The organism is Yersinia fenwicki (assembly GCF_043099325.1).
Classification (GTDB): domain Bacteria; phylum Pseudomonadota; class Gammaproteobacteria; order Enterobacterales; family Enterobacteriaceae; genus Yersinia.
This window is the reverse complement of sequence record NZ_CP170755.1, coordinates 4,607,595-4,665,265: the sequence shown is the minus strand read 5'-3', so window position 1 is coordinate 4,665,265 and position 57,671 is coordinate 4,607,595. Positions and strand designations below refer to the sequence as shown.

Sequence of the window (57,671 nt, the reverse complement as noted above, 5' to 3'; positions counted from 1 at the left end):
TTAGTGCCTTCGGGAACTGTGAGACAGGTGCTGCATGGCTGTCGTCAGCTCGTGTTGTGAAATGTTGGGTTAAGTCCCGCAACGAGCGCAACCCTTATCCTTTGTTGCCAGCACGTTATGGTGGGAACTCAAAGGAGACTGCCGGTGATAAACCGGAGGAAGGTGGGGATGACGTCAAGTCATCATGGCCCTTACGAGTAGGGCTACACACGTGCTACAATGGCAGATACAAAGTGAAGCGAACTCGCGAGAGCAAGCGGACCACATAAAGTCTGTCGTAGTCCGGATTGGAGTCTGCAACTCGACTCCATGAAGTCGGAATCGCTAGTAATCGTAGATCAGAATGCTACGGTGAATACGTTCCCGGGCCTTGTACACACCGCCCGTCACACCATGGGAGTGGGTTGCAAAAGAAGTAGGTAGCTTAACCTTCGGGAGGGCGCTTACCACTTTGTGATTCATGACTGGGGTGAAGTCGTAACAAGGTAACCGTAGGGGAACCTGCGGTTGGATCACCTCCTTACCTAACGATACGCATTGCGTAGTGTCCACACAGATTGTCTGATGAATGTAAACGAGCAAGAGCACCTGTTGATGTTGTGAGTTTCGACTCATGCTGACGCGAAACGGTTAGATTTCGGTTTAATCGGAACTTCGTGTCCCCATCGTCTAGAGGCCTAGGACACTGCCCTTTCACGGCTGTAACAGGGGTTCGAATCCCCTTGGGGACGCCAATCCGATAATGTGTGAAAGACATTATCAACTGAATATCTTAAAGATGACTTTAACAAGTCGTGTTTAAGATATTGCTCTTTAACAATCTGGAACAAGCTGAAAATTGAAACAATACAGCTGAAACTTATCTCTCCGTAGAGGTACTGAGATAAGGATTAACCTGTATTAGAGTCTCTCAAATAATTACAACGCAAGTTGTCTGTAAAGACACCTTCGGGTTGTGAGGTTAAGCGACTAAGCGTACACGGTGGATGCCTAGGCAGTCAGAGGCGATGAAGGGCGTGCTAATCTGCGATAAGCGTCGGTAAGGTGATATGAACCGTTACAACCGACGATACCCGAATGGGGAAACCCAGTGCAATTCGTTGCACTATTGCATGGTGAATACATAGCCATGCAAGGCGAACCGGGGGAACTGAAACATCTAAGTACCCCGAGGAAAAGAAATCAACCGAGATTCCCCCAGTAGCGGCGAGCGAACGGGGAGGAGCCCAGAGTCTGAATCAGTTTGTGTGTTAGTGGAAGCGTCTGGAAAGTCGCAGGGTACAGGGTGATACTCCCGTACACAAAAACACACTTGCTGTGAACTCGATGAGTAGGGCGGGACACGTGACATCCTGTCTGAATATGGGGGGACCATCCTCCAAGGCTAAATACTCCTGACTGACCGATAGTGAACCAGTACCGTGAGGGAAAGGCGAAAAGAACCCCGGCGAGGGGAGTGAAATAGAACCTGAAACCGTGTACGTACAAGCAGTGGGAGCACCTTCGTGGTGTGACTGCGTACCTTTTGTATAATGGGTCAGCGACTTATATTTTGTAGCAAGGTTAACCGAATAGGGGAGCCGTAGGGAAACCGAGTCTTAACTGGGCGTCTAGTTGCAAGGTATAGACCCGAAACCCGGTGATCTAGCCATGGGCAGGTTGAAGGTTGGGTAACACTAACTGGAGGACCGAACCGACTAATGTTGAAAAATTAGCGGATGACTTGTGGCTGGGGGTGAAAGGCCAATCAAACCGGGAGATAGCTGGTTCTCCCCGAAAGCTATTTAGGTAGCGCCTCGTGAACTCATCTTCGGGGGTAGAGCACTGTTTCGGCTAGGGGGCCACCCCGGCTTACCAAACCGATGCAAACTCCGAATACCGAAGAATGTTATCACGGGAGACACACGGCGGGTGCTAACGTCCGTCGTGAAGAGGGAAACAACCCAGACCGCCAGCTAAGGTCCCAAAGTCATGGTTAAGTGGGAAACGATGTGGGAAGGCATAGACAGCCAGGATGTTGGCTTAGAAGCAGCCATCATTTAAAGAAAGCGTAATAGCTCACTGGTCGAGTCGGCCTGCGCGGAAGATGTAACGGGGCTAAACCATGCACCGAAGCTGCGGCAGCGACACTTAGGTGTTGTTGGGTAGGGGAGCGTTCTGTAAGCCGTTGAAGGTGATCTGTGAGGGTTGCTGGAGGTATCAGAAGTGCGAATGCTGACATAAGTAACGATAATGCGGGTGAAAAACCCGCACGCCGGAAGACCAAGGGTTCCTGTCCAACGTTAATCGGGGCAGGGTGAGTCGACCCCTAAGGCGAGGCTGAAAAGCGTAGTCGATGGGAAACAGGTTAATATTCCTGTACTTGGTGTTACTGCGAAGGGGGGACGGAGAAGGCTAGGCTAGCCGGGCGACGGTTGTCCCGGTTTAAGCATGTAGGCGGAGTGACTTGGTAAATCCGGTTACTTATCAACGCTGAGGTGTGATGACGAGCCACTACGGTGGTGAAGTAGTTGATGCCAAGCTTCCAGGAAAAGCCTCTAAGCATCAGGTAACATTAAATCGTACCCCAAACCGACACAGGTGGTCAGGTAGAGAATACTCAGGCGCTTGAGAGAACTCGGGTGAAGGAACTAGGCAAAATGGTGCCGTAACTTCGGGAGAAGGCACGCTGGCATTAGGTAAAGAGACTTGCTCTCGGCGCCGAAGCCAGTCGCAGATACCAGCTGGCTGCAACTGTTTAATAAAAACACAGCACTGTGCAAACACGAAAGTGGACGTATACGGTGTGACGCCTGCCCGGTGCTGGAAGGTTAATTGATGGGGTCAGCCGCAAGGCGAAGCTCTTGATCGAAGCCCCAGTAAACGGCGGCCGTAACTATAACGGTCCTAAGGTAGCGAAATTCCTTGTCGGGTAAGTTCCGACCTGCACGAATGGCGTAATGATGGCCAGGCTGTCTCCACCCGAGACTCAGTGAAATTGAACTCGCTGTGAAGATGCAGTGTACCCGCGGCAAGACGGAAAGACCCCGTGAACCTTTACTATAGCTTGACACTGAACATTGAGCCTTGATGTGTAGGATAGGTGGGAGGCAACGAAGTGTGGACGCCAGTCTGCATGGAGCCAACCTTGAAATACCACCCTTTAATGTTTGATGTTCTAACTCGGCCCCGTAATCCGGGGTGAGGACAGTGTCTGGTGGGTAGTTTGACTGGGGCGGTCTCCTCCCAAAGAGTAACGGAGGAGCACGAAGGTTAGCTAATCACGGTCGGACATCGTGAGGTTAGTGCAAAGGCATAAGCTAGCTTGACTGCGAGAGTGACGGCTCGAGCAGGTACGAAAGTAGGTCTTAGTGATCCGGTGGTTCTGAATGGAAGGGCCATCGCTCAACGGATAAAAGGTACTCCGGGGATAACAGGCTGATACCGCCCAAGAGTTCATATCGACGGCGGTGTTTGGCACCTCGATGTCGGCTCATCACATCCTGGGGCTGAAGTAGGTCCCAAGGGTATGGCTGTTCGCCATTTAAAGTGGTACGCGAGCTGGGTTTAGAACGTCGTGAGACAGTTCGGTCCCTATCTGCCGTGGGCGTTGGAAGATTGAGAGGGGCTGCTCCTAGTACGAGAGGACCGGAGTGGACGAATCACTGGTGTTCGGGTTGTCATGCCAATGGCATTGCCCGGTAGCTAAATTCGGAAGAGATAACCGCTGAAAGCATCTAAGCGGGAAACTTGCCTCGAGATGAGTCTTCCCTGGGGCTTTAAGCCCCCTGAAGGAACGTTAAAGACTATGACGTTGATAGGCTGGGTGTGTAAGTGCAGCGATGCATTGAGCTAACCAGTACTAATGATCCGTGAGGCTTAACCTTACAACACCGAAGGTGTTTTGGATTTGAGAGAGTGAGATTGATTTTCAGCGAAGTTCCGAGATTGGATTGGCTGGCTGTGCGGGAAACTGTGTAGCGGGTTAATTAAAACAGAATTTGCATGGCGGCCATAGCGCGGTGGGACCACCTGAACCCATGCCGAACTCAGAAGTGAAACGCCGTAGCGCCGATGGTAGTGTGGGGTCTCCCCATGCGAGAGTAGGACACTGCCAGGCATCAAATCAAGCCAAGACCCCATGCCAAAAGCGTGGGGTTTTTGCTATGTGTGAAATAAGAGTTTGGCGTGAATTTTTGTGCATGAAAAGCCAAATAAAAGAGAAGGCTACCCTGGCGGGTGGCCTTTTTTGTTTTATGGTTCTGATGGGTTTATTTGAAGCCAGCTACAAATGAAATCTGCAATTTGTTCAGGTTGATTAATATCTAATTGTTTCACAGTGATATCTATCAGTGCATCGCTTGCTAAAGCAATAACATATTTATCAATCAAATCTACGTAAGGTTTTCCTACCGCTTCTCTATAGAGGGCAATTTTATTGATTGGCTCATGTTTAAAACCTTCAACCAATATTAGATCGATAGTTGCAGCATCCAGCCTGCTGGCAAGATAGTGCAAATCTAATGGTTTTTGCTCAGGAGTTTCTGTCATTAACGCCCAACGGCAATCACTAGCAACCAGGGTCTGATATGCACCTGCCTTGCGCAACTCATAACTATCCTTACCTGGCGTATCAATTTCCATATTGTGATGTGTATGTTTGATCAGGCCAACCCGGATTTGTCGTTGTTGTAATAAAGGAATTAGGCTTTTGAGTAATGTTGTTTTTCCTGTACCACTGTATGCGGCAATACCTAACAGTGGTGGTGTTTTGCGGCTCATAATCCCCCTCTTTTACTCTGTTCCCATAAGTCACAGTCTGCGGGAGTATTTAGGTTGCTAAATTGATCTTTTTGCCCACGGAAAATTATAGGTTGAGCATTAATACTATCCATAAATATCATGAGCTTGCGATCACCTTTTGCCAAATACTCAGCCAGAAGTGGTTTCAGGCTAACATGCATTAGCGCTAATGTCGGGTGTGCTCGCTCGCCATCGTGAACATAAGCCGCCAATGCTTGCTGTTTTCCTTGCCAAAGTTGAGACGCTAAATTGCTTGGAAGCACTGGAACGTCGCAAGGGGCAAACAAAACCCATTCAGTAGCTGAATAGCTCAACCCTGCATGCATACCCGCCAATGGCCCGACAAAGCCTGTAATGATATCGCTAACGACGGGTACTCCACTAGCTTGATACAACTCTTGATTACGATTAGCATTAATAAGGAGATGGTTAACCTGAGGTTTTAATCTATCTATGATATATTGAAACAACGGTTTATCGTGAAGAACAGTAAGTCCTTTATCATTGCCTCCCATTCGAGAAGAACGACCTCCCGCAAGTATAACGCCTGTAATATTGGGCTGCATTTCTATCACTCCGTTGCATTCAACTGACAGACGAATTGTATCTTTAAATAGCAGGATTGGTCAGGATTTACTTTTATTGACAATAGGCTCTCTTTCCCTGTGTGAATATCCCTGCTACTTTGTCAGCATATTTTTAAATAGGATAAATTTGCTATGAAATGTCATCGCGTTAATGAACTGATTGAGCTTTTACATCCAGCCTGGCAGCAAGAACCTGATTTAAATCTGGTACAGTTTTTACAAAAGCTGTCAGACGAGGCTGGTTTTGAAGGTAAATTCTCAGATCTCACGGACGATATTCTTATTTATCATCTAAAAATGCGAGGTTCAGCATCAACTGAAGTGATTCCTGGTCTGAAAAAAGATTACGAAGAAGACTTTAAAACTGCCATATTGCGTGCCCGTGGCATTATTAAAGATTAGTCATACTCCTTGTCTGCGTAGATAGGGGCTTTGGTGATACTATTTCTTATTCTCAGCGAGCCGCTGTCACTTATATAGACTGAATGTTGTTATGAACAGCTCTGCTTTTAATTTTCAGACATTGTCTCCTGACCTGATTATGGATGCCCTCGAAAGTGTGGGGTTACGAGTAGATTCAGGGTTAACTGCGCTCAATAGTTACGAGAATCGCGTTTATCAGTTTATGGACGAAGATCGTAAGCGGTACGTGGTGAAGTTCTATCGTCCTGAGCGCTGGAGCAGCGAGCAAATCCGGGAGGAACATCAGTTCTCGCTTGATTTGGCAGAGTCTGAAATCCCAGTGATTGCCCCATTGCAGCTCGATGGGCATACCTTGCATACTCATGGTGGCTTTTTCTTTACTGTTTTTCCGAGCGTTGGTGGGCGTCAGTATGAAATTGATAACCTTGATCAATTAGAGTGGGTTGGGCGTTATCTAGGCCGAATTCACCAGGTGGGCAGTGACACTCTGTTTGTCGCTCGCTCAACGATAGGGATTGAGGAGTATCTGACAGAACCACGCCAATTGCTGGCCAGCAGTGAATTGGTGCCAGCAAAACAGCGGGATAAATTTCTGGCAACAACTGACCTGCTGATTAGTACCATTAAGCAGTATTGGCATACAGATTGGCAATCATTGCGGTTACATGGTGATTGCCATCCAGGCAATATTTTGTGGCGCGATGGGCCGATGTTTGTCGATTTGGATGATGCTCGAAATGGCCCGGCGGTTCAGGATCTTTGGATGTTGTTACACGGCGAGCGCCGTGAGCAACTTATCCAGTTAGATATCCTGTTAGAAGCTTATGGTGAGTTTGCTGATTTTGATCAGCGAGAACTTGCACTCATTGAACCGTTACGCGCGATGCGGATGGTTTATTACCTTGCATGGGTCGCCAGACGTTGGCAGGACCCGGCATTTCCTAAAAGTTTTCCGTGGATGGCAGAGTCTGATTTTTGGTTACAGCAGACTGCATCATTTACAGAACAGGTTAAGCTGTTGCAGGCACCCCCGTTGCAGCTGATGCCAATGTATTAAAGCTAAGATAATGGAGATTGTTATAGTATGAAAAATGTATGGTTAGCACTCGTTGGCATGGTGATGGCATTCAGTGCATCGGCTGCACAATTTACTGATGGTACCCAGTACCAGACGTTGAACAAACCGGTAACCGGTGAGCCTCAAGTTTTAGAGTTCTTCTCTTTCTATTGCCCACACTGCTACCAGTTTGAAGAGATTTATCATGTTCCTCAGGCGGTAAAGAAAGCACTGCCAGAAGGGACTAAAATGACCCGCTACCATGTTGAGTTCCTTGGCCCATTGGGCAAGCAACTAACACAAGCATGGGCTGTTGCTATGGCATTAGGTGTTGAAGAGAAAATCACTCCACTGATGTTTGAAGGTGTACAGAAAACGCAAACTGTACAAACCCCTGATGATATCCGTAACGTCTTTATCAAAGCGGGTGTGAGTGGTGAAGACTATGATGCAGCATTAAACAGTTTTGTCGTTAAATCTCTGGTTGTTCAGCAGCAAAAAGCAGCTGAAGACTTAGCACTACGTGGTGTACCAGCCATGTTTGTTAATGGCAAATATATGATTAAAAATGATGGCATGGATACCAGCTCAATGGATACCTATGTTAAACAGTATGCAGATGTCGTTAAGTTCCTGCTGACTCAGAAATAATAGTATAAAAAGAGGGGCTGGATTTTATTAGCCCCTCTTTCTGTTATCGAATATGCAGACATTTCAAATTTGTTTCTATCCCACTATAAAAACATCACTTTACCTAATGTGATAACCACTCGACCGAGTACCGAGCTTATTAATCTTAATGTTGCTTTTAATTGATTTATCTATTTCAGTGATAGGTTGTCGCCAATATTTAAGGTGAAAAAAGATAAAAATAAGTTTGCGAGAAGGAATAAAAAATCTGCACCAATAAATTTACGATAAGTAAAATTAACGGACCTTGTGATGGCAACTGAATAAGTAATATCCACAATTCAGATAACGAAATAATGACAATGGAATAATAAATAAATAACTATAACTATATGATTATTAAGATGTAAAATATTACCCTATAAAAAAAAAGCCAAAAGATATAATCTGCGCATGTTTTTACTCACAAAGTTATCCACAAGCTGGATCTTTAAGATCACAATGTAAAAATGCTCTCTTCCGCACAACAATTGACGCTAAAATTCGTCTCTTGCTGCTAGCTATGGCATTCTTAGCGTCAGACCTCGATGAATAAAGATGAAGAAACTCTATGGCCCAGATTGCAGAAAACCCATTAATCCTCGTAGACGGTTCCTCTTACCTCTATCGTGCTTACCATGCTTTTCCGCCGCTAACCAACAGCAAGGGTGAGCCAACGGGGGCGATGTATGGCGTGTTGAACATGTTGCGCAGTCTGCTGCTGCAATATCGACCAAGCCATGTCGCCGTAGTTTTTGATGCTAAAGGTAAAACATTTCGTGACGAGCTTTTCGCGGAATATAAGTCTCACCGCCCACCTATGCCCGATGATTTGCGGGCTCAAATTGAGCCGCTTCACCAAATGGTTAAGGCTATGGGGCTGCCTTTATTGGTTGTTTCCGGTGTTGAGGCTGACGATGTTATTGGTACTTTGGCACAAGAGGCTGAAAAAGCTGGTCATGCCGTATTAATTAGTACCGGTGATAAAGATATGGCGCAATTAGTTACGCCAAATATCACTCTTATCAATACAATGAATAACGCTATTTTAGGGCCACAGGAAGTGTGCGAAAAATATGGCGTTCCCCCTGAACTGATTATTGATTTTCTCGCTCTGATGGGTGACTCCTCCGATAATATTCCGGGAGTTCCGGGTGTTGGTGAGAAAACGGCACAGGCTTTATTGCAAGGTCTGGGGGGGCTGGACTCGCTATTTAGTCATTTGGATAAGATACCCACGCTGACATTCCGTGGTGCAAAAACGATGTCGGCCAAATTAGAGCAGAATAAAGATGTTGCCTATCTCTCTTATAAATTAGCCACGATCAAAACGGATGTTGAACTGGATATAACTTGTGATGAGTTGAACGTCTCAGCGCCGAATGATGAGCAGTTATATCAATTATTCAGTCGTTATGAGTTTAAGCGCTGGCTCGCAGATGTAGAGGCTGGCAAATGGCTGGATGGTAAAAAAGATAGGCCAACAGCGCAGGTAAGCAATAAAGCTTTTGCAGCACCAGAGTCTGCACCTGTGGCTGAAGTGACTGCCGTGCTCTCACAAGAAAATTATCAGACTATCTTGGATGAAAAATCTTTAAGCGACTGGATTGAGCGGCTTAAAAAGGCAGAGGTTTTTGCTTTTGATACTGAAACTGACGGCCTTGATACCCTCAGCAGTAATTTAATTGGCCTCTCATTTGCAGTGGCCCCGGGTGAAGCAGCTTACCTGCCATTAGCGCATGATTATTTGGATGCCCCTGTTCAGCTTGATAGGGATTGGGTTCTGGCCCAGCTTAAACCCTTGCTGGAAGATGATAAGGCACTGAAAGTTGGTCAGAATCTTAAGTTTGACCAAAGCATGCTGGCACGTTATGGCATTGATCTGCGTGGTATTGCTTTTGACACCATGCTGGAATCTTATGTTTTAGACAGTGTTGCCGGCAGACATGATATGGATAGCCTGGCTGAGCGCTATCTCAACCATAAGACCATTACTTTTGAAGAGATCGCCGGTAAAGGTAAAAACCAACTTACCTTCAACCAAATTGCGTTAGAGCAAGCTGGGCCTTATGCGGCAGAAGATGCAGACGTTACCCTACAGTTGCACTTGGTGTTGTGGCCGAAGTTACAGCAAAGTGAAGGACTCAAACGGGTATTCCAAGAAATTGAGATGCCGCTGCTGCCGATTTTATCCCGTATCGAGCGGACTGGCGTATTGATTGACCAGAATATATTGGCGGCGCATTCCAAAGAACTGACTATTCGTCTTGATGAGTTAGAAAAACAAGCGCACGAATTGGCTGAAGAGCCATTTAATCTCGCCTCGCCAAAGCAGTTACAGGTTATTTTGTATGAAAAACAAAAACTGCCGATCTTGAAGAAAACCCCTGGCGGCGCGGCTTCAACTAACGAAGAGGTACTGGCCGAGTTGGCGCTGGATTATCCTCTGCCGAAGGTTATTCTTGAGTATCGGGGCTTGGCGAAGCTGAAAAGTACCTATACCGATAAACTGCCGTTGATGATTAATCCGGTTTCCGGGCGAGTTCATACCTCTTATCATCAGGCTGTAACTGCGACCGGGCGTTTATCTTCCCGTGATCCTAACTTGCAAAATATTCCGGTGCGAAATGAAGAGGGGCGTCGTATACGTCAGGCCTTCATTGCGCCAGAAGGTTACCGCATCATGGCGGCTGACTACTCCCAGATTGAGCTGCGTATCATGGCTCATTTGTCGCAGGATAAAGGGTTATTGGCAGCATTTGCTGCTGGCAAGGATATCCACCGCGCGACTGCGGCTGAAGTCTTTGGTTTATCACTGGAAAAAGTCACAAACGAGCAGCGCCGCAGTGCTAAAGCTATTAACTTTGGTTTGATTTATGGCATGAGTGCATTTGGTTTGGCGCGGCAACTGAATATTCCTCGTGGGGAAGCTCAGCGCTATATGGATCTCTATTTTGAGCGCTATCCAGGTGTGTTGGAATATATGGAGCGCACCCGCAAACAAGCCGCCGAACAAGGTTATGTCACGACTCTGGATGGTCGTCGCCTCTATTTACCTGATATTCAATCACGTAATGCAACTCGTCGCAAAGCAGCTGAACGTGAGGCTATCAATGCGCCGATGCAAGGGACCGCAGCTGATATTATTAAGCGTGCGATGATTGCAGTGGATACCTGGTTACAGCAAGAACCAGAGCCTTTGGTGCGGGTCATCATGCAAGTACACGATGAATTAGTCTTTGAAGTGCATGAGAGTGTAGTGGAAAGCGCCGAACACAAAATTCGCGAACTGATGGAACAAAGCATGCAGCTAGCCGTGCCATTAAAAGTTGATGTCGGTGTCGGCTATAACTGGGATCAAGCTCATTAGTTGTATGGGTAAGTGGTGATAAATAAAGCATTTTATGTAACTAAGTTACATTTAGACGCGATAATGCGGGAATGATGTGCGCTGAATCGTGACAATTCGTGTAACTATACAACAAAAAATTCTTTTGCCCTGCGAAAAAATGATGTAGAGTTACAGACGTAGGGTACAGAGGTAAGATGTTCTATCTTTCAGACCTTTTACTTCACGTAATCGGATTTGGCTGTATATTAGCCGCCCCAGTCATTTATTGACTGGGGCGTTTTTTATTGGGTCTTTGTTAGAAAATAGGCCAGAAAATGGGCGAAATATTGACTGATAGAAGGCATCGTGAGGGGATTTATCACAAAAACTGGTGTAAAGGTTCTAGTGCCGGGCGATATGACAGTCATTCCTGAAATAACAGCCCTTGCGGGCTGCAAATGGCAACGGATTATTCGCCTTCTTCGTCGTCATACTCGTCGATCATGACTTCCGGCGGAATTTCGCTGAACCAGGTATCCAGCTTTTCACGCAATTTATCGACACCAATCTTTTTCAATGATGAGAAAGCTTCAACCTGAATATCACCCATAAATGGAATGATAGCTTCCCGCACCATGTTCAGTTGGGCTTTGCGAGCGCCAGATGCCAGCTTATCTGCTTTGGTTAGCAGCAGCATAACCGGGGTACCAACGGCGACTGCCCAGGTAATCATTTGCTGGTCCAAATCTTTCAGCGGATGACGAATATCCATCAACACAACCAACCCTTTCAGGCAGTTACGTTTCTGTAAATACTCTCCTAATGCGCGTTGCCACTTGAGCTTCATCTCTTCCGGGACTTCGGCATAGCCATAGCCAGGTAAGTCGACCAGACGCACACCCTCAACCACCTCAAATAAGTTAATCAGCTGAGTACGGCCCGGTGTTTTACTCGTTCTGGCCAGGCTTTTCTGACCCGTTAATGTATTGAGAGCACTCGATTTACCTGCATTTGAGCGGCCAGCAAATGCCACTTCAATACCTTCATCGCGTGGCAGATGACGAATATCCGGAGCACTGATGACGAAGTGAGTCATGTGATAGTTAAAATTTCTGATAGTCAAAATTTGTCGTCTCCGTGAGAGATAGCTTACATGCAGCGATTATAACTGCATCGGGCCGAAAAAAGGGGGTTTATCTTTTGTCCTCTTTCTACCTGAAGTTGTAGAGGGTTCGCGGCGTACTCTCTGTCTGTTTTTTTTCGTGAAATTGCAATTTTTGTGAGTTGGCGGTCATTGTTGGAAAAACTAATCGCTTATCATTGAATGATTGTTAAGAAAAACTTTATAAAACTTCGACTACGCTGATCCGCGGTTAATTTGTTTTTATGATTATTTTTTCAATAAAAACAAATGACTATTTTTTGTAAGTCATGGTTTTAACAGTGCGGGATGTACTGGCAAGGAGCATAATCACTTAGGAAGAGTGGTATATGCTTAAGGAATGTAATGGATATACTGTGAGCCAGGGATGATACAGGGAGCTTATATAAAAGGATGTTTATGGACACAGGCCGGAGTGCTGGGTGAGTCGCCTTCAGGGTTGGGGGGATGGTAAGGATAGCGAATTGCAGTAGGGAGAAACCGGGAAGTTATATCAGTGTAGGGAATGCACGGTAAGGATATCCTTCCGCAGAAGGTGCGAAAAAAGGCGACAGGTTAATCTGCCGCCTTTTTTCTTTCTCTTCTTTCTGCTAGATTCCGGCCCAATCCTATACTCAATAAATTTCAAGATGCAGGAACGCGTCAAGTAAGAGCATCTGCAACTTGGAAGATGACGGGTATATACTCAATCCGATCCCATACTCATTAAGAGCACAGGTTATGAAGCAACCAAATAAAGCACCACGCGCTGACCGTGCGGCCCCGAAAGGCACCGCAACGCCAAAGCGTCATAAAAAAACCCGTGTAGAGCTTGATATTGAAGCCCGCGAGCGCAAACGTCAGAAGAGACACAGTGGCAATCGCTCAGGGGCGAGAACCAATGTTGAGGGTAGCAATAAAACGGGGTCAACTCAGGCTCAAGAGAAAGATCCGCGTATTGGCAGCAAAGTGCCTGTACCTCTGGTGGTCGAGAGCAAGGCAAAAACGAAGCCAACCACTAAGCCAGTGGCCAAAGTTGAAGCTAAGCCACGCCTGACGCCGGAAGAAGAGCTAACCAAGCTGGAAAACGATGAGCGTCTGGATGCATTGCTGGACAGACTCGATAACGACGAAGTATTGAGCAAAGAAGACCAGGCTTATGTTGATCTGACGTTAGACCGTATCGATGCCCTGATGGAGCAATTAGGCATTGAACTGGGTGACGACGAAGATGACGAAGAGCGCGAAGAAAAGCCGGAAGATATCTTAAAATTACTGAAGAGTGGTAATCCAAAAGATACATTTTAACGCATGAAGTGGGTGATCCCGATAATAGCCCTACTACTTACATGTTATCTATTGTGGTTATTGGGTAAACTATGGCGGCTGTCGCAACGAAGAAAGCAGTTGCGCAGCGCTTCTGTGGCTAGACAACGAAAAGATCTGCCCCCTAACCGGCCCGGTAAGCGAAAATATCGGAAGGAATGAACATGTCTGAAAACGCTATAGTTTGGGATCTGTCCCTGATTCAAAAATATAATTATTCAGGGCCGCGCTATACCTCTTACCCCACAGCCCTTGAGTTTAATGAAGAGTACAATGAATCTGCTTTTCAGCAAGCAGTGAAACGTTATCCACAGCGGCCTTTATCGCTGTATGTGCATATTCCGTTTTGCCATAAACTTTGCTACTTCTGTGGTTGTAATAAGCTGGTGACACGCCAACAGCATAAAGCTGATGAATATCTGGCGGTTTTGGAAAAAGAGATCCGCCAGCGGGCTGCGTTATTTGCCGGTCGCCAGGTCAGCCAGATGCATTGGGGCGGCGGCACGCCAACTTATCTAAATAAAACACAAATTACTCATTTGATGAATCTGTTGCGTGAAAACTTTGATTTTCTACCCGGCGCAGAGCAGTCAATTGAAGTTGATCCGCGTGAAATTGAGCTGGATGTGCTCGATCATCTGCGTGCTGAAGGGTTTAATCGCCTGAGCATGGGGGTGCAGGATTTCAATAAAGAGGTTCAACGGCTGGTTAACCGTGAGCAAGATGAAGATTTTATCTTTGCACTGATTGCCCGCGCTAAGGCGCTGGGATTTAACTCAACCAATATTGATTTGATTTATGGTTTGCCAAAACAGACGCCAGAAAGTTTTGCTTTTACCCTAGAGCGGGTAGCAGAACTTAACCCAGATCGCTTGAGTGTATTCAATTACGCCCATTTGCCGAGCCTGTTTGCCGCACAGCGTAAAATTAAAGATGCCGACTTGCCAAGTGCCGAGCAGCGGCTGGATATTTTGCAACATACCATCAGCTTCTTAACGGAATCTGGTTATCAGTTCATTGGTATGGATCACTTTGCCCGACCAGACGATGAGCTAGCGATTGCCCAGCGTGAAGGTAAATTACACCGTAATTTCCAGGGCTATACCACCCAAGGTGAGAGCGATTTACTTGGTTTGGGGGTTTCTGCCATCAGCATGTTAGGTGACAGTTACGCGCAAAATGAAAAAGATTTGAAGACTTACTATGCCGTTGTCGAACAGCGTGGCAATGCCTTATGGCGTGGCCTGACCATGACTGAAGATGATTGTTTACGTCGTGACGTGATTAAGACACTGATTTGTAATTTCCAAATCAGCTATCAGCCGATTGAACAGCATTATGGTATTTGTTTCGCTGATTATTTTGCTGAAGATTTTGAGTTGCTCGCCCCCTTTGAACAAGATGGGCTGGTGGAGCGAGATGATAAAAGTATTCGTGTAACACCGCGTGGGCGTTTACTCATTCGTAATATTTGTATGTGTTTCGATATTTATTTACGCAAACAGGCACGTCGGCAACAGTTTTCCCGAGTGATCTGATAAAGAGGTTGCTGGCAAACCTCTTTTGTTGCATTGAGACTAGCGGGTCGACTGCACCGATGGGCGCTCCGGTCGCTTACGCGACTATGGCCCATTCGGCACATTTCCCCGCTTATCAACTTTGTTAGCGGTCTCTTTCAAACAAAATTTATTCCATTCCCAATTCTTTCAACTTACGGGTTAATGTATTTCGGCCCCAGCCTAACAGGCGCGCCGCTTCCTGTTTATGTCCTTGGGTGTGACGTAATGCGGTGGTTAACAGCGTGCGCTCCATTTCTGGTTGCGCTTCTGACAGTAAGTCCTGATGACCAGACCGTAATGCCCGATCTGCCCATTGCGCCAGTAATGTCGACCAATTATCCGGCATCCGTTGGCCGGAAGCATCTGGTGTGCTGGTTTCAAACAGTTCAGAAGGTAAGTCCTGAACCAGCACTTCTTGCCCAGCAGCCATCACGGTCAACCAACGGCAGGTATTCTCCAGTTGGCGTACGTTTCCTGGCCAAGGCAGACGAGTTAGTGCAACTTCTGTTTCAGGATGCAGGTTTTTGGCTTCGACACCCAACTCTTTCGCGGCTACTTGTAAGAAGTAGCGCGCCAGGCGAGGAATATCTTCACGGCGCTCACGCAGTGGTGGTAAATGCACTCGAATGACATTCAGACGATGGAATAAGTCTTCACGAAATTTCCCTTCCTGAACCCTTAGCTCCAGATTCTGATGGGTGGCAGCAATGATGCGCACATCCACTTTGACCGGCGCATAACCGCCGACCCGATAGAACTGGCCGTCTGCCAATACGCGCAATAGGCGGGTTTGCACATCCAGCGGCATATCACCAATTTCATCTAAAAACAGAGTGCCACCATCGGCTTGTTCAAAGCGGCCTTGGCGTACCTGATTAGCACCGGTAAATGCGCCTTTTTCATGGCCAAACAGTTCAGACTCAATTAAATCTTTTGGAATCGCAGCCATATTCAATGCGATGAAAGGGGCTTTGGCTCGAGGGCTATGGCGATGCAGTGCATGGGCCACTAACTCTTTACCCGTACCTGATTCGCCGTTAATCAGTACGCTAATAGAAGAACGCGACAAACGGCCAATGATGCGAAAAACATCCTGCATCGCAGGTGCTTCGCCGATGATATCCGCTGTTGGGCCACTGGCAGGTTGGGTGCGGGCGGGTTGTTGTTGCTCTTGATAATGGCTGATAGCCCGCTCAACCAGCGCGACCGCTTCATCAATATCAAAAGGTTTGGGCAGATAATCAAATGCCCCTTGTTGGTAGGCGCTAACTGCTGCGTCTAAATCAGAATGTGCTGTCATTATGATGACCGGAAGCATCGGATGGCGCTGCTTAATTTGTTTTAGCAGGGCTAATCCATCCATACCGGGCATACGAATATCGGATAACAACACATCCGGGGTTTGCGTGGCAAGAGCATCCAATACCTGATTTCCGGTATCGAAAGTTGCGCAGTTTAGGCCCGCTCCAGTCAGTGCGCGTTCAAGCACCCAGCGGATGGAGCTATCGTCATCGACGATCCAGACTATCCCTCGTTGCATAGAAACCTCACTGGCGAATAGGCAGGTAAACCGAGAATTCGGTATGTCCCGGCCAACTGTTAAATTCAATTTTACCCGAGTGCTGATCAATAAGACTGCGGGCAATCGACAAGCCAAGGCCAGTCCCTCCCTCACGGCCACTGACCATCGGATAGAACACGGTATCTTGTAATTGCGTGGGTACGCCCGGCCCATCATCTTCAATATCAATTCGCGCGGCCAAGCGGTAGCGCACGCCATGCAGTGTTATCTGAAATGCGGTGCGGGTACGAAGTGTTATCGTGCCGCCAGCTTCACCTAAAGCTTGTAATGCATTGCGGGTGATATTGAGCAGCACTTGTTCAATTTGGTCGGGGTCATGCGCCAGCTCAGGCAAGCTGGGGTCATAGTCGCGGATTAACGTTACGTTATCCGGTTTTTCCAGTGAGACAAGTTGGCAAACCCGTTCAGCAACCTGATGGATGCTTTGTGTTACATGTTGACCAGGCCGCTGTGGGCCTAATAAGCGGTCAACCAAATTACGTAAGCGGTCGGCTTGTTCAATGATGACTTTGGTATATTCCAGCAATGCCGGATCGGGCAGTGCTTTTGACAATAATTGTGCTGCACCCCGTAAGCCACCCAAAGGGTTCTTAATTTCATGAGCCAACCCACGCACCAAATCTCGTGCGGCGATTTGTTGTGCATGCTGTAGTTGTTCTTGGCTTAGCCGACGCTGGTTATCCATCGGTGCCATTTCCAGCAATATGAAACCTTCCGCCAATGATTGTGCAGTGAGCGATAAAATATGTGCCCGGCCATCAACGACCAGTGTGACTTCGTTATCGGTAAAACTTTGTCCAGACGCCAGGCTTTCTCTCATCAGCGCCATATTCAGAGAAAAATAGCCTAATAATTCGGGGAGCGGTGTACCAAAAAGTTTACGAGAGCTTTGCGCCAGAAGTTGCTGGGCCGCGGGATTGGCATAATGAATAGCCAGAGAATCATCTAATAGCAGAATGCTATTAATGAGAGAATTGAGGATCTGCCCAGCATCGGGCAGCGTGCCTGTTGCCATTACGCAGACTCCTGCACATTTTTGGTGCATTAATCCTAGCGGTTCAGCCGCAACTGAGCCAGAGGAATGATGACGAAAACGAAAAGTGGAGAAAAAAGCCCATCCTAAGATGGGCCAAAAGTTTCCACGGCAACAACCCTTCATCTTTCAAGTTGTAGGGTTGTTGGCTGCTCTCACTCACCCGAATCACCTACTGGTGTAAGCTCATCGGGATTATCTCGCTTGCCGCCGTCCTACACCTTGAAATCTATTGGGTAAACTAAAACTTAAACGCTGTAGTACAGTTCGAACTCAACTGGGTGCGGAGTCATACGAACGCGGTCCATCTCTTCTTTACGCAGTTCGATGTAAGCATCGATAGCGTCGTCAGTGAACACGCCACCACGGGTCAGGAACTCGCGGTCTTCGTTCAGTGCAGCCATTGCTTCGTCCAGTGAACCTGCAACTTTTGGAATTTCAGCCTCTTCTTCCGGTGGCAAGTCATACAGGTTTTTGTCCATCGCATCACCAGGGTGAATCTTATTGATGATGCCATCAAGGCCAGCCATCAGTAGAGCTGCGAAGCACAGGTATGGGTTAGCTGCTGGATCCGGGAAGCGCGCTTCAATACGACGTGCTTTCGGGCTGGCAACTACAGGGATACGAATAGAAGCTGAGCGGTTACGGGCAGAATATGCCAACATTACCGGTGCTTCGTAGCCTGGGACCAAACGCTTGTAGGAGTTAGTTGTTGGGTTAGCCAAGGCGTTAATGGCTTTTGCGTGCTTGATGATACCGCCGATATAGAACAGCGCCATTTCAGACAGGCCAGCGTATTTGTCACCGGCGAACAAGTTAGTACCGTTCTTGGACAAAGACATATGGCAGTGCATACCTGAACCGTTATCACCGAACATAGGTTTTGGCATGAAAGTCGCCGTTTTACCGAATGCGTGGGCCACGTTGTGCACCACATATTTGTAAATCTGAATTTCGTCAGCTTTTTTGGTCATGGTATTGAAGCGAGTTGCTACTTCGTTCTGACCCGCGGTTGCAACTTCATGGTGGTGCGCTTCAACCACCAGGCCCATTTCTTCCATGGTCAGACACATGGTAGAACGCAGGTCTTGTGAAGAATCGACTGGAGGAACTGGGAAGTAACCCCCTTTGACGGCTGGACGATGGCCTTTATTGCCGCCTTCGTATTTGGTGCTGGAGTTCCATGCGCCCTCGATATCATCGATAGCGACGTGGGAACCACGGATGGAGCTACCAAAACGAACGTCGTCGAACAGGAAGAATTCTGGCTCTGGCCCAAACAATACGGTATCCGCGATGCCAGAAGATTTTAGGAATTCTTCTGCGCGTTTGGAGATAGAACGCGGATCGCGGTCATAACCTTGCAGGGTGCCTGGCTCAAGGATGTCACAACGGATAATCAGTGTGGAGTCTTCGAAGAACGGGTCCATAACAGCGGTGCTGGCGTCTGGCATCAGTACCATGTCGGATTCGTTAATGCCTTTCCAGCCACCAATCGAGGAGCCATCAAACATTTTGCCTTCTTCGAAGAAGTCAGCGTTGACCTGATGAGCTGGAATAGTGATGTGCTGTTCTTTCCCTTTAGTATCGGTGAAGCGCAAATCAACAAATTTCACTTCGTGCTCATTCAGCATCGTCAAAACATGTTCAGCGGACATACTTATATCTCCTGGATTTGTCATAGTCGTCGTCGTGGAACGATTACCGTGTTATCCCCTTCGAACTTGAAGTTGCAGAGGTGTTGGCTGCACTCACTCACCCAAATAACTTACGAGAGTAAGCTCATCGGGGTTCATTCTCTTGCCGCCTACCTGCAACACCAATTTCTTTGGGTATATGATGTTCAGTCATTCATGCTAAAATACATTGCGAAATCTATGCCAACTTTCCAAACCCCCCGTTTATGCCATATCATAGGGGTCTGCTGATATTCAGTATGCACCAGGATAGTTATATTGCACTATTTTGGTGCTTCATTTGTGCTGTTGGGCACTGTATTGGTGCAATAAGAGGCTGGAAGGCTATTTTTGCACCGTGAAAGGGATCACAAACATACCGCCGTTAGGTTGTTTATAAGAGAATTTTGTGATCTTGTTTAGTCCCTCGCCTAATACGTGTACAATAGCGCGCTATTTCTAAATGCCTGAGGCAAAAAAGCTGTGATCGAGAATCTGCGTAACATCGCCATTATTGCGCACGTTGACCATGGGAAAACTACCCTGGTTGATAAGTTGCTACAACAATCTGGTACGTTCGGTGAACGTGCTGAAGCAACTGAACGTGTAATGGACTCCAACGATTTGGAGAAAGAGCGTGGGATAACCATCCTCGCAAAAAATACTGCCATTAAGTGGAAAGACTACCGCATCAACATCGTGGATACCCCAGGACACGCCGATTTCGGTGGTGAAGTTGAGCGTGTAATGTCTATGGTTGACTCTGTGCTGTTGGTTGTCGACGCAATGGATGGCCCGATGCCGCAGACCCGTTTCGTGACCAAAAAAGCTTTCGCTAACGGTCTGAAACCCATCGTGGTAATCAATAAAGTTGACCGTCCGGGCGCACGTCCTGACTGGGTTGTGGATCAGGTGTTCGACCTGTTTGTTAACCTGGACGCAACTGATGAACAACTGGACTTCCCTATCATTTATGCATCTGCATTGATGGGTATTGCTGGCGAAGACCACAATGATATGGCGGAAGACATGACCCCGCTGTATCAAGCCATCGTTGACCATGTGTCTCCGCCACAAGTTGAGGCTGAAGCACCGTTCCAGATGCAGATCTCTCAGCTGGATTACAACAACTATGTTGGTGTTATCGGCATTGGTCGTATCAAACGCGGTAAAGTTAAGCCAAACCAGCAAGTCACTATCATTGATAGCGAAGGCAAAACTCGTAACGCCAAAGTTGGTAAAGTTCTGACTCATATGGGTCTGGAGCGTATTGAAGCTACCGAGGCTGAAGCTGGCGATATCATTGCCATCACCGGTCTGGGCGAGTTGAACATCTCTGATACCATTTGCGATGTTAATGCTGTTGAAGCTTTGCCAGCACTGTCAGTTGATGAGCCAACCGTAAGCATGTATTTCTGCGTTAACACCTCTCCGTTCTGTGGTAAAGAAGGCAAGTATGTGACTTCACGTCAGATTCTTGACCGCCTGAACAAAGAGTTGATTCATAACGTGGCGCTGCGTGTTGAAGAAACCGAAGATGCTGATGCATTCCGCGTATCTGGCCGTGGCGAACTGCACTTGTCGGTTCTGATCGAAAACATGCGTCGTGAAGGTTTCGAGCTGGCGGTTTCCCGTCCTAAAGTTATTGTCCGTGAAATTGATGGCCGCAAACAAGAGCCGTTTGAAAACGTGACCTTGGACATCGAAGAGCAGCACCAGGGTTCAGTCATGCAAGCCATGGGTGAGCGTAAAGCTGACCTGAAAAACATGGATCCGGACGGTAAAGGTCGTGTGCGTCTCGACTACTTGATCCCTGCACGTGGTCTGATCGGTTTCCGTACTGAGTTCATGACCATGACTTCTGGTACAGGCCTGCTGTACTCCACATTCAGTCACTATGATGATGTGCGTCCAGGCGATATCGGCCAACGCCAAAACGGTGTACTGATCTCTAACGGTCAGGGCAAAGCGGTTGCGTTTGCATTGTTCAAACTGCAAGACCGCGGCAAGCTGTTTATCGGTCATGGTACAGAAGTGTATGAAGGCCAAATCATCGGTATTCACTCACGTTCTAATGACCTGACTGTAAACTGCCTGACCGGTAAGCAACTGACCAACATGCGTGCATCGGGTACTGACGAAGCAACCACTCTGGTTCCTTTCCTGAAGAAAACTCTGGAACAGGCTCTGGAATTCATCGATGACGATGAATTGGTTGAAGTGACCCCGCTATCTATCCGTATCCGTAAGCGTCACCTGACGGAAAACGATCGTAAGCGTGCAGGTCGTGGTCCTAAAGAAGATTAATTCTTCTTAGTTCTACTGATACTTAGGGCGCGAAAAGCGCCCTGAGTTCTCATCTTTCAAGCCGCAGATGTGTTGGCTGCTTTCGTTCACCCGAATCACTTACTCGAGTAAGCTCAGCGGGTCTCTCTCTTTTGCCGCCTTCCTGCAACTTGAAATCTGTTTGTTATAATTACCTCCGGTAAAAATATTATTTTTCCTGACCGACCCCTCCTTTTTCTCCCTCACTCTGTTCAGTTTTCTTTTTTCCCGTTACAGTAAAACTCACCATCTAATTGGGAGAGCGCCATGCTGTATATCTTTGATCTAGGGAATGTGATTGTTGATATCGACTTCAAACGCGTATTGGGTGTCTGGAGTAAATTAAGCAGTGTTCCGTTGGCTACATTGAGTGAGCGATTTACGATGGGAGAGGTCTTCCAGCAGCATGAGCGCGGTGAAATCAGCGACGAGGATTTTGCCCGTCAGCTGAGTGACGAAATGGGACTATCGTTGAGTTTCGAACAGTTTGCCGAAGGTTGGCAGGCGGTATTTGTGGCTCTACGCCCTGAAGTCATCGCGATCATGCAAAAGTTGCGGGCCGAAGGGCACCGAGTAGTGGTGCTATCTAATACTAACCGCCTACATTGCAATTATTGGCCACAGCATTATCCCGAAGTTGCTGCTGCAGCAGATCATATGTATCTGTCGCAAGATTTGGGAATGCGCAAACCCGAAGCCAGAATCTATCAACATGTATTGAGTGCAGAAAACATTCCGGCAGAACAAGCTGTGTTCTTTGATGATGTTGAGGCGAATATTGTTGCTGCCAGAATCGAGGGCATTACTGGTATCCACGTTACCGACCGAAAGGTTATTCCAGCTTATTTTTCCTGATAAGTTCTTACTCCAGGCGTTAATGGGTTAGCCTTAAACATCACGCTAGCCCATAACCGAGCCTAAACACCGGTATTGACTGAGAGATAAACATGGCGAGTTTTCTGCGTTTTCGCTTATCTGCATCTTTAAAACCCTACATTACGTTCGGGCGAATGCTTTACACCCGAATAGATAAAGACGGTTTAACCATGCTGGCTGGGCATCTGGCGTATGTGTCATTACTTTCTCTCGTGCCATTGGTGACGGTTATTTTTGCTCTATTTGCAGCTTTTCCGATGTTTGCTGATATCAGTATAAAATTGAAAGCCTTCATATTTGCCAATTTTATGCCAGCAACTGGCGATATTATCCAAAACTATCTTGAGCAATTTGTTGCCAACTCAAATCGTATGACCGTGGTAGGCACCTGCGGTTTGATTGTGACAGCGCTGTTGCTAATTTATTCCGTTGACAGTGTGCTCAACCTTATCTGGCGCAGTAAGGTTCACCGATCACTGGTATTTTCATTTGCCGTTTATTGGATGGTACTGACATTAGGGCCAATTCTTGTTGGGGCTAGTATGGTTATCAGTTCTTATCTGCTGTCATTGCAATGGCTGGCAAATGCCCGGGTAGACAATATGATCGATGAAGCACTGCGGCTATTTCCGTTGTTGATTTCTTGGGTTTCATTTTGGTTATTGTACAGTGTGGTGCCAACCGTCAGGGTGCCCGTACGAGATGCCGTTATCGGCGCGCTGGTTGCCGCATTATTTTTCGAGCTTGGTAAGAAAGGATTCACGATGTATATCACGCTGTTTCCGTCTTATCAGCTGATTTACGGAGTACTAGCCGTTATCCCCATTTTATTTCTTTGGGTTTATTGGAGTTGGTGCATTGTGTTGTTGGGAGCAGAGATTACGGTCACCTTGGGTGAGTATCGCATGCAACGCCATCAGGTCATTACAGAGATGAACTCGAGTCAAAGTCAGGAGATGTAAGGCATTATGATTGCGTTGATTCAACGGGCGCTTAGCGCCAATGTCGTAGTTGATGGGGTAGTGGTGGGCGAGATAGGGCCTGGGTTACTGATATTACTCGGTGTTGAGCAGCAGGATACCGAGCAGAAAGCACAGCGCTTATGTGAAAAGGTACTGGGTTACCGGATTTTTGGTGATGAGAACGACAAAATGAACCTGAATATCCAGCAAGCTGGGGGCAGTGTGCTGGTGGTTTCACAATTTACACTGGTTGCCGATACCCAAAAGGGCATGAGACCCAGTTTTTCTCGTGGAGCAGCTCCAGCCGAAGCTGACAGGCTTTATCAGTATTTTGTTGCCCAGTGTCGTGAGCATGGTGTAAAAACGGAAACGGGATTATTTGCAGCGGATATGAAAGTTAGCCTGGTAAACGACGGCCCAGTGACGTTCTGGTTACAAGTTTAGAGACAGGATTTCACCAAAGATTGAGGGTTATATACCCGTCATACTTCAAGTGCATCTGCGCTGGCTGCTCTCATACACCCCAGTCACATACTTGAGTTAGCTCATCAGGATTATGAGCCTTATCAGAGGGGCCAGCGTAGGCGCGGTTCAAAATGGTTTACAACCAATTTGTCACTCAATTGCTGCCTTCCCGCAACTAGAATTATTTTGGGTATAACACAGATCTTATTAATAATTTTAACGAGAGAATGCTCCTATGTATCACTTGCGTGTGCCCACAACAGAACAAGAACTTAAAGATTATTATCAATTTCGTTGGGAAATGTTACGCAAGCCGCTCCATCAACCGATAGGTTCTGAAAAAGATGCTTATGACGCAATGGCCCATCACCAAATGGTGGTGGATGAGCAGGGTAAACCTGTTGCTATTGGCCGCTTATATATCAATGCTGATAACGAGGCCGCGATTCGCTTTCTGGCGGTAGACCCATCAGTGAGATCAAAGGGGTTAGGGACGTTAGTTGCAATGACATTAGAGTCCGTTGCGCGTCAGGAAGGGGTAAAGCGGGTCGTGTGTAGCGCCCGTGAAGATGCGGTCGACTTCTTCGCCAAGTTAGGTTTCGTTAGCCAGGGCGAGATAACCGCCCCGCAAACCACACCTGTTCGTCATTTCTTAATGATTAAGCCGGTTGTGACTATGGATGATATTTTGCACCGCCCTGATTGGTGTGGCCAGTTGCAGCAAGCCTGGTACGACCATATTCCACTGAGCGAAAAAATGGGGGTGCGAATCAGTCAATATACTGGCCAGCGCTTTGTCACGACCATGCCGGAAGCCGGTAATCAGAATCCTCACCATACCTTATTTGCTGGTAGTCTTTTCTCATTGGCGACACTGACGGGCTGGGGCCTGATTTGGCTATTACTACGCGAACGCCATTTAGGAGGCACTATTATTCTTGCTGATGCCCATATTCGCTACAGTGCGCCTGTTACTGGGCGGCCAAGAGCAGTTGCAGAGTTAAGTTCGCTCAGTGGTGATTTGGATAGATTGGCCCGTGGCCGTCGTGCCAGAGTTCAACTGGATGTAAATTTATTCGGTAATGAAGAGGCCGGTGCTGTGTTTTCAGGAACCTATATGGTCCTACCCGTCGATGCAGAGAGTAGTGGGGTTAACTAATTTTTATTGTGCCCGTTCATGAATAACCAATGAGCGGGTAGTTTGGTGAGTCATATATTTCTTTCTTGAGTTAATATAAAGATGATGATACTTGTATTCTATCTTCTCTAAGATTTCAGGTTTATTTCTTAAATTCTTTCCAAATATATCCAGAAGTAAATAGAGTAAATAGAGTAAATAATACACTAGACTATATGCGGGAATAGTTATTTAATCATTCACCGCCAATGTTAACTTTAGAATGTTAACGAGTAATATATTATTCAATATTAACACATAGGTTTAAATTTTATATTATACAAATTGAATGATATTTGTAACCTTATAAATTAAGGAGAATCTAAATGAATAAAGATTGGCATAGACAAGAAATATTAGCTGCTATACGGAAAAGGAAAGGCTCACTTTCAGCATTATCAAGAGACAGTGGCCTATCTTCAGGGACACTGGCTAATGCCTTAACACGTCCATTGCTCAAGGGTGAAATGATTATCGCTGAAGCGATCGGGATTACACCACAAGAGATATGGCCAAGTAGATTTATCGATTATCGTGGATGTAGCATTATTAGACGAATAAGGAAGGTTTAAATAGGATATATAAACAGGAGGATATAATGGAAGCATCACTATTCAATTCACTTAAAATGCTAATAAGATTCTGGGAGTATAGCTCTGAGCCTTGGGGAGTAAAAGACAATCAATCAAGATATGTTTATGCAAATAATAGATTACATAGATTATTAGCTTTACCTGATAAATTTAGTATGGAAGGACGAACAGATGGTGAGCTTCCTACTCCTATAGCAGAGTTCGAACTTGAATTTCAGGAGCATGACTGTAAAGTTAAATTATTACAAGATCGTATAACCTCAGTTGAAATACATGCATGGGATGGGTGTGCCTACTTTCAGCCTTATTTTGTTGATAAGTATCCACTTATGGATGAACACGGGGTATCTCAAGGTGTCATTTGTCACGGTCGACCAGTAGAGGATATAATATTAACGCATCTTAATAAGATAAAAGTACCAACATCACTTATTTTTACCCCACCATCTGATTTGTTTTCAAAAAGGGAGTGGGAGACGTTATTTTATATTTTACATTCCTTATCAAGTATGGATATTGCGAAGAAACTCCATTTGTCCTCCAGAACAGTCGATAATATTACGCAGAAAATATATAAGAAGGCGGGTGTTTCTAGTAGGCAACAGATGGTGGATTATTGCTATGAAAAGAAAATCAATAATTACATCCCTCAGAGCTTCTTTGAATACTCAGGTTCATTTCCATTGATGTAAGGAAAATTAAAATTCAACAGGCGGATATCATGGATGAAACTCTAAAGAACCAACTGGAAATACTAATAAGGTTTTGGGAACGAAGTTCAGAACCTTGGGGAATAAGAGATAATCAATCAAGATTTATTTATTCAAATGCTCGACATCATAAATTATTGGGGTTATCAGAAAAATACAATTTGGAAGGGCGATTAGATAGCGAATTACCCTCACCAACAGCCGCGTTTCAAATGGAGTTTCAGGCTCATGACCGTAAGGTAGAGTTATCGCAAGAGCGGATAACTTCAGTTGAAATACATGAGTGGGATGGGCTTTCATATTTAAAGCCGAATTTCTGCGATAAATATCCGTTAATAGATGAAAGTGGGGTATCTCAGGGAATTATTTTCCATGTAAGACCGGTAGAGGATATCATTCTATCTCGCTTAACTAAAATAAAAGTACCTACTTCACTGATTTTTACCCCACCGTCAAAATTATTCACCAAAAGAGAGTGGGAAGTATTATTTTATATTTTACATTCATTTTCCAGCAAAAATATTGCGAAAAAACTGCGTTTATCAACCGGAACTGTCTGTAATATTATTCAAAATATCTACAGAAAAGCCGGCGTCTCCAGTAAGCGGCAGATAGTGGATTATTGCTATGATAATAAGATCAACAATTATGTCCCTCAAAGTTTCTTCGAATATTCTAAGTCTTTCCCCCTTATGTAGAAACCTCTTTACGCCGATTACGTTATATTTCATGTGATCGGCGGTTGATGTTCAGAGTCATTGCTCACAGAGCTTAGACACACTGTTTATGCTCGCTTACTGCCCTACTACGCCATGCACCTCGCCATATTGCACCGTCTGGTTAACTTGCTTCCCGTGGCTGTCAGTGGCTTGTATAGAGCCATTAATGGTGGGTTTCAATGGTTTATCTGCTGTCAGGTTACCTGATATCCGTAATTTCAGATTACCAAGCCCTTGTAACGGTAAGGCTGGCCAGCCCCAGTTTTGTAAGATATTAAGGTCTACAGATCGGCCAGTCAGCGCAAGGGATAATGCTCTGTCAGGTGTTTGATCAACAGTGGCGGTGGCTTCCAGTAACCCCTCTTTGGTAAACGCACTTAAATCACTAACCGTAATCTGCTGTTCATTAGCGCTCAGAGCTAATGACGGGCGACGGACATCATTTTTATTAAAAGTCGCATTCCCAGCATTTAGCATCAATGAGCCGGACCATACTCCCCATTGGTGATTTTTAGCCAGCAGCAGATTAGTCCCCGCAGCATCCAGCGACGTAATTTGGAACGGGAAGTCCGGGCTGATATCAATCAATAAGTTACGGTTAGCATTCAACTTACTGATATAGACCTCAGACAACCAATTTGGCAGCGTTTGCTGCCATTGCTGCTTCCAGTCAGTGGGAAGGGTATAAACCAGTGCCACCAGTGTCAGCTCATCGAGTTGTAGACGGTGGCTATCACGCAGCCAATTACCTTGAGTTCTTAACAATCCATCCTGCCAACGAGTGGAGAACTGATTGATTGCCACCCCAGCGGGTGACAATGTAAATGTCGCGATTGGATCAATCAGATGAATATTACCTTTAATAATGTCACCAGCATTAAGGGACAATTCACCTTCGTCACTTTTCCAGTCGCCTTGCTTAAACGTGATGTTTTTTAGTGTGAGATCTAAATCATTAAATGCCCAGCTTTTCCCTTCAACACGCGCATCAATTAAATCAAATCGTTTTAGCGTGATAGGAGGGAGCTGTAAGAATGTATTCCAGACATCTTCTAATGTCGCGGGAGTTTGTAGACGGATATTACTCAAGCGCAGGCGGTCGACCAGCCAACTTCCGTCAGCCGATTGACTGGCACTCCCAGTCAGTTCCCCTTGCGCAATATCAGCCCCAAAATTACTCAAAGTCAGGGCGTTTTTCTGTATTGAGCCTTGTAGATAAAGTTTTTCGGCTGTAATGCCATTAATCGTCAATGAGCCGGCACTAAACTGAAATTGAGCATTTTCGCCCAGACTATTGCCGGGCATTGGTTGCCAAGGGATCAATCCGCCATTGACTTGCTGGCCTGTTACTTTCCATTGACCTGCCTTATTTTGCGGTTCAATAGTAGTATTCAGCGCCATATTGGTCAGCCTCAAAGTATCAGCCTGCAAGGGAAGCGGTGAGGTGCTGTTATTGAGCGTTAAGCTCCCATTTTGCAAATTAAGGCTGAGAAAATGACGAGGCTCAGTCAGTTGCCGCCAACTCAGACCCAATACGGCCTGCTGGGCAATAAGAAACGCGGGTTGATTGGCCCGTCCTAGTGTGACATCAGTAAAGCTGACTTGCCCAGGTTGGGACCATGAGTGATCTATTTTCCCCAGAGAGAGGCGATATTCGCTGTTATCACTCACCCAGCGGCTTAGCCAACCGGCAGCCCAACTGGTCTGAAGCAGTACATAGCACAGCACTATCGACAGCACTAGTAGCAGTAATAACGTTAGCAGCACTTTCCCGAGAAATTTCATCCGGTATTTCCACGCCTGTCTGTATAGAGAACTCTGTTTATGCCGCAAATTGTCCCTTAGCTCAATAGACAATCAGTTATCGGAGCATAAAAAAATGGCCGGTGTCATTTATGACCGGCCATTTCAAAGACGTGTTAACGCAAAGATTATTTTTCTTGTGGGAAGATGAGGTTAAGTACTATAGCAGTGATACCACCGGCAGCAATGCCGGAAGAAAGCAGGGTTTTGATCCAATCGGGCGCAAATTGCAGAATCAGTGGTTGCTGCGCCACACCCATCCCGACAGCTAATGACAACGCCATAATCATAATTGCGCGACGATTAAGGATTTCGCGTGACACGATACGCACACCGGAAGCGGCAATCGTTCCGAACATCACGAGAGTGGCACCGCCCAGCACTGGCTCTGGAATATGTTGAACGAATCCAGCGACGGCTGGGAACAGGCCCAGCACAATCAGCATCAGTGCGACAACAAAACCAACATAGCGGCTGGCAACGCCAGTTAATTGGATAACCCCATTATTTTGGCCGAAGCAGGAGTTAGGGAAAGTATTGAACACGGCTGATAGCATGGAGTTCAAACCATTCGCCAAAACCCCCCCTTTTAAGCGCTTCATATACAGTGGGCCATGAACGGGTTGCTCTGAGACATCCGAGGTCGCCGTGATATCCCCGATGGTCTCAAGTGAGGTCACCATGAAGATAAGCATTAATGGCACCAGGAGGTTCCAGTCAAAAGATAAGCCATAATAAAGCGGCGTTGGGATGGTGATCAGTGCGGTGTCAACGACAGGGCGACTCTCTGGTAGCATGCCCAACGTCCACGCCAGTAGGTAACCCACTGCCATGGCGATAACCAGTGAGGCGACACGTAGATACGGGTTGCGCTGGCGGTTTAATAAAATTATGACCACGAGTACTGCGCCCGCCAACATGAGGTTTTTAGGTGAACCAAATGTATGGTCGCTCATCGCAGCATAACCGCCGCCAATAGAGGTCAGCCCAACCTGAATCAATGACAGGCCGATAATCATCACTACAATACCGGATACCAGTGGGGTGATAATACGGCGCGCCAGATGCAGGAAACGGGACAATATAATTTCAGTACAAGATGCGACCATTAAGGTACCGAACAGGGCGGCCATCATAGTCGGGATATCTGCCCCACCGTTTTTTAGCGCCAAACCACCCATAATCAGTGGAGAAACAAAGTTAAAACTGGTGCCTTGAATGGATAGCAGGCCAGAGCCAACCGGCCCCCAAGTTTTAATTTGCAGCAGCGATGCCAGGCCAGAGGCAAACAGGGACATGCTGATAATTCGTTGAGTATCTTCCGCTGGCAGCCCTAGCGCCTGACAAATCAGTAAGCCAGGAGTGATTACCGCGACAAACATAGCCAGTAAATGTTGGCCTGCGGCAAACAGTGTTTGCGCGAGTGGAGGGCGGTCTTCTAAACGATAAATTAATTCGCTGGGGCGAGTGGTTGCCTGCTGTGGTGTATCAAGTTCGGCGGATTGCGTAGACATGGAGTGGCATTCCCGGATCGGCAAAGAGGGCATTTTAATGATCCGCCTCACAAAAGCAATCGGTTGCGCTGCATTTTTTTAAATATTTATACCCATGCTTGTTCATGTTTTTCTTTTACTAAACTTGTAATTAGGGGCATTTTTTTTTCTAATCGCCCCCTCTTACTGCTTTGGCGTTTATTAAGGAACTGTCTAACGTCATATTTTTATTCGATATTTCAATCGCATGGAGTACCAAGATGTTTCATCTCGATACCTATGGCACGCTAGTCGCAGCCTGTTTGGTTTTATTGTTAGGCCGAAAACTTGTACAAACTGTCCCTTTTCTAAAAAAATATACCATTCCTGAACCGGTTGCAGGTGGTTTGCTGGTGGCTTTTATGATGCTGCTGATGCAAAAGACTCTCGGTTGGGAAATCAGTTTTGATATGTCGCTGAAAGATCCCTTGATGCTGGCATTCTTTGCAACAATCGGCCTGAATGCCAATCTGGCCAGCTTACGTGCCGGCGGTAAGGCCTTGAGTGTATTTGTTTTTGTCGTCGTAGGCCTGTTACTGATGCAGAACGCGATTGGTATTGCTCTCGCGAAAATGATGGGGTTAGACCCACTAATGGGTTTATTAGCCGGTTCAATTACATTATCAGGTGGACACGGCACTGGGGCTGCGTGGAGTAAAGTTTTTGTTGAGCGCTATGGCTTTGAAAATGCAACCGAAGTGGCTATGGCCTGCGCGACATTTGGTCTGGTTCTGGGTGGGTTGATTGGCGGCCCGGTGGCTCGTTATTTGGTAAAACACTCTTCCACGCCAGATGGTACCCCAGAGGATAGCGAAGTCCCTTCCGCTTTTGAAAAACCCTCTGCCGGCCGCATGATCACCTCATTGGTGTTGACCGAAACTATCGCCATGATCGCAATTTGCCTCATGCTTGGCCAAGTAATTTCTGCCGGGCTGCGAGGTTCGATGTTTGAATTACCGACCTTTGTCTGTGTGTTATTCGTCGGGGTTATTCTCAGTAACTCGCTGTCGGCAATTGGCTTCTATAAAGTGTTTGATCGTGCAGTCTCGGTGCTGGGCAACGTCAGTTTGTCACTGTTCCTGGCAATGGCGTTGATGAGTCTAAAGCTGTGGGAGCTGGCGTCATTGGCATTGCCGATGTTGGTTATTTTGTCGGTACAGGCATTGGCAATGGCACTGTACGCTATCTTTGTCACTTATCGATTGATGGGTAAAAATTATGATGCGGCAGTGTTAGCGGCGGGACATTGTGGTTTCGGTTTAGGCGCGACACCAACGGCTATTGCCAATATGCAGGCCATTACTGACCGTTTCGGCCCATCACATTTAGCCTTCCTAGTGGTGCCAATGGTTGGTGCATTCTTTATTGATATCGTCAATGTTATCGTGATTAAGCTATATCTGTTACTGCCAATCTTTCCCGCAATAGTGGGATGATTCCATTGTAAGGTCATAGTCTTAAGGGGCGGTTTTTTCCGCCCTTTATTCATCAAGCATTTGTATAACGCGTTCGCTCTGGTAGCCAGCGTTCTATCAATGCCTGCGCATGTTCAGGATATTGTTGATGCAGATGGCGAGCTACTCGTTGCACTTCTGGGATCATCGCCTGATCGCGCAATAAATCAGCCACTTTAAACTCGGCACTGCCAGTCTGACGTGTGCCTAAGAGCTCGCCGGGGCCACGTATTTCCAAATCCCGCTGAGCAATAACAAAACCGTCATTACTATCGCGCAACACTTGCAAACGCATCTGAGCTGTTTTGCTCAGCGGCGTTTTATACAGCAAAACACAGTGTGAGGCGACAGCACCGCGACCAACACGGCCACGTAACTGATGTAATTGCGCTAACCCTAATCGCTCTGGGTTATCGATAATCATCAAACTGGCATTCGGAACATCAACTCCAACTTCTATTACTGTGGTGGCAACCAGTAACTGCAATTCACCTTGCTTAAAGGCCAACATAACAGCCTGTTTTTCCGCCCCTTTCATCCGTCCATGAACCAAACCGACTTTAATCTCCGGCAAGGCGATTTTCAGCTCTTCGCAGGTGACTTCTGCAGCCTGAGCTTCTAATAGTTCAGATTCTTCAATTAAGGTACAGACCCAATAAGCTTGCCGCCCCTCTTCTAAACAGGCATTTTTGACCCGTTGAATAACATCACTGCGGCGGGTATCCGGAATTGCCACTGTCGTGACCGGGGTTCTACCCGGTGGCAGTTCGTCGATGACTGAGGTATCAAGATCAGCATAGGCCGTCATGGCCAATGTTCGGGGAATAGGCGTCGCGGTCATAATCAACTGGTGCGGATGGAAGCCTTGCTCCTCACCCTTTTCCCATAATGCGAGCCGCTGATGAACACCAAAACGATGTTGTTCATCAATAATAACGAGTGCTAATCCCGAGAATTGCACTTGTTCCTGAAACATGGCGTGAGTCCCCACGACCATGGCGACCTGGCCGCTAGCGACAGCATCTTGTTGTGCCAGGCGCGCTTTACCTTTTTGTTTCCCGGCCAACCAACCAACTTCCAAACCTAAAGGCTCCAGCCACTGGCGGAAAGTATTCGCATGCTGTTCAGCCAGTAATTCAGTCGGTGCCATCAATGCAACCTGCTTACCATGTGCAATAGCCCGCAGTGCAGCCAGTGCGGCAACCAGTGTCTTGCCAGAACCCACATCCCCTTGAATCAGCCGCATCATGGGGAAGTTATGCGTCATATCTTGCTCGATCTCTGCCACGACCCGCTGCTGGGCATGGGTTGGCGTGAAGGGTAATGCTGCAAGAAAACGTCGTTTAAGTTGTTCTTCGGGTAACAGTGGTAGCGCCCGATAGCTCTGCGCTCCCGCCCTGACTGCCAGCATGCTGAGGTTATGGGCTAGCAACTCTTCCATTATTAAGCGTCGCTGTGCGGGATGTTTGCCTTGCTCTAAATCAGCTAATTGAATATCTGCTGGTGGACGATGCAAAGTATGAATAGCTTCTGGCAAGCTGATCAGCGAGCGGCTTAATTCAATCGGTAGCAGTTCGGCAATAACACTGGAGTCCAGCATCGCCAGAGCTTGATCAATCAGTTTACGCAGTGTTGCCTGACGAATGCCTTCCGTGGTGGGGTAAACGGGGGTCAATGACTCCTGCAATTCAACGCCAATACTTTCGCCATGCACACGATATTCAGGATGGATGATTTCCGGGCCAGTATTACCTCGTTTAGCCTCACCATAGGCAATCACATGCTTGCCTGGAGATAAGCTGTTTTTCATCGCGGCATTGAAGTTGAAAAAGCGCAGCGTAAGCACACCGCTACCATCGCTGATTTGGCAGGTCATCATGCGGCGGCGGCCAAAACTGATATCTGAACGGAGAACTTCACCTTCAACAGTGACCGACAGTCCGGGCAACAGATCGCCAATCCGGTATAACCTGGTGCGATCCTCATAACGTAACGGAAGGTGAAGTAACAGATCTTGAATGGTTTCCAGCCCCATCTTTGCCAGCTTTCCAGCCTGACTTGCGCCAACACCGGAAAGTGTACTGAGGGGTACGGCATCCAGTAGGCGGCCTTTCATCTAAGACTCCGTGGATTGCATAGCAGACCACCATTGCAAATCGGCAATAACCTGACCCTGCTCATCAATATAAGGCTGAGGAAGCCCTTTACGTTTAGCCACTTGCGCCAGCACCGGATAGCCACCTTCAAATAATAGTCGCTGCTGCTCATCTTCTGACAAAATACTCTGAGTTCGTTGATACATACCGGCATTCTGTCGTTGGCGCTGCGCTTCATATAAAATTAGCGCTGAAGCGACTGATACATTCAGTGATTGCACCATCCCGATCATCGGAATAATGATGTCTTTATCTGCCATTGCCAAGGCTTCTTTAGATATACCGGTTTTTTCCTGCCCCATTAAAATACAGGTTGGACGGGTATAATCAATTTCCCGGAAATCTACTGCTTTATCAGATAGATGAGTCGCGAGTATTTGCATGCCCTGCGACTTCAGATGGGTAATGGCATCGGTAATATGAGAGTGTGTTTTTACCTGAACCCAGCTGTTGCTACCGGCTGCCGAAGAGAGCCGGGTGTACATTGCAGGAGTAGGCCAAATCGCATGAATCTGATGAATACCGACGGCATCAGCAGTACGAATAATCGCGGATACATTATGAGGTTTATGTACTTCTTCCAGGCAAACCGTTAAGTCCGGCTGCCTGGTCGCAAGCATTTCACAAATCCGCGCATAGCGTTGAGGATTCATAGGCGTTAATTACGGTTACGGCTGACTTTGACCACGTCTGGCATGATACGAATTTTACGCATAATGTTAGCCAGATGGACTCGGTCACGAGTAGTCAGGCGAATAAAGGCACTGTATACCCGGCCATCTTTCTCTTCAGTATTTAGGCTTTGAATATTAGATTCCGCCGCATTAATCGCTGCGGTTAGATTTGCCAAGGCACCTTGCTGATTGAACATATCGACTTTTATTTCAGCAATAAACTCTTGCTCAGTCTCTTGGTCCCATTCAACCGCCATAAACTTCTCAGGCTCTTTCTGGTAGCCACGGATATTCCGGCAGGATTCATGATGGATAACCAAGCCTTTACCCGGACTGATATGGGCGATAATTGGGTCACCCGGAATCGGACGGCAGCACTTGGCAAAGGTAATCAGGACTCCATCGGCGCCTTTAATTGCCAGATTACGTGTGCCAGAAGTTGCCAGTGTGGATGGGTCACCCAGCAGGTTTTTAGCCACCACCACACTCATTGCATTACCCAAGCCAATTTCCGCCAACAGATCATCCAGCGTAGCCAGCTTCATGCGATCCAGCTCATGTTTGATATTTTCTTCAGGAATATCAGACAGTTTTCGACCATTCCCTAAAGCATGATTCAGTAATCGGCGGCCAAGGCTTACCGACTCATCACGTTTCAGGTTTTTTAGCAATTGACGAATTTTGGCGCGTGCTTTAGAGCTGACAACAAAATTCAGCCAGGCGGCATTAGGTCTTGCACCTGGAGCGGTAATTATCTCAACAGTCTGACCACTGCTCAGTGACTGAGAAAGTGGATAGGGCTGGCGGTCAACACGCGCGCCAACACAGGCATGACCAATATCGGTATGCACAGCATAAGCAAAATCGACAGGCGTTGCACCGGCAGGGAGTTCAACAATGCGCCCTTCCGGAGTGAAAACGTAAATCTCATCAGGGAACAAATCAGATTTTACACTTTCAATAAATTCAAATGAGCTGCCCGCGCTTTGCTGTAACTCCAGCAAACTTTGCATCCAGCGCTGAGCGCGGATCTGTGCGGTGGTGCCGGACTCACCTTGCTCTTTATAAGCCCAGTGTGCTGCAACCCCCATTTCAGCCATCTGATCCATATCTTCAGTACGGATTTGCACTTCTACCGGAACCCCATGAGGGCCGATTAATGAGGTATGCAATGATTGATAGCCGTTAGCTTTAGGGATGGCAATATAATCTTTTACTCGACCAGGACGCGGTTTATACAGACTATGAGCCTGCCCCAACACCCGATAGCACGTATCGACTTCTTTAACGATAACCCGAAAAGCATAGATATCCATGATGGAGTGGAAACGCTGCTCCTTCAGATTCATCTTGCAATAGATGGAATAGAGATGCTTTTCTCGACCACTGACACGGCAAGGTATCCCCGCCTCCGTCAGACGCCCTTCAATCTCCGCCAGAATTTTTTGAATCATCTCTTTGCGGTTACCACGAGCAGCTTTCACCACTTCTTTAATCACGCGGTAGCGATTGGGGTAGAGCGCTTCAAAACCCAGCTCTTCCAGCTCGGTTTTTAAATGATGAATACCCAGCCGGTGGGCAAGTGGGCTATATATTTCAAGGGTTTCTCGGGCAATACGGCGACGCTTATCCGGGCGTAAGGAGCCCAGAGTTCGCATATTATGGGTGCGGTCAGCCAGCTTGATCAAAATGACGCGGATATCCTGTACCATCGCCATGATCATTTTGCGGAAGTTTTCCGCCTGGGCTTCTTTCTTATCACGAAAGTTCAGTTTATCGAGTTTAGAGACACCCTCGACCAGCTCGGCTACGCTTTTCCCAAACAACTGCTCCATATCTTGATATGTGGCAGGAGTATCTTCAATGACGTCATGTAACAGTGCCGCCATTAAGGTTTCGTAATCGAGCCGCATCTCCGCGAGAATACAAGCCACAGCAACCGGGTGAGTAATATAAGGCTCACCACTGGAGCGTGTCTGACCCTCGTGAGCATCACGCGCGACAAGATATGCCTGTTTGAGGCGCTTAATCTGCTCCTCTGGCAGGTAACGTTGAATCAGCAGATTCAGGCTTTCAAACAGGTACAAGGCAAACTCGCTGTCTAATTAACGACGACCTTCAGCAATAGCGGTTACCGCTTGGATCTCTGCGGCTTCCTGCTCTTGCTGTTCTTGGCGTTCACGTACATCGAGAATCTGATTAGTAATCAGGCCTTCTTCGATTTCACGCAACGCAATCACAGTAACTTTATCGTTTTCTTCTGGAACCAGTGCGTCTTTACCGCCGGACTGGATTTGACGTGCCCGACGAGCAGCGACCAACACCAGGTCAAAACGGTTACCAATTTTCTCTACAGCGTCTTGAACAGTTACGCGTGCCATAATTCTGCTACTCCACAGGTGACGAAATGACTGGGCATGATACTGAAACTCTGTTCAGTCTGCCAATAATTTGGTGATTAAAGCGTCATGCCGCTGTTTCTGGCGGCCTAAACGCAGTCGTTCAGCGCGAATAATGGTTTTCAGATCAGACAATGCCAGATTGAAATCATCATTCACGATTAAATAATCATATTCTGCATAATGGGTCATTTCCGCGACAGCTTGCGCCATTCGCTTTGCAATGACCTCTTCACTATCCTGCCCACGGCCGCGTAAACGGCGATCCAATTCTTCTTTGGATGGGGGCAAAATAAAGATACTGCGTGCGGTCGGCATTTTTGCACGAATTTGCTGCGCGCCTTGCCAGTCGATATCTAAAAACACATCAACACCGGTTGCGAGAACCTGCTCAATTGCCAGACGTGAGGTGCCATAGTAATTCTCAAATACTTTGGCATGCTCAAGAAAAGCATCGTCATCAATCATCTGGCAAAACTCTTCCTTGGAAACAAAGAAGTAATGCTCGCCGTGATTTTCCCCAGGACGTTTAGCACGCGTGGTATGAGAAATAGAAACCTGCGTGTCGTACAAAGGTTGTGTTTTTAACAAAGCCTGAATCAGGCTTGATTTCCCTGCCCCACTGGGTGCGGAAACTATATATAGCGTGCCTTGAACCATGATGACGTTTCAGTTGATTAGGTTGATATGTAGAAAGTAGAAGTGTGAATCTCCGCACAGTATACACGGCTGCTACGCGTCATGCAGCGTTACAACGCATTTCACCTGAATGTTTCGCCCATAAACAGCACGTTTTTATGATTTTGCGGGAAGCATTGCGTAATTTCAGCCTGTTTCAGTAAATGGAAAAGTATTCTTCGGCCGCGCACGCATTTGAGTTTTTTCGCCTTCGACGGATGCGCTATTTCAGGTTTTACTGCCAGTCATCAACGGGAGGTGCTGATGAATGTGCACAAAATAAAAATACTAAGCCTATTCATGGTTAGTTTCATCAGTTGGCAAGTCAGAGCAGAGTTTGTCTGCCCTGAATGGTCAGAAGAAAGAATGTCGGGAGAGATACATCTCCTGGAGAAACAGCTAAATCAGTGGAGTGTAGCTTATCACCAGCAGGGTATTAGCCCGATTGCAGATGATATTTACGATCAGTTGCAGGATAAATTGCATAGGTGGCGTTTATGTCTTGGGTTAACTGATAAAACGGATAACAGACTCATACCGGGTAATGGAAAGATGCTTCATCCGGTTGCCCACACCGGCTTAAAAAAACTTCAAGATGAAGCTGCGCTGATTAGTTGGATGACAGGGAGAAAAGACCTTTGGGTTCAACCCAAAATAGACGGCGTTGCAGTCACATTGGTGTATCAGGCGGGAAAATTAACCCAAGTTATGAGCCGAGGAAATGGCTTGAAAGGCCAAAACTGGGTGGATAAAGCACCATTTATTTCTACTATTCCTCAATATATTGTCAGCGCTCCCCCCTTGTTAACTCTGCAAGGAGAAGTCTTTCTACAGATGGAGGGCCATCAGCAAGCGCAATCAGGAGGTGTAAATGCCCGAGCATCTGTTGCAGGGGCTCTGATGCGTAAGTCTGTATCCCCATTGCTAGCTAAACTAGGTGTTTTTATCTGGGCATGGCCGGATGGACCGAAAAGTATGGTGGAAAAGAACCGAGTGTTACAAGAAATGGGCTTTCCTCTAACTGTACACTACAGCGAACCAGTCACTTCCAGTAGTGATGTTGTCCACTGGCGGAATCGCTGGTTTAAGATGCCACTGCCTTTTGTGACTGATGGGGTGGTTATCCGCCAAGAAAATGAGCCCGCGGGGCGCTATTGGCAGGCAACACCAGGAAACTGGTCTGTGGCGTGGAAATACCCACATCCACAGCAAATAACTGAAATCAAAGATATCCATTTTACTGTGGGGCGCACTGGCAAAATCACAGCTATTTTACAAGTTATACCGGTAAAAATTGATGATAAATGGATTCGCCGAGTGAATATAGGATCGATATCCCGCTGGAAGCAGTGGAATATCGTACCTGGAGATCAAGTTACTATCTCATTAGCTGGGCAGGGTGTTCCTCGTTTGGATAAGGTTATCTGGCGCGTGAGTCAGCGGCAGGAGCTTATGCCGCCAGATGCAGTTAAATTCCATCAGCTAACTTGTTTTCGCCGCTTACCTTTTGACTGTGAGGCGCAGTTCTTATCTCGCTTAGCATGGCTTAGTGGTACGAACGGGCTAGATATGCAGAGTGTGGGGAGTGGGCTTTGGCGCGAACTTATTCATCATGGGCTTATCAATGATCTACTCGATTGGTTATTACTGTCTGTCGAAGAAATCGCGGCGATTCCAGGTATTGGGCAAGGTCGAGCAGAAAAGATTTATCAGCAATTTCAACGTGCCAGACAACAGTCTTTTTCTCAATGGTTACAGGCGCTGGGATTCCCACAAGGAATACCTAATGATTCTTCGTGGCACTCTTTACGGCAACGAAGTATTGCCGAATGGCGTTTAATGTCTGGAGTTGGCCAGGTTAGAGCAAAACAGATTAATCATTTTTTGCATCACCCAGAGGTACAAATGATGGCTGACTTCTTATCACAGCAGGGAATTGCGGGATTCAGTCCCGAAGAGTAGTTCTCTTCGGGTTAGTGTTCAGAGTGTTCATACTTGAATACCGGCAAGCCAAGCCGAAACCTTAGTGCCAGCAATCGAGCACTCAAACCAGTGACCAACGTAATAATAACAATCCAGTTATGAGACAGTGGCGTGTATTGTAGGGCTATATAGATCCACGCGGCAGCAAATGAGATACCGGCATAAATTTCTTTCTGAAAGACCAGAGGGATACAGTTACAGAACATATCTCGTAAGACACCGCCAAAGACACCGGTAATTACAGCAGCTATAGCTGCAATGATAGTACTGTGCCCCATATCGAGAGCAATTTGTGCGCCAATAATAGAAAAAACGATAAGCCCGATAGCATCAAGTACTAAAAATAGATGACGTAAGTGCTTCATCAATGGTGCCATCCATGTTGTGACAATAGCAGCAACAGCGACAATCACGATATATTCAGGATGTTTAACCCATCCAAGCGGATAGTGACCCAGCAGCATATCTCTGACCGAACCGCCACCAATAGCAGTTGCCGATGCAATAATGATAACGCCAAACATATCCATCTGACGGCGACCGGCAGCTAGTGCACCGGTCATGGCTTCAGCGGTGATACCGATAATATAAAGAACACTGAGTAGCATATTGAATGTAATTTCTTAAGGGCGACAAAGGCGGCAGAGTAGCCATTAAGCTGAGCTATCACGACTGAGATTTTCTAAACCAAACGCTTAAGATTACTTAATCTAATGAAAATATTTATTATCTGACTAAAATGACTTAATAAAAAAACAATAATAGAATTATTAGTCATTAATAAATCTAGGGTAAAAATAAATTATTGAGATGGATTAGCAAGTATTTGATGATAGTCCTATCTGATTGCAGAGTGACTCATCCAATGGTAGCTTTTATCTCTATTTTATCTTTTATTTCAGTGGGATTCTTCATGAGTCAGTGTATTCAATCGTTCCAATACCGTGTAGTACTCTTGGTTAGCATCGTAGCGGTTGGAGTATTACTCAGTGGCTGCGTTGATAGAACGGGCAAGGCAAACACAGCAACGATTAAAGCTTCCTCTCTCACCTGTATTAAAGGTGAGCCGATGACACAAACGACGCTCTATTTTGGTTTAAATCGGCCTCATGGCCCAATTATTTCAGCCACAGAATGGCAGTCTTTTGTTGATAATGATGTGACCAGCCGTTTTAAAGATGGCCTGACAGTTATTGATGCTAAAGGGCAATGGTTAGGTAATGATGGCACTGTAGCTAAAGAAAATAGTAAGGCATTGGTACTTATCCATAAAGCTGACAAAGAAACTGCTATTGAAATCTTACGCATCCGCTATAAACAGCAATTTGCGCAAGAATCGGTTATGCGGGTTGACGCGGCTGTTTGTGTTGATTTCTAGCGGCGAGTATTGACCAGGGTTTCTGGCCTTTTATCCCCTTATTAGAGATAAAAGGCCGGTGATACTATTGATTTTATTCAGTCAGAGTGAGCTGTTACAAAACAAGCCCGGCAATGGCAGCAGAAAGTAAACTGACTAAAGTTTAACCATACACTAGCTTTAATCCAAATCGTGAAACTACATTCCCCTGCTGTTCATTCAGACCTTTAATAGCTCCCGCGACAATCCCAATAGACGCAAAGTTAGCAAAAGAGACTAAAAATACAGAAAGAATACCTAAACCTCGTGGAGACATATCGGCAGCCACTTTTTTCAGTTCAATCATGGCAACGAACTCATTTGCCACCAGTTTGGTTGCCATAATACTTCCTGCATGTAAAGCATCTTGGGCCGGTATACCAATTAATAGCGCCAGTGGATAAAATAGATATCCCAGCACTCCTTGGAAACTGATGTGGAATAAAGTGCTAAATAAAGCATTAATCGCTGAAATGATAGCAATAAACCCGATTAGCATTGCGGCTATTATCATCGCGATTTTAAATCCCGCCAGAATATACTCCCCAAGCATTTCAAAAAAGCTTTGATCTTCATGCAGGTTATTTAGTTTTAACTCAGGTTCTTCTGTTACGGGGTAGGGGTTAATAATTGAAAGTACAATAAAAGTACTAAACATATTCAGTATGAGTGCTGTTACAACAAATTTTGGTTCTAGCATGGTCATATAAGCACTAACGATTGACATAGAGACCGTCGACATCGCAGTAGCTGCCATGGTGTACATTCTGCGTGGCGATATATCAGCGATAATACCTTTATAGGCAATAAAGTTCTCTGATTGTCCCAGAATCAACGTACTCACAGCATTGAATGACTCTAGTTTACCCATGCCATTTACTTTGGATAATAGGGTGCCTATAACCCGTATGACTAGGGGTAATATACGAAAGTGCTGCAAAATACCAATCAATGCAGATACGAAAATGATTGGGCAAAGAACGTTTAGGAATATAAACGCCAGGCCTTGCTCATTCATCCCGCCAAAAACAAAACTGGTGCCTATAGAAGCGAATTTCATCAAAGATTCGAATAATCCAGCAAAATACCTTATTGCACCTAACCCTCTTTCCGAGTGTAAAAAGAAATAAGCCAGAGCAATCTCTATAATCAGTAACTGAAGAATATAACGAAGTTTGATGTTTTTCCGATCATTGCTAGCCAGTAGGGCCAAAACAGCTATAGCAATCAATGCCAAAAGAAAATGCAGAATCTGCAACATAAGAAATCCGTTAGGAATAAAATTCAGTCAACATTTTATCCATATCAGAAGTTTTTTTTCATCTGAAATTTAATCTTCTTTAGAATATATATTCTAAAGATTCTTTAATCGTGCGCTGAAGATGCCAGTTATCTAAATTTTCACTGTCTTACTCATCATTTATCCATTGGGTGACTCACTATTTATCTGCCAGCTTAAATTTCCGTAATTAAGGCAAATTTAACACTTCCTCTAGGGGGATTGGGCGATAGGGCTACTTGTGTTTAACTCACTCATTGGATGGAATATGAATATGATTAATCTGCCTAGCTGCCGTTCATTTACCGAAGCCGGCCATTTATCTCAAATATCTGCGTATTACGAAGAAGGTCGCAATACTTTATGGATGTTACTTCGCGCTCATCCACGGCCTTGTTTTAACCTGGAGTTAATTGAAAATATTATGATGTTGGCTCAGGCAGCTAAGGAGTCAAAATTACCGATAGATTTTTGGGTAACAGGCTCAGTCGTACCTAATATGTTTAATGTAGGGGGCGATTTAAACTTTTTCGCCCAAATGATTAAGAATCGTAAGCGAGAAGCGCTAATGGCATATGCTCGTGCTTGTGTCGATTGTGTCCACGCCGCCTCTCGTGGGTTTGATACTGGTGCTATTTCTATTGCGATGATTGAAGGCAGTGCATTAGGTGGGGGATTTGAGGCGGCATTGGCTCATCATTTTGTGTTGGCACAGACAACCGCCAGAATGGGTTTTCCGGAGATTGCATTTAATTTATTTCCTGGCATGGGGGGATATTCACTGGTTGCCAGAAAGGCAGGTATGAGGGTGGCGGAACAACTGATTTGGACCGGGGAATCTCACGCGGCTGAGTGGTATGAGAGCCGGGGGTTAGTTGATAAGCTATTTCAACCTGGGGATGCTTATATTGCGACACGTACATTTATAGACACTATCAGGCCTAAGCTAAATGGAATGAGGGCGATGGTTCGAGTCCGGCAGCGTGTTTTACAATTAACACGTTCTGAATTAATGGATATTACAGAAGACTGGGTCGACTCTGCATTTTCTATTGAGCCGAAAGATATCGCCTATATTGAAAGGCTGGTTATGCTGCAAGACAGGCATACTTCGGGAATGCCAAAAGCAATATAGCGTTTCATCTAATTAGTTTTTACATCTAATCCAGTAAAAGGTGAGGGTGTTGTGTTACCAGCCAATGCTCCAGTTTATCTGCGGGCATTGGTTTGGCGTAAAAGAATCCCTGTTTCTCATCAACGCCAATAGAATCCAGGAATGCTTCTTCCTCTTTCGTTTCTACGCCTTCGGCAATGACCTGCATTTTTAGTGCCTCGGCGACAACAATAATGGCTTTTACCAAAGATTGTGAAATAGGATTAGTGTCAATATGGAGAACAAAACTTTGATCCAGTTTAATGGCATCTATAGGGATGCGCGCTAACTGGGAGAGTGAAGAATAACCAGTACCAAAATCATCTAAGTGAACTTGAGCACCTAAGTGGCGTAGTTGTTTCATTATATTGATAGCGGCATCTTCATTATCAATTAAGCAACTTTCAGTTAATTCAACATCGACCAAGCTAGACTCTAACTCACAGGATTCAAGAGACTCAACAAAACTGGTGACGATAGCTTCATCAATTAATTGCCGGGCAGAGACATTGACTGCAATTCGTAGGTTAATTCCACGTTTTTTCCAATCCACTGCCTGTTGCATAGAAGTTTGCAGTACCCATTTACCCAAAGGCCTGATAAGCCCAGACTCTTCTGCATATGAGATAAACTCCTGAGGAGCAATTAAACCTCGTTCAGGCGATAGCCATCTGACGAGAGCTTCGACACCGAGCACTTTTCCCGTTTTGGTTGATATTTTGGGTTGGTAAAATATTTGTAATTGATGTTGTTCTATAGCTTTGCGTAAATTGGTATCGAGCCAAACATACTCCGATACTTTTTTATTCATCTGTTGCGAGAAGATGGAATAGGTTTGTTTCCCATGTTCCTTCGCGGTATACATGGCCGTATCCGCACTGCGGATAATATTTTCCAGCGTATCACCATGTTCTGGGCATAGTGCAATACCAATCGAACAGCCGGTATATACCTCGATCAATCCAACCCGGAATGGCAATTTCATGCGGTTTAGAATTCGCTGTGTGGTTGTTTCCAGCAAATCTAAGGTAGCGTTTTCGACCAGAACAATAAACTCATCACCCCCTAACCGGGCAAGCATTTCGTTATCACCCAAGCAACTTAAAATTGCTAAAGAGACATCTTTCAGTAATCTATCACCAAACATATGACCATAATGGTCATTCACTTTTTTGAAGTTATCGAGATCGAGATAAATAATACCCACTGAGCTGTCACCGCGGGTCTGGATTGCGCTGTTTATTCGCTCATGAATGGCATGACGGTTAGGCAAGCCAGTAATCATATCGGTATTAGCCAAAATCCTAAGGCGCTCTTGGGCGCGTCGTTCTTTGGTAATGTCAGTGCCGGAACAGATAAGGTAGCGTTCATTTTTTCCGCTACCACTGTGAACAAATTTATTGCGAAATAAGAAGAGACGCTTTCCTTTGACGGTATTAACCCAACGTTCCGCTTCATAAGATGCGCCACGCTGAAAAAAACCCTCAATATTCTTCCGTGACGACGCTCCTTCCTTGGCGGTCATAAATAAGTCGTAAACATTTTTGCCAATAACATCTTGTTCTTTCTTACCGGTATATTCCTCGCTAAGGTGATTAAATCGCTGTACGCAGCCATCTTTATCGAGAATCACAATCACTGAGTTGGCTTCAGAAACAACCTGTTCAGCAAAAGAAAGGCCCATAACCAAATCCCGAGCGACAGATTCAGTATCGGCATAGGCTGAGGCTGTTCCTCCCCACTCTTTATCATTAACTTTTCGGCCAACAAGATGTAAATGGAGGGGATAACCATAAATCTCAATTTCAATATCTAAACTGGCGGTAATACCGGTTAAGCTGCGGATTTTCATTGTTTGAACAGAATTAAGGGGTATCGCAATATTTGCTATCTCTTTAATCGCCGACAGCTCTATAGCCTGGCTATCAAAGGCAAGCCGCCAAAATGGGCTATGAGTACCAAAGTAGGTGTTGAGGATCGACGTGTCTTGATCTTGGAACATATGCGACCCCCAAAAAGTGTATATGTGTCTTTTACTTACCTTAGTCAGAAATTAAGAAGACTCTATTTCTGGACTTCCCAGTAATGATAATCATCCTGACTTGTAGAGCATGACTCTACTTAGAGTGCCCACCTAATAAAGTATATGTGTAATTTATTCATACCAGATCGTAGATAGTAGCGATAATCATAGTAAATGCTCTTCCTACTTTCAGGTTGTGATGAAAGTTAAGCATGAAAAAAATAAAAGACCGAATTTTTTATATTGTTATGCTCATTTAGGCTAAATCCTAAATGAGCAGGAACGATGTGAAATACTTCACTGAGATGTTTAATGAGGGATAAGTGTATTTTTAAGCCAGTTGATGGTGAACGTATCCCAGTGGCAGCAATCTGTATATTTCATTTTAACTGTGGTTACTATCAGCTTAAAACAATGCAGAAATTTATGCCGTCACCAATAATGACGGCAATTCTGGGGGCGTCACTTGTTTTTTTGTCTTACTTAAACCGGGCTGTAATTTAAAAGTTAAGTACCATTCCGACTCCCACCTCTTCTATGTTAGCCGCACCGGCTAGTGCTATTTTGGCTTTTAAGTCAGTACAGTGGCAGGGATAGAGTGTTTGTGCATTAAGTTGCTTAAAATAGTCGGATGTTCTGGCGAGAGTGGATATTTCTGCATTTAATAGATGAAAACCACCAATAACAGCCCGAACGCGTTTATCGCCAGTGACCTTAATTGCATAATCAATAATATTACAGACCCCAGAGTGAGAGCAGCCGGTAATAATCACGATCCCCTCAGGGCTGGTATAAACTATTGCACTATCATCTATGACAAAATCGTCAACTCCATGACCGCAACAATTGATAGTTTTCCCTATAGGATGTAGCCCTTCAAAATCATTACTGCGTACTATCTCGCCTAAAAAAAGCAAATTATCAGTAAGATAATAAACCCCAGTCTGATTAATCCGTTCGAAAAATGAAGGGTAACTATCGGCCGGTAAGTTCGCGCCTATTGATTTATCTTCATGGTATTTTGGTACAAAAGCATTGGGATGAGCCACTAGCTTTATTTTCTTCACACTAGAGTAGTTGGTCCGATCAAGGTGTTGAGCGAGATGGGTTAAACCCCAGCTATGATCATTATGGCCATGAGAGATGACTACACTATCGATAGCGTTGATATCAATACCCAGAATTGCTGCATTACGTAGAAAAACGTCAGAGTAGCCTGTATCAAAAAGGTATGTTTTCCCATCAATTTTAAGGTGATAACAGACACCGGGTTCGGCTATCAGATATTTATCTATTAGGGTATTGTTATCAACCAGCACAGTTAACTGCATATCCTTTTCCTTGTTTATTCACATAATTCTGATACTCGTTTTACTTGCGACTATCGAAAAGCAATTTACATGCTAATCCGGTAAAGACTCGGCTGAGTAAATAGTTTGGCCATCGGGCTGGAAACGACCCCGCTTTAAAGCGATTACGCATATTACTGATGACTAAAATCAGGCCGCCGTTAATTATCAAACCAATAGCATTTAGAATGGTTGCTAATAGCAACATTTGCACGATAACTGAACCTGACTGAGGTGTAATAAATTGGGGAAACAGGGCTAAAACAAACAGCGCCATTTTGGGATTGAGTAGATTGGTTAATAACTCTTGCTGGAAGGCTTTGTGCGTAGATGTGGGCTGTTTTGTTGTTTTCACCGTAGAGTGCCGAGTAGACGCGAATGTTTTCCACGCCAGATAAAGTAAATAGCATGCACCCGCGATCCGTACTACATCGTAAGCCAACGGAATCGCAACAAATAGTTGTGAAAGCCCTAAAGCGGCAGCCAAAGTGTGGCAATAAGTACCTAACTGAATACCTGCAAGTGAGGCAAAACCAGCCGCTCTCCCCTGACTGAGACTACGAGAAGTGATAAGCAACATATCTGGACCCGATATCGCTGCAAGCGCTACACACGCACCGGAAAATAGCAGTAAAGTTGCTGTAGCAATCATGAACTCTCCGCAGGAATGGTAGCAAAACATGTGTGACTACCTCTGTTTGTTCAACATACTCCAGATGACGCAGGAAAAACAACGCATGTTCCGCGTTCTTGAAAATAGGGTGTAGGCATGTTTAACTTTTTAATAATCAGTGATGATTGTCTTATACCTGTTCGGTGCGAGAGTGGCGGTACGAATGATAAAAAGAGAAATATCTGAGGATGCTCCATGTTTAGTTGGAGTTTGGGAAAACGCCGTAAAGAAATATACTTGCCTCTGACCGAGGCTGATATTCAATTTTATTTTCCTAAGTAGTACTTAACTCTAGATGTAAGCACTTCTACTAATATTGTGGGCTAAATTCTTAATTATAGGTGCTTCTATTTTCATTTATAAGTAATGACATTATAATTTGTGGTTTTATAGGTGTATAGTATGAATCTAACCATCAATGAAGAATTGGATTTTTCTTTAGTAGAAAAAGTTATTTATATTAATCTTAATTCGCGTCCAGATCGGGATGCGAATATTCAAGAGCTTTTTAAAAAATTCAACGTGGCAAAAGAAAAAATAATTCGTTTTGAGGCAATACAGGCGGAACCTGGCTATATTGGTTGTGCAAAATCTCATGAGGCTGTTCTAAAAATGGCTCGTGATCATGGCTGGGACAATGTTTTAATTCTTGAAGATGATATTGTTTTCAATGATGATATTGAGAGTATTTCTTTAGCTAACCGTTTTCTTTCAATGCTAAAAGTAACCCCATGGGACGTGGCTATGCTGACCGCCAATTATTATCGGGTTATGCCTTTTTCTAATAACAATAATTTTCTTAAGTTGAAATCTGCTCACTGTGCCTGTGCTTATTTAGTGAATAAAAATTATTATCAAACCCTAATCAATGATGTGAGCGAGGCGGTTAGAAAACTAGATGCCGGTGGTGCGCAAGTCAATTGCGCACTTGATTCGCACTGGCTTCCATTAATGGCGAAAGATAGATGGTTTGGTATATACCCTAATTTTGGTTATCAAAAAGCGGGATATAGTGATATCCAGCGTTATAACGCAAATTACGAATCACTTTTTTTGAAGCCGTTGGCAGATATTAGTGTCGGCATTTACGAACATGAAAGCAATGTCGGGTAACATAGAGTTCTTTATAATATTATCTGACTAAGTTGCTGATAAGAAGATCTGTATTATTCCATATCAATTATATTAAGTATGTGGGTTTTTGCGATCAATGGAACGAAAAAAAATGTACCAAAAAGTGAAATCTCCTGGAATGATATGTGATGTGCTGAGATAAAGAAAGCCCGTAAGTTACGGGCTTTAAAGGCATTTTGCGACGTACTGAAATACGGTGAGATGTTACTCGATATTCTGGATCTGCTCGCGCATTTGTTCGATAAGCACTTTTAGCTCAATGGCTGAGTTGGTCACTTCGGCATTGATCGATTTTGATGCCAGCGTATTCGATTCGCGATTAAATTCCTGCATCATAAAATCAAGGCGGCGGCCAACGGCTTCTTTCTTCTTCAAAATATTGTGCGTTTCTTTGACGTGTGCTTCCAGACGGTCCAGCTCTTCAGCCACATCGACACGCTGCGCCATTAGCACTAATTCCTGCTCCAGGCGGGTATTTTCCAACTGAACTTGCGCTTCTTCCAGCTTACTCAGCAGACGCTCACGCTGCCACTGCAAGATGTTTGGCATGTGCGCACGAACTTTAACAATTTCTGCACTAACACCGTCAAGACGCTGTTCAATCAGGGCTTTCAAAGCCGCACCTTCGGTTTCGCGTGAAATGATAAAATCATCTAGCACAATATCCAGTGCCTGCATTAGCTCGGTGCTAATGGCATCCAAGTCTTGTTCTTCGGCGGCCATAACCCCCGGCCAGCGCAAAATATCGACTGGATTGATTTCACCTTCATCACTTTGCATTTTGACCCAGTTACCAGCTTCTACTAATTGTTTTGCCAGTTTTTCATTAAGGATCAAAGAGCTTTGCGTGCTGGCATCCAGCTCAAAACGCAAGTTGCACTCAATTTTGCCGCGAGTTAGGCGGCCACGGATGCGTTCACGAATAACGGGTTCCAGGCTGCGGAACTGTTCTGGCAAACGAATGTAAGTTTCTAAGTAGCGTTGGTTAACGGAACGCAGCTCCCAGGCTGCGCTGCCCCATTCGCCCTTAATGTCACGCCGGGCGTAGGCGGTCATGCTGCGGATCATTGTTGCGTACCCGTTTTAAAGAAAAGATGCAGGGATTATAGCCTCCAGGGCGCAGGCAGGATAGGCATTACATCACTAAGGCCGTATAATGCGCGACCAATATCGATTTAAAGCCGGAGAAAGCCCATGCGTCCAGCAGACCGAGCAGCACAACAAGTCCGCCCATTGACCCTGACCCGTAATTACACGAAACACGCTGAAGGTTCAGTGTTGGTTGAGTTTGGCGATACCAAAGTATTGTGCACCGCCACGGTTGAAGAGGGGGTTCCGCGCTTTCTGAAAGGCCAAGGCCAGGGTTGGATAACCGCTGAATATGGTATGTTACCGCGCTCGACCCATAGCCGAAATGCGCGCGAAGCCGCAAAAGGGAAGCAAGGCGGCCGCACTTTAGAAATTCAACGCCTGATCGCTCGTTCTTTGCGCGCGGCAGTAGATTTGAAGAAGTTGGGTGAATTCACCATTACTTTAGACTGCGATGTATTGCAGGCGGATGGCGGCACTCGTACTGCCTCAATCAGTGGTGCTTGTGTAGCTTTAGCTGACGCGCTGAATAAGCTGGTAGCCAGTGGTAAATTGAAAGCAAACCCAATGAAAGGGCTGGTTGCGGCAGTTTCTGTTGGTATCGTTAAAGGTGAAGCCCTTTGCGATTTGGAGTACGTAGAAGATTCTGCTGCAGAAACAGATATGAATGTGGTGATGATGGAAGATGGTCGGATGATTGAGGTGCAAGGCACCGCAGAAGGTGAACCGTTCAGCCATGAAGAGTTATTGACGTTGTTGGCTCTGGCTCGGGGAGGGATAGAAACTATCTTCCAGGCGCAGAAAGCGGCGTTGGAACAATAATTGATTTAGGCGACTTGGTAGTCGCCTTTAACATTGTATAACCTAATGAAATTAAAGGATTAATTTCTTTAAGCGTCCACGAATTGACCACGTCGATAAAAAACCCCGCATTGCGGGGTTTTAATTTCCGGTCTAATTTTCCGTGTGGTTAACCGTATTTTCTGGCGAATTCCTCATCGGAATTGCAAAGATAAATAATGAATTCAACAAAAGCGATAATTGCTGGAATGAACGTCCAAAAGAATATCAGATATAAGAATCCCTGCCCCGTTTTGCCCAGATAGAATTTGTGCACCCCGAATCCCCCAAGGAAAAAAGCCAGCAGAGCCGCAGAAACACGACTTTTATTACCTGTGGTTTGCTGAGCTGCACCGCAACTCGGGCATGCCTTGGCTGTTTCATGCATTTCTTTACCACATCCACGACAAAAAACCATGCTTGACATAATGTGTAATCCTTTTAAATCCCAAATTCCATTTAGATTATCATGCTGAATTTGTTAAATAATATTAACTAAGTCACCTCTTGCGGGTGCCTTGCAGCAGGGGTAATCTATTTCGTTTTTAATAAACTGATTTATAACTCGGTAGCTTTAACGCAACAATGATTGTAATGGTTAACAAGAGAGTAATCCATAAGGATGCTTAATACTTGAAATCCAGAATGCATTGAGCAAACAAAAAGTTATATATTGTAGTGATTGTCCAGTAGCTAATATCAGAACATAACCACCTGACCGCCGTTTTGTGGGTGGGGTTGTACCGGGTTAATTTCACCGGGCTTTGATATTGAGCGCATAAAACTTTCCATCGTTACAAAGGTATGGCCGCAATTCACATTGATGCATTGGTGATAGCGTTCTTTGGTTTCGGTGGTGATCTGGCTGCTGCTGCGGGTATGGGCGGCGCTATGGCATAAAGGGCAATTGAACATGATCCGGACTCCGGCATCATCCCGACTAAGGTCGGTGTTAATGATAATTATGCGTGATTATTAATTAAAAATCATCACTCCATATCCAGATCGTCTATTTTTACCTCTAATTCCAGCGCAGTAGTAAAGCCGGTGTCACTTACTGAGTGGGTCACAGTGACCAGCGTCCAATCAGCTTCATCAATCTGTTTTTTGAATCCGGTCACTTTAACCGGCACTTCGGGATAGAGATCCGCACGGCCCCTGGCAAGCTGAATAGAGAATTTTGCCGCGCCCCGTTGCAGCCGTTCCCAATTCGATTTAGCCGCTCGCTGTGCGTTGTGTTTACTGGCGTAAGTGGTGCGTAAGGTCAGTACATTCTCATCAGTACCTATTAGATATTCGCCCTGTTTCTCTTCCGGCTGTTTGGGCTTGGCGGCAGTGGTCGCCTTACGTTTGCGCTTTCGTTTTACCTTCACCACCGGTTTTTCCGTGGTACGGGTATTTAGCCAGTTAGCCACCACGCCGGTATAAGCGCCCCGGTCAGCCATACTAAATTGATGGCCGTCACCTAAGCTGCGGATAATACTCATCACCGGAATCGGTTTACCGCTGGCGGTTTTCGCCTGACCTTGCTTGATAAATAACAAATTGCCCTTTTTTACGGCGGCAATAGCGCCATATTGTTTCGCCAGTCGGGTAATAAAATTGCCGTCTGATTCGTTGGTTTGGTCTATATGGTCAACAGCCAAATCAGACATGGCCTTATTTAAGGTTGGGGTGAGTTTATTGCGCTCGGCAATTATCTTAATAATGCCGCCAATGGTGGTTTTATGGTAAGACTGATCACGGCGAATATTGAGCGTTTCCCGAAAATCCGCACTGCGGGCGCGAATCGTCAGCTTATCCGGTGCGCCGCTGTGCTCTATTTCATCCACGGTAAAGGTGCCTTTATCAATCAGCGCCGCCCCTTGCCAGCCCAGCGCCACCGCGATTTTAGCCCCTCGGCGGGGTAGCACTAACTGGCCGTCTGAATCATCCAGTTCAATATCAAGCTGGTCGGCCTCAAAACCGCGATTATCGGTCAAAGTTAATGACATCAACCGCTTTTTAATACCGCCACTTTTATCGATACCATCCACGGTAATAGCATAATCCGGCGCGTTATGGCCGCTACTGGACAGGATATTGATCATGATAATAACCCGCTGGCGGTGTCAGAGATTTGCGCGGCGATATCATCAAATTGCTGGGATAAATCACCAAACATTTCTTTTAAGGATTCATCGGTGCGTTTTAAGGTCAGCGTGAATTCAATCTTGCGCGCTGAACCGTCACTGAAAAACAGACTTTTGGTACGACTCAGATTCTCAATCACAAACATGCCGTGGATCGCCCCGTTCCCCTCAATCAATGACCAGGCCTTGCCGGTATCAGCCATCAACTGCAAGGCCATTAATGAGGCTTTACCGCCAGTCAGTTCGGGGTACAGCACGCCGGATAAAGTAATCGATTCCTCATCTGGCCCCAAAAACTGACTGACTGGCCGCAAGCCGATGCGCGGATTGGACGGGTGACGCCATGCCATTTGGTGCTGAAAATCTTGATAGGGGACGGTTTGCAGCATAAAGACAAACATCCCTAATGCCATCATCATGTTAGTGCTCCTTAGTCGTCATGGTCTTGATAGCTGCGGTTTGATTTACTTTGCGCCTGGCGGTTATAAGCCGCTAATTGGCGGGCCACCTCGTGGGCGATATCCTGCGCATCCTGCTGCGGCGTAGGGTAAATATTGATAATGAGCGCATCATTGCGGGTTTGATTTTGCTGATGGTTGCTGGTCTGGCCGCCGCCGTTACTGCGGTACTGTGCCGCCGGTAAGCTGTACGGATGCAGCGGTGCGGCGGCGGCCTGATAGCCACTAAAGAGCATGGAGGCAGCAGCCGCCATAGCCGCCGTATTACGGCGGCCGGTGACCTGCGCCGGGCCGTTGATAATTTCAGGGCCGTGCTCACCGACCACGCCAAATTTACCCAACGGGATGTCACCACCGTTATCATATTCACCGGTATATTTCGCGGCGATATCAGCGGCACTGTTGCCCTTTGGCGCGGGCTTCCATGTGATACCGTAGTTAGCTGCGGCGGTCGCGATGGCCGGATTCGTTTGTGCCAGTTCGCGGGTTTTCTCGGAGCGCTGTTTTACTTCATCCAGCTTTTCCAGCACCCACTTAATGGATGAGATCAGTAATTTGAGCGGTGTCATTGCCAGATTGATACCGTCAGCCAGGAACTGACCGAAAGATTTACCCGCATCGGCGGCGCTGTTTAAATCGGCGGTGGTCGATTGCACTGGCTCCAGTAACTTTTTAAACCAATTCCACACGTTTTTAACTGCATCACCAATCCAGTCAAACACCGGCCCCAGCGGTTTTAGTGCCTCTTTAATCGGGGCGGCGGCTTGCATAAAGCCCTCCACCACACCACCGAGAAATGCCTTAATCGGTTTCCAGTATTTGTAAATCAGTAAGCCAGCGCCCACGATGGCCGCCGCAATCAGGCCAATCGGGCTGATTAAAATCCCGAGCAGACTGCCCAGGCCGCCAAGGGCAAAACGCAGGAATTTAAGCGGGGACTTAGCCAGCCAGCTAATGCCATTACCCAGCATTTTAAACCCGCCGATGCCGGATTTAACCGGCGAACGCACCACATTACCCAGCCCGTTACCCAACCCCTTAAGGGTAGCAATAGCAGATTGACCGCCATTTTTAGACAGGGTGAGCAGGGAGCGGCTAAACGTGCCAATCTGACGCGTGGTTATCGGGGTGGTACTCGCCAGTTTGGACATACCCAACGACAGGCGCGGCAGTAAGCGGATACCTAATACCGAGGTGGTAAAACGCAGTAGCGCGAACGGCCCCAAAATACCGACCACAGCAATCGCCAGTGCACCAAATGCGGCAGTCGCGATAGCGACAGCAGTACCTACCTGCACAATGCCAAGGCTGATTTTGGGGTGGGCCTTGAGAAACTCAGCCACGCCATGCATAAACTCAGTAATGCTTTTGGCTGTTGACCTAAGCCACGCATCGTTTTTTTCAAATAACTCAACGCTAACGTTTTCCAGGGCGGCATGAATGATGGTCATATCGCCTTTTAAGTTGTCCAGCTTGGTTGCCGCCACCCGTGCGGCCTCGCCGTCATACTCTCCGGGCTGACCGCGCATCTTATCCAGTGAGCCATTGCCGGCTGCGTGCATCAACACACCAAAACCAGTGACGGCATATTGTCCGGCGATATCTTTATAAATAGCGCCGCGCTCAACGTTGCCCATTTTGGCGGTTTTATCATTGATATCTTTGAGGATATCCACCAGATCACGCATATTGCCGTTTTTATCGGCGGTCTTAACGCCCAATTCTTTAACGGTACTGGAGCCACCAATACGACTTAAAATACTGCGCATGGTGGTACCGGCCTGGCTGCCCTGAATACCAGCGCTACCCAGCATAGCGGTAGACGCTGCCACCGTTTCCAGACTCTGCCCATATTCGCGTCCAACGCCACCGGAATACTTCATAGACTCGCCCAGCATCGGGATATCGACGTTATTACGGGTAAACAGGGCGGTGAGCACATCCGCTACCCGATCCATTTTCTCCGCCGGAATACCCATCGCGGTTTGAATATTGGAAGCAATATCCGCCGTGGTACCGAGATCGATATCCCCGGCTGCGGCCAGATTCAGCATACCCGGCATCGCCCCGACAACCTGTTTAGGGCTATAGCCGGTGCGGCCAAGATAATATTGACCTTCGGCGACTTGTAGGTCGGTAAATTTGGAGGTCAGCGGCAAGGTTCGGGCCTGATGGCGCATAGCTTGCATTTCAGGCGAGTTTTTATCTTTAATGCGGGTGACGGCCTGAGTGCCGCTCATCATGGCGTCAAATTCATAACCGACATGCAAGGCGTTCTCTATCCCACGGCCCATTGCACGGCCAGTGGATAGCGAGGTGTAACCCAATCCGGCGGCAATGGCTTTGCGTTGATTGCTGCTATCAAAACGATTACGGGCGGCACTGAGGCGCTGTTGCTGTTGGGCCTGCTGTTCTAACCGGCGTTGTTGCGCGGTCAGTGCGGCGGTGGTGCTGGTGATATTGGCTTTAAGGGATCGCTGTGCCTGGCCTAATTGGTTAGTGGCAATGCCATTGCTTTGTAATGCGCTGCGCTGGGTGTGTAGCGCGGTGCGTAAATCATTATATTTCTGCTTTAGTTTGGCGGCCTCTTCACTGGCGCGCTTAAACTCTCTGGCTTGTTTCGCGGTCGGTGCGGCGCTGTTCTTTAGTTCATTGGCAAGCTGGCGCGCTTTATCGCGGGCGGCAGCCAGCGCCTGAGCGGCTCCATTAACCGCCGCTTTATTCTTGCGAAAGCCCTCAATGTTAGCCGCCTGGTTATTGAGTTGTTTAAGCTCTTGTTTGGAGTTTTTAATAGATGCGGCCAGCATCTTATTGCTGGCCAACATAGATTTAAATGGCTTGGTGACTTTATCAATAGCACTTAAAGAAACCTGCAAGCGGAGGTTCTTATCACTCATCACTGCCCCCGTTACGGATAATAGCCTTGTGCCGCCATTCTAAAAGTTCGCCGACAGTCATCGGATCGGTGGCTGATGGCGGCCAATGGAAGGTGACCGCAATATCAGCTACCAAATCATCAACCGTTAGGCATTCAGGTAGTCGGACTTGACCGAGTTCGGCAAGAAAAAAATCGCCAGCGCCTGAGACAGTGCGTAAATATCAGCCGGATCAAGATTGCTGATTTCCGGCACAGTCAGATTGGGGCTAGTGATACGTGGCAATACTCGAATCAAAGCGTCAACATCGGTATCTAATAGCGCTTGCAGTTTGGCCCCGCGCAATGCTCCGGCGTTAGGCTTGTTAATGGTCACTTCGGTAATGGTGGTATTACCCCGGATAATGGGTACATCCAGTGTGATTACGTTAAACTTATCACTCGAAGTCTCGGTAGGAATGAAGGGTACTTCATCTACAATGGCTGTTTTGCTCATCATGATTGTCCAAAAAAAATAAAAGATAAGAAATGAAATAAGGTGCGAAATAATCCACGCGATGGCTTCCGCCATGTTACAAGCCAATATTGCGGCGGTGGGCTTCCAACATATCGACGCCGTTGACCATTTCGACCATGTTTACAATATCGACCTCGATCAGCACTTCGCCGTCCCAGGTCAATTTGTAGTAGGTGTTTTTGGTGGAAATCTTGGTGGTGGTGTTATCACCTTGCTTGCTGTCGCCACCGTCGATTTCTTCATGGCGGCCGCGCATCACAATTTCTACCGCGTGGGTTTCGCCGGTATCGTCGCGCTGATAGGAGCCAGCAAAGCGCAGTAACACCCCGTCGACTTTGGTTACGCCCCATTGCTTGTAAATCTCGTGCTCAATGCCGCCTAACGTCCAGTCAACGTCTAATGCACCATCAGCCAGCCCCAAATCAACCTTGGCGCTGCCATTCATGCCGCCACCGCGAAAATCTTCAAATTTGCGGTTAAGTTTTGGCAAGGTGATGGACTCAACCACCCCTTGATAGCTGTTCCCGTCATTAAACACATTCAGGAACTTAAGTTTGCGTGGTAAGGCCATAATTAAGCTCCTTAGCTGTTAACGGCGGCGGCGAAATTAGCCAGATAGCGATCAGTAATGCGCTGGCGCAGGGTTAAATCTTCCAGTGGTGGCACTGGCGTATAGTCGTAATCAATAAACAGGCGGCCCGCTTTGAGGGTGTCTTTATCGTTCACGCTGTCGTCGTACCAGCAATCGCCATCGATCAAATAGCCCAATGATTTCAATTCGCGCATTTTGGCGCGAATACCCTCAATAATATCTTTTGCCAGTGAGGGGCTGAGCGGCTTATCGTTAGCCCACATATGCGCCTCGGCCATGGTGTCAGCCAATACCTGAGCGGTGCGGGTGTAATTTTCAAAGGCAAATAGCGGATCATCAGAACAAGAGCGAGAACCCCAAAAGCGATAACCGTCTTTACGGATCAACGTGGTGACGTCTTTACTGTTAAGCAAGTTGGCATCGGTGGCGCTGTTTTGCAGATCCCAAAACACATCAGCGCTAATGCCAGTAACACCATTCACTCCCACG

General features: G+C 46.3%; 48 protein-coding genes, 1 tRNA gene and 3 rRNA genes (2 of these 52 cut by a window edge). 24 read left to right on the top strand and 28 right to left on the bottom strand.

All coding sequences use genetic code 11. The annotated features are described in order from the left end of the window. The 4 genes from ACF3VQ_RS21215 to rrf form a co-directional block, all read left to right on the top strand. A 16S ribosomal RNA gene (locus ACF3VQ_RS21215) occupies positions 1–523 on the top strand; it begins 1,020 nt to the left of the window's first position. 135 nt (positions 524–658) lie between these two features. Then, positions 659–734: transfer RNA gene (locus ACF3VQ_RS21210), tRNA-Glu, on the top strand. 225 nt (positions 735–959) lie between these two features. Then, positions 960–3,866: ribosomal RNA gene (locus ACF3VQ_RS21205) — 23S ribosomal RNA — on the top strand. A 117-nt stretch (positions 3,867–3,983) separates the two neighbouring features. Then, positions 3,984–4,099, top strand: a 5S ribosomal RNA gene (gene rrf / locus ACF3VQ_RS21200). Together the 16S, 23S and 5S rRNA genes with 1 tRNA gene alongside form the textbook arrangement of a ribosomal RNA operon. A 134-nt stretch (positions 4,100–4,233) precedes the next feature. Here rrf and mobB read toward each other — a convergent pair. Continuing rightward, positions 4,234–4,761: a molybdopterin-guanine dinucleotide biosynthesis protein MobB gene (gene mobB, locus ACF3VQ_RS21195; protein WP_392432856.1), complete on the bottom strand. Its 528-nt coding sequence runs from the start codon at positions 4,759–4,761 to the stop codon at positions 4,234–4,236. Further along, complete coding sequence (gene mobA / locus ACF3VQ_RS21190; protein WP_392432855.1) at positions 4,758–5,348, bottom strand: molybdenum cofactor guanylyltransferase MobA; 591 nt, start codon at positions 5,346–5,348, stop codon at positions 4,758–4,760. The genes mobB and mobA overlap by 4 nt, the downstream gene beginning before the upstream one ends. Positions 5,349–5,501: 153 nt before the next feature. On the opposite strand from mobA, the gene ACF3VQ_RS21185 reads away from it, so the two are divergent. The 4 genes from ACF3VQ_RS21185 to polA all read left to right on the top strand — a co-directional run bounded on the left by ACF3VQ_RS21185 (position 5,502) and on the right by polA (position 10,888). Beyond that, positions 5,502–5,771, top strand: coding sequence for a YihD family protein (locus ACF3VQ_RS21185; protein WP_392432854.1), 270 nt, complete (start codon positions 5,502–5,504; stop codon positions 5,769–5,771). Between the two features lie 91 nt (positions 5,772–5,862). Next, positions 5,863–6,849, top strand: coding sequence for a serine/threonine protein kinase (locus ACF3VQ_RS21180; RefSeq protein WP_392432853.1), 987 nt, complete (start codon positions 5,863–5,865; stop codon positions 6,847–6,849). A gap of 27 nt (positions 6,850–6,876) precedes the next feature. Continuing rightward, positions 6,877–7,500: a thiol:disulfide interchange protein DsbA gene (dsbA, locus tag ACF3VQ_RS21175; protein WP_392432852.1), complete on the top strand. Its 624-nt coding sequence runs from the start codon at positions 6,877–6,879 to the stop codon at positions 7,498–7,500. 589 nt (positions 7,501–8,089) lie between these two features. Then, positions 8,090–10,888 carry a DNA polymerase I gene (polA, locus tag ACF3VQ_RS21170; RefSeq protein WP_392432851.1) on the top strand — a complete coding sequence of 933 codons (2,799 nt, stop codon included), beginning with the start codon at positions 8,090–8,092 and terminating at the stop codon, positions 10,886–10,888. A gap of 430 nt (positions 10,889–11,318) precedes the next feature. On the opposite strand, the gene yihA is transcribed toward polA, so the two are convergent. Beyond that, entirely contained in the window at positions 11,319–11,972 is a 654-nt protein-coding gene (gene yihA / locus ACF3VQ_RS21165) for a ribosome biogenesis GTP-binding protein YihA/YsxC (protein ID WP_005165058.1), read from the bottom strand. Positions 11,973–12,731: 759 nt separating this feature from the next. Here yihA and yihI point away from each other — a divergent pair. Both yihI and hemN read left to right on the top strand, forming a co-directional pair. Then, the gene (gene yihI / locus ACF3VQ_RS21160) at positions 12,732–13,298 is read left to right on the top strand and encodes a Der GTPase-activating protein YihI (RefSeq protein ID WP_392432850.1); all 567 of its coding nucleotides are present in this window, start codon (positions 12,732–12,734) and stop codon (positions 13,296–13,298) included. 182 nt (positions 13,299–13,480) lie between these two features. After that, positions 13,481–14,854, top strand: coding sequence for an oxygen-independent coproporphyrinogen III oxidase (gene hemN / locus ACF3VQ_RS21155; protein WP_392432849.1), 1,374 nt, complete (start codon positions 13,481–13,483; stop codon positions 14,852–14,854). A 148-nt stretch (positions 14,855–15,002) separates the two neighbouring features. On the opposite strand, the gene glnG is transcribed toward hemN, so the two are convergent. From glnG to glnA, 3 genes are all read right to left on the bottom strand, one after another. After that, entirely contained in the window at positions 15,003–16,415 is a 1,413-nt protein-coding gene (gene glnG / locus ACF3VQ_RS21150) for a nitrogen regulation protein NR(I) (protein ID WP_005165052.1), read from the bottom strand. Between the two features lie 7 nt (positions 16,416–16,422). Next, complete coding sequence (glnL, locus tag ACF3VQ_RS21145) at positions 16,423–17,472, bottom strand: nitrogen regulation protein NR(II) (RefSeq protein ID WP_019080343.1); 1,050 nt, start codon at positions 17,470–17,472, stop codon at positions 16,423–16,425. A gap of 266 nt (positions 17,473–17,738) precedes the next feature. Then, on the bottom strand, positions 17,739–19,148 hold the full coding sequence (gene glnA / locus ACF3VQ_RS21140) for a glutamate--ammonia ligase (RefSeq protein ID WP_004392048.1): 1,410 nt from the start codon (positions 19,146–19,148) through the stop codon (positions 17,739–17,741). A gap of 501 nt (positions 19,149–19,649) precedes the next feature. Between glnA and typA the strand changes: the two genes are divergently transcribed. The 8 genes from typA to ACF3VQ_RS21100 all read left to right on the top strand — a co-directional run bounded on the left by typA (position 19,650) and on the right by ACF3VQ_RS21100 (position 26,972). Then, positions 19,650–21,473 carry a ribosome-dependent GTPase TypA gene (typA, locus tag ACF3VQ_RS21135; protein ID WP_392432848.1) on the top strand — a complete coding sequence of 608 codons (1,824 nt, stop codon included), beginning with the start codon at positions 19,650–19,652 and terminating at the stop codon, positions 21,471–21,473. A gap of 285 nt (positions 21,474–21,758) precedes the next feature. Further along, positions 21,759–22,346: a glucose-1-phosphatase gene (yihX, locus tag ACF3VQ_RS21130; RefSeq protein ID WP_392432847.1), complete on the top strand. Its 588-nt coding sequence runs from the start codon at positions 21,759–21,761 to the stop codon at positions 22,344–22,346. A gap of 92 nt (positions 22,347–22,438) precedes the next feature. Then, entirely contained in the window at positions 22,439–23,329 is an 891-nt protein-coding gene (locus ACF3VQ_RS21125; RefSeq protein WP_392432846.1) for a virulence factor BrkB family protein, read from the top strand. Positions 23,330–23,335: 6 nt separating this feature from the next. Continuing rightward, complete coding sequence (dtd, locus tag ACF3VQ_RS21120) at positions 23,336–23,773, top strand: D-aminoacyl-tRNA deacylase (RefSeq protein WP_392432845.1); 438 nt, start codon at positions 23,336–23,338, stop codon at positions 23,771–23,773. 256 nt (positions 23,774–24,029) lie between these two features. Then, positions 24,030–24,953, top strand: a complete 924-nt coding sequence (gene fabY / locus ACF3VQ_RS21115; protein ID WP_392432844.1) for a fatty acid biosynthesis protein FabY — start codon at positions 24,030–24,032, stop codon at positions 24,951–24,953. 344 nt (positions 24,954–25,297) lie between these two features. Further along, positions 25,298–25,543: a helix-turn-helix domain-containing protein gene (locus ACF3VQ_RS21110; RefSeq protein ID WP_392432843.1), complete on the top strand. Its 246-nt coding sequence runs from the start codon at positions 25,298–25,300 to the stop codon at positions 25,541–25,543. Between the two features lie 26 nt (positions 25,544–25,569). Then, positions 25,570–26,256 (top strand): helix-turn-helix transcriptional regulator, encoded by a 687-nt coding sequence (locus ACF3VQ_RS21105; protein WP_392432842.1) that lies wholly within the window; start codon positions 25,570–25,572, stop codon positions 26,254–26,256. Positions 26,257–26,285: 29 nt separating this feature from the next. Then, entirely contained in the window at positions 26,286–26,972 is a 687-nt protein-coding gene (locus ACF3VQ_RS21100; protein ID WP_392432841.1) for a helix-turn-helix transcriptional regulator, read from the top strand. A gap of 96 nt (positions 26,973–27,068) precedes the next feature. On the opposite strand, the gene ACF3VQ_RS21095 is transcribed toward ACF3VQ_RS21100, so the two are convergent. Then, on the bottom strand, positions 27,069–28,778 hold the full coding sequence (locus tag ACF3VQ_RS21095) for an AsmA family protein (protein WP_392432840.1): 1,710 nt from the start codon (positions 28,776–28,778) through the stop codon (positions 27,069–27,071). Between the two features lie 146 nt (positions 28,779–28,924). Then, positions 28,925–30,310: a uracil-xanthine permease family protein gene (locus ACF3VQ_RS21090; protein WP_392432839.1), complete on the bottom strand. Its 1,386-nt coding sequence runs from the start codon at positions 30,308–30,310 to the stop codon at positions 28,925–28,927. 239 nt (positions 30,311–30,549) lie between these two features. Between ACF3VQ_RS21090 and gltS the strand changes: the two genes are divergently transcribed. Further along, positions 30,550–31,764: a sodium/glutamate symporter gene (gltS, locus tag ACF3VQ_RS21085; protein ID WP_392432838.1), complete on the top strand. Its 1,215-nt coding sequence runs from the start codon at positions 30,550–30,552 to the stop codon at positions 31,762–31,764. Between the two features lie 52 nt (positions 31,765–31,816). On the opposite strand, the gene recG is transcribed toward gltS, so the two are convergent. The 5 genes from recG to gmk are packed head-to-tail and all read right to left on the bottom strand — an operon-like array spanning position 31,817 to position 37,671. Continuing rightward, positions 31,817–33,898 (bottom strand): ATP-dependent DNA helicase RecG, encoded by a 2,082-nt coding sequence (gene recG, locus ACF3VQ_RS21080; protein ID WP_392432837.1) that lies wholly within the window; start codon positions 33,896–33,898, stop codon positions 31,817–31,819. Beyond that, positions 33,899–34,591: a tRNA (guanosine(18)-2'-O)-methyltransferase TrmH gene (gene trmH / locus ACF3VQ_RS21075; protein WP_392432836.1), complete on the bottom strand. Its 693-nt coding sequence runs from the start codon at positions 34,589–34,591 to the stop codon at positions 33,899–33,901. A gap of 5 nt (positions 34,592–34,596) precedes the next feature. Beyond that, a complete protein-coding gene (gene spoT, locus ACF3VQ_RS21070) occupies positions 34,597–36,699 on the bottom strand; it encodes a bifunctional GTP diphosphokinase/guanosine-3',5'-bis pyrophosphate 3'-pyrophosphohydrolase (protein ID WP_005165887.1) in 2,103 nt (700 codons plus the stop codon). Between the two features lie 18 nt (positions 36,700–36,717). After that, positions 36,718–36,993, bottom strand: coding sequence for a DNA-directed RNA polymerase subunit omega (rpoZ, locus tag ACF3VQ_RS21065; RefSeq protein ID WP_004392061.1), 276 nt, complete (start codon positions 36,991–36,993; stop codon positions 36,718–36,720). A gap of 54 nt (positions 36,994–37,047) precedes the next feature. Further along, positions 37,048–37,671: a guanylate kinase gene (gene gmk / locus ACF3VQ_RS21060; protein WP_004704191.1), complete on the bottom strand. Its 624-nt coding sequence runs from the start codon at positions 37,669–37,671 to the stop codon at positions 37,048–37,050. Between the two features lie 282 nt (positions 37,672–37,953). On the opposite strand from gmk, the gene ligB reads away from it, so the two are divergent. Continuing rightward, positions 37,954–39,651 carry an NAD-dependent DNA ligase LigB gene (gene ligB / locus ACF3VQ_RS21055; RefSeq protein WP_392432835.1) on the top strand — a complete coding sequence of 566 codons (1,698 nt, stop codon included), beginning with the start codon at positions 37,954–37,956 and terminating at the stop codon, positions 39,649–39,651. A gap of 11 nt (positions 39,652–39,662) precedes the next feature. Here the strand turns inward: ligB and ACF3VQ_RS21050 are convergent, their stop codons facing one another. Next, positions 39,663–40,280: a trimeric intracellular cation channel family protein gene (locus ACF3VQ_RS21050; RefSeq protein WP_049614923.1), complete on the bottom strand. Its 618-nt coding sequence runs from the start codon at positions 40,278–40,280 to the stop codon at positions 39,663–39,665. A 305-nt stretch (positions 40,281–40,585) separates the two neighbouring features. Here ACF3VQ_RS21050 and ACF3VQ_RS21045 point away from each other — a divergent pair, with 305 nt between their 5' ends. Continuing rightward, positions 40,586–41,050 (top strand): DUF3574 domain-containing protein, encoded by a 465-nt coding sequence (locus ACF3VQ_RS21045; RefSeq protein ID WP_392432834.1) that lies wholly within the window; start codon positions 40,586–40,588, stop codon positions 41,048–41,050. A gap of 142 nt (positions 41,051–41,192) precedes the next feature. Here the strand turns inward: ACF3VQ_RS21045 and ACF3VQ_RS21040 are convergent, their stop codons facing one another. Next, complete coding sequence (locus ACF3VQ_RS21040) at positions 41,193–42,329, bottom strand: NupC/NupG family nucleoside CNT transporter (protein ID WP_392432833.1); 1,137 nt, start codon at positions 42,327–42,329, stop codon at positions 41,193–41,195. A 286-nt stretch (positions 42,330–42,615) separates the two neighbouring features. Between ACF3VQ_RS21040 and ACF3VQ_RS21035 the strand changes: the two genes are divergently transcribed. Further along, positions 42,616–43,482 carry a crotonase/enoyl-CoA hydratase family protein gene (locus ACF3VQ_RS21035; RefSeq protein WP_392432832.1) on the top strand — a complete coding sequence of 289 codons (867 nt, stop codon included), beginning with the start codon at positions 42,616–42,618 and terminating at the stop codon, positions 43,480–43,482. Between the two features lie 25 nt (positions 43,483–43,507). Here ACF3VQ_RS21035 and pdeR read toward each other — a convergent pair whose 3' ends face one another. The 3 genes from pdeR to ACF3VQ_RS21020 all read right to left on the bottom strand — a co-directional run bounded on the left by pdeR (position 43,508) and on the right by ACF3VQ_RS21020 (position 47,524). Further along, the gene (gene pdeR, locus ACF3VQ_RS21030; protein ID WP_392432831.1) at positions 43,508–45,502 is read right to left on the bottom strand and encodes a cyclic di-GMP phosphodiesterase; all 1,995 of its coding nucleotides are present in this window, start codon (positions 45,500–45,502) and stop codon (positions 43,508–43,510) included. A gap of 521 nt (positions 45,503–46,023) precedes the next feature. After that, positions 46,024–46,854: an MBL fold metallo-hydrolase gene (locus tag ACF3VQ_RS21025; RefSeq protein WP_392432830.1), complete on the bottom strand. Its 831-nt coding sequence runs from the start codon at positions 46,852–46,854 to the stop codon at positions 46,024–46,026. Between the two features lie 40 nt (positions 46,855–46,894). Continuing rightward, positions 46,895–47,524, bottom strand: a complete 630-nt coding sequence (locus tag ACF3VQ_RS21020; RefSeq protein ID WP_392432829.1) for a LysE family translocator — start codon at positions 47,522–47,524, stop codon at positions 46,895–46,897. A 423-nt stretch (positions 47,525–47,947) separates the two neighbouring features. Between ACF3VQ_RS21020 and ACF3VQ_RS21015 the strand changes: the two genes are divergently transcribed. Next, on the top strand, positions 47,948–48,658 hold the full coding sequence (locus ACF3VQ_RS21015; protein ID WP_392432828.1) for a glycosyltransferase family 25 protein: 711 nt from the start codon (positions 47,948–47,950) through the stop codon (positions 48,656–48,658). A gap of 225 nt (positions 48,659–48,883) precedes the next feature. Here the strand turns inward: ACF3VQ_RS21015 and ACF3VQ_RS21010 are convergent, their stop codons facing one another. Beyond that, positions 48,884–49,747 carry a YicC/YloC family endoribonuclease gene (locus ACF3VQ_RS21010; RefSeq protein WP_392432827.1) on the bottom strand — a complete coding sequence of 288 codons (864 nt, stop codon included), beginning with the start codon at positions 49,745–49,747 and terminating at the stop codon, positions 48,884–48,886. A 126-nt stretch (positions 49,748–49,873) separates the two neighbouring features. On the opposite strand from ACF3VQ_RS21010, the gene rph reads away from it, so the two are divergent. Beyond that, entirely contained in the window at positions 49,874–50,590 is a 717-nt protein-coding gene (gene rph, locus ACF3VQ_RS21005) for a ribonuclease PH (protein WP_005175960.1), read from the top strand. 148 nt (positions 50,591–50,738) lie between these two features. On the opposite strand, the gene ACF3VQ_RS21000 is transcribed toward rph, so the two are convergent. From ACF3VQ_RS21000 to ACF3VQ_RS20960, 9 genes are all read right to left on the bottom strand, one after another. Then, positions 50,739–51,035 (bottom strand): TM2 domain-containing protein, encoded by a 297-nt coding sequence (locus tag ACF3VQ_RS21000; RefSeq protein ID WP_392432826.1) that lies wholly within the window; start codon positions 51,033–51,035, stop codon positions 50,739–50,741. A gap of 272 nt (positions 51,036–51,307) precedes the next feature. Then, the gene (locus ACF3VQ_RS20995; RefSeq protein ID WP_004706384.1) at positions 51,308–51,523 is read right to left on the bottom strand and encodes an ogr/Delta-like zinc finger family protein; all 216 of its coding nucleotides are present in this window, start codon (positions 51,521–51,523) and stop codon (positions 51,308–51,310) included. Between the two features lie 74 nt (positions 51,524–51,597). Continuing rightward, positions 51,598–52,698 carry a phage late control D family protein gene (locus ACF3VQ_RS20990; protein ID WP_392432825.1) on the bottom strand — a complete coding sequence of 367 codons (1,101 nt, stop codon included), beginning with the start codon at positions 52,696–52,698 and terminating at the stop codon, positions 51,598–51,600. Then, the gene (locus ACF3VQ_RS20985) at positions 52,695–53,159 is read right to left on the bottom strand and encodes a phage tail protein (RefSeq protein ID WP_392432824.1); all 465 of its coding nucleotides are present in this window, start codon (positions 53,157–53,159) and stop codon (positions 52,695–52,697) included. Before ACF3VQ_RS20985 ends, ACF3VQ_RS20990 begins: the two co-directional genes overlap by 4 nt. 11 nt (positions 53,160–53,170) lie before the next feature. After that, the gene (locus tag ACF3VQ_RS20980; protein WP_392432823.1) at positions 53,171–56,095 is read right to left on the bottom strand and encodes a phage tail tape measure protein; all 2,925 of its coding nucleotides are present in this window, start codon (positions 56,093–56,095) and stop codon (positions 53,171–53,173) included. After that, positions 56,088–56,210 carry a GpE family phage tail protein gene (locus ACF3VQ_RS20975; protein ID WP_049648479.1) on the bottom strand — a complete coding sequence of 41 codons (123 nt, stop codon included), beginning with the start codon at positions 56,208–56,210 and terminating at the stop codon, positions 56,088–56,090. The genes ACF3VQ_RS20980 and ACF3VQ_RS20975 overlap by 8 nt, the downstream gene beginning before the upstream one ends. Before the next feature lie 11 nt (positions 56,211–56,221). After that, a complete protein-coding gene (locus tag ACF3VQ_RS20970) occupies positions 56,222–56,569 on the bottom strand; it encodes a phage tail assembly protein (RefSeq protein WP_392435751.1) in 348 nt (115 codons plus the stop codon). Between the two features lie 76 nt (positions 56,570–56,645). Beyond that, the gene (locus ACF3VQ_RS20965) at positions 56,646–57,161 is read right to left on the bottom strand and encodes a phage major tail tube protein (protein WP_145537975.1); all 516 of its coding nucleotides are present in this window, start codon (positions 57,159–57,161) and stop codon (positions 56,646–56,648) included. Positions 57,162–57,172: 11 nt separating this feature from the next. Then, positions 57,173–57,671: the final stretch of a phage tail sheath protein gene (locus ACF3VQ_RS20960; RefSeq protein ID WP_392432822.1), read on the bottom strand. It continues 677 nt past the right edge of the window; the window shows 499 of its 1,176 coding nt (coding positions 678–1,176); its start codon lies beyond the right edge, outside the window — the gene reads right to left on this strand; the stop codon is at positions 57,173–57,175.

What these genes read in the sequence shown, in the direction of transcription:
- ligB (WP_392432835.1), top strand. Translation starts at nt 37,954, where the DNA reads ATGAATGTGCACAAAATAAAAATACTAAGCCTATTCATGGTTAGTTTC.
- ACF3VQ_RS21095 (WP_392432840.1), bottom strand. Translation starts at nt 28,778, where the DNA reads ATGAAATTTCTCGGGAAAGTGCTGCTAACGTTATTACTGCTACTAGTG.
- ACF3VQ_RS21000 (WP_392432826.1), bottom strand. Translation starts at nt 51,035, where the DNA reads ATGTCAAGCATGGTTTTTTGTCGTGGATGTGGTAAAGAAATGCATGAA.
- ACF3VQ_RS21040 (WP_392432833.1), bottom strand. Translation starts at nt 42,329, where the DNA reads ATGTTGCAGATTCTGCATTTTCTTTTGGCATTGATTGCTATAGCTGTT.
- mobA (WP_392432855.1), bottom strand. Translation starts at nt 5,348, where the DNA reads ATGCAGCCCAATATTACAGGCGTTATACTTGCGGGAGGTCGTTCTTCT.
- ACF3VQ_RS21035 (WP_392432832.1), top strand. Translation starts at nt 42,616, where the DNA reads ATGAATATGATTAATCTGCCTAGCTGCCGTTCATTTACCGAAGCCGGC.
- mobB (WP_392432856.1), bottom strand. Translation starts at nt 4,761, where the DNA reads ATGAGCCGCAAAACACCACCACTGTTAGGTATTGCCGCATACAGTGGT.
- ACF3VQ_RS21050 (WP_049614923.1), bottom strand. Translation starts at nt 40,280, where the DNA reads ATGCTACTCAGTGTTCTTTATATTATCGGTATCACCGCTGAAGCCATG.
- gmk (WP_004704191.1), bottom strand. Translation starts at nt 37,671, where the DNA reads ATGGTTCAAGGCACGCTATATATAGTTTCCGCACCCAGTGGGGCAGGG.
- ACF3VQ_RS21125 (WP_392432846.1), top strand. Translation starts at nt 22,439, where the DNA reads ATGGCGAGTTTTCTGCGTTTTCGCTTATCTGCATCTTTAAAACCCTAC.
- ACF3VQ_RS21010 (WP_392432827.1), bottom strand. Translation starts at nt 49,747, where the DNA reads ATGATCCGCAGCATGACCGCCTACGCCCGGCGTGACATTAAGGGCGAA.
- ACF3VQ_RS20970 (WP_392435751.1), bottom strand. Translation starts at nt 56,569, where the DNA reads ATGAGCAAAACAGCCATTGTAGATGAAGTACCCTTCATTCCTACCGAG.
- recG (WP_392432837.1), bottom strand. Translation starts at nt 33,898, where the DNA reads ATGAAAGGCCGCCTACTGGATGCCGTACCCCTCAGTACACTTTCCGGT.
- ACF3VQ_RS21090 (WP_392432839.1), bottom strand. Translation starts at nt 30,310, where the DNA reads ATGTCTACGCAATCCGCCGAACTTGATACACCACAGCAGGCAACCACT.
- rpoZ (WP_004392061.1), bottom strand. Translation starts at nt 36,993, where the DNA reads ATGGCACGCGTAACTGTTCAAGACGCTGTAGAGAAAATTGGTAACCGT.
- ACF3VQ_RS21185 (WP_392432854.1), top strand. Translation starts at nt 5,502, where the DNA reads ATGAAATGTCATCGCGTTAATGAACTGATTGAGCTTTTACATCCAGCC.
- trmH (WP_392432836.1), bottom strand. Translation starts at nt 34,591, where the DNA reads ATGAATCCTCAACGCTATGCGCGGATTTGTGAAATGCTTGCGACCAGG.
- ACF3VQ_RS21105 (WP_392432842.1), top strand. Translation starts at nt 25,570, where the DNA reads ATGGAAGCATCACTATTCAATTCACTTAAAATGCTAATAAGATTCTGG.
- yihX (WP_392432847.1), top strand. Translation starts at nt 21,759, where the DNA reads ATGCTGTATATCTTTGATCTAGGGAATGTGATTGTTGATATCGACTTC.
- glnG (WP_005165052.1), bottom strand. Translation starts at nt 16,415, where the DNA reads ATGCAACGAGGGATAGTCTGGATCGTCGATGACGATAGCTCCATCCGC.
- dtd (WP_392432845.1), top strand. Translation starts at nt 23,336, where the DNA reads ATGATTGCGTTGATTCAACGGGCGCTTAGCGCCAATGTCGTAGTTGAT.
- ACF3VQ_RS21110 (WP_392432843.1), top strand. Translation starts at nt 25,298, where the DNA reads ATGAATAAAGATTGGCATAGACAAGAAATATTAGCTGCTATACGGAAA.
- ACF3VQ_RS21100 (WP_392432841.1), top strand. Translation starts at nt 26,286, where the DNA reads ATGGATGAAACTCTAAAGAACCAACTGGAAATACTAATAAGGTTTTGG.
- ACF3VQ_RS20965 (WP_145537975.1), bottom strand. Translation starts at nt 57,161, where the DNA reads ATGGCCTTACCACGCAAACTTAAGTTCCTGAATGTGTTTAATGACGGG.
- rph (WP_005175960.1), top strand. Translation starts at nt 49,874, where the DNA reads ATGCGTCCAGCAGACCGAGCAGCACAACAAGTCCGCCCATTGACCCTG.
- ACF3VQ_RS21020 (WP_392432829.1), bottom strand. Translation starts at nt 47,524, where the DNA reads ATGATTGCTACAGCAACTTTACTGCTATTTTCCGGTGCGTGTGTAGCG.
- gltS (WP_392432838.1), top strand. Translation starts at nt 30,550, where the DNA reads ATGTTTCATCTCGATACCTATGGCACGCTAGTCGCAGCCTGTTTGGTT.
- ACF3VQ_RS21045 (WP_392432834.1), top strand. Translation starts at nt 40,586, where the DNA reads ATGAGTCAGTGTATTCAATCGTTCCAATACCGTGTAGTACTCTTGGTT.
- ACF3VQ_RS20980 (WP_392432823.1), bottom strand. Translation starts at nt 56,095, where the DNA reads ATGAGTGATAAGAACCTCCGCTTGCAGGTTTCTTTAAGTGCTATTGAT.
- ACF3VQ_RS21180 (WP_392432853.1), top strand. Translation starts at nt 5,863, where the DNA reads ATGAACAGCTCTGCTTTTAATTTTCAGACATTGTCTCCTGACCTGATT.
- glnA (WP_004392048.1), bottom strand. Translation starts at nt 19,148, where the DNA reads ATGTCCGCTGAACATGTTTTGACGATGCTGAATGAGCACGAAGTGAAA.
- ACF3VQ_RS21025 (WP_392432830.1), bottom strand. Translation starts at nt 46,854, where the DNA reads ATGCAGTTAACTGTGCTGGTTGATAACAATACCCTAATAGATAAATAT.
- glnL (WP_019080343.1), bottom strand. Translation starts at nt 17,472, where the DNA reads ATGGCAACAGGCACGCTGCCCGATGCTGGGCAGATCCTCAATTCTCTC.
- polA (WP_392432851.1), top strand. Translation starts at nt 8,090, where the DNA reads ATGGCCCAGATTGCAGAAAACCCATTAATCCTCGTAGACGGTTCCTCT.
- dsbA (WP_392432852.1), top strand. Translation starts at nt 6,877, where the DNA reads ATGAAAAATGTATGGTTAGCACTCGTTGGCATGGTGATGGCATTCAGT.
- yihI (WP_392432850.1), top strand. Translation starts at nt 12,732, where the DNA reads ATGAAGCAACCAAATAAAGCACCACGCGCTGACCGTGCGGCCCCGAAA.
- ACF3VQ_RS21015 (WP_392432828.1), top strand. Translation starts at nt 47,948, where the DNA reads ATGAATCTAACCATCAATGAAGAATTGGATTTTTCTTTAGTAGAAAAA.
- hemN (WP_392432849.1), top strand. Translation starts at nt 13,481, where the DNA reads ATGTCTGAAAACGCTATAGTTTGGGATCTGTCCCTGATTCAAAAATAT.
- fabY (WP_392432844.1), top strand. Translation starts at nt 24,030, where the DNA reads ATGTATCACTTGCGTGTGCCCACAACAGAACAAGAACTTAAAGATTAT.
- pdeR (WP_392432831.1), bottom strand. Translation starts at nt 45,502, where the DNA reads ATGTTCCAAGATCAAGACACGTCGATCCTCAACACCTACTTTGGTACT.
- ACF3VQ_RS20995 (WP_004706384.1), bottom strand. Translation starts at nt 51,523, where the DNA reads ATGTTCAATTGCCCTTTATGCCATAGCGCCGCCCATACCCGCAGCAGC.
- ACF3VQ_RS20990 (WP_392432825.1), bottom strand. Translation starts at nt 52,698, where the DNA reads ATGATCAATATCCTGTCCAGTAGCGGCCATAACGCGCCGGATTATGCT.
- ACF3VQ_RS20985 (WP_392432824.1), bottom strand. Translation starts at nt 53,159, where the DNA reads ATGATGATGGCATTAGGGATGTTTGTCTTTATGCTGCAAACCGTCCCC.